Raw genomic sequence first — 57671 nt, 5'->3', positions numbered from 1 at the left:
GCGGTCCGGCTGGACAGGGCGTCGGCCCCGAGGGCGGCGAAGACCACGATCGCCTCCGCCACTTGGGACAGGGCATCGTTCAACACCGCCCGGATCGAGTCGTCCTCGGCGTCCTCGGCCACCGAACGGGCCAGCAGGTCACCGAACTGCCGGTGCGTGTGGCCGAGTTCGCCCAGCAGCCGCTGCCGAGTCTCCTCGTCGTCCGCCGCCGCGCCCAGTGCCGTCTCGCACTCGCGGACCGAGAGCGCCATCAACTCCCGCGCCGCCCCGGCCCCGTCCTCGGTGCGCAGCGCGAGCCACGCACGGGCCCGCAGCGAGCGGACGAGACCGTGGACGTTGCCGAGCGTGCGCCACAGCTCGCCGGCGCGCGCGTAGGCCAGGTCCGCCTCGGCGGGCAGGCCGGCGTGACCGAGGGACTCGGCGGCGAGGTGGGCGAGCGTCGCGTGGTCGTGCTGCTCCGGCCAGTGCCGGGCGATCTCGGCTGCCTGCAACCGGCGTTCGGCGGCCTCGCGGTGTTCGCCGAGTTCGCTCAGACAGTCGCCGAGCCACCACTGGGTCTGCACGATCGCGCCCTCGCCGTGCGTCTCGGCGCCGAGGTCGGTCAGCGCCGACTCCAGCACCTCGGCCGCCTCCGCCCAGCGCCCCTGCCGCAACAGGAACCCGCCGAGCTGGTGCCGGGCCAAGGCTCCGAACGTGGGCCCCTCGCCGGCCTCGTCGGCCCAGTGCGCCGCCTCCAGGGCATGCTCGGCGGCCTCCTCGGACAGGCCGCGACCCCCGACGACCTCGGCCAGCTGGAGGTGCAGCTGCGCCCGTCCCGTCGGCTCCAGGTGCGGCCCACCGTGCTCCAGGGCGCACCGCAGCGCCCGCTCCGTCCCGGCCAGATCGCCGACGTGGTGCGCGAGCGCGGCGAGCCTGGCCTCGTACTCCACGGCGAACCACGGCAGCCCCGCGCCCACGAAGCCCTCCGCGGCCCGCGCGAACAGCTCCTGGGCCGCCGCCACGTCCCCGGTCTGCGCGGCCAGCTCCGCGAGCATCGCCCGCGCCTCGGCGGCCCGCGCGGCGAGCCGGACGTCGTCACCGGTGCGCCCCTCGACCAGGGCCAGCACCTCCCGGGCGGCCCCTTCCGCCTCGGCGAGCACCGAACCGAACGAGGAGGCAGCGGACGTACCCACGCCGTCCCCAGCCCTCTCGGCTTCGGCGGGCCCCGCCGGGAGACCGGCGGTCCCGTCCGCGGCCGCCGCCGGGCCGCCGGTGCCTGAGTCGGCCACCACCGCTTCCTCCAGCGGCTCCTCCGCCTCGTGAACCCGCCGCATCAGGATCCGCGCCCGCGCCATCAGCACCGACGCCGTCTGCCGTACGCCCGTACCGTCCTCGGCGTAGAGCGCGAGGACCTCGTCGTAGGGACCGGCCACCGCCGCGAGCGCCTCGGTCACCTCGCCGGTGAGGGCGCGCACGTAGGCCGCACGGGCGCGGGCCGCCAGTGCCTCGCCCGGGTCGCCCGCCTGCGCGAACAGCTCGGCGGCACGTTCGAACAGGGCTATGCCCTCCGGGCCCTGCTCCATCGCCTGGTGGTCGGCGATCTCGGCCCGGTCGCGGGCCTCCAGCTCGACGCCCTCCGCGGCGCGCGCGACGGCCGCCCACGCCTCGATCGCGTGCGGCTGCAAGGTGTCCGAGAGCCGCCGGGCCTCGACGAGCAGCGTCCGCAGATCTGGCTCCTCCGGGGAAGCGGCCACCGGCGCCGGGGCCGCCGCCGCCACCGCGGCCGTCCGCACCGAACGCACCCCCAGCGGCAGCCGCTCGACCAGCGGCCGCTGCGCCATCCGCGCGCGGGCCCGCTCACTGACGTGTCGCGTGCCGTTGCGGCCGTCGAAGCGGGCGGCCAGCGCGAGCGCCTCCCCGCGCGCGTGCGCTGCCAGGTCCCGCGCGGTCCACGCCCGGTCGGCCGGTCCCGGTACCCGCTGATCGCCGAGCCCCAGCTCGGTCAGCCGGTCCATGAGCAGGGCGACCACGGCCATGAACTCCAGGCCGCTGCGCGGATGTCCGCCGTCGGCGAAGTACGTCGGCCGCTGGGCGAGCAGTTCCAGGCCACGCGCCTCGTTCCCGGTCAGCGCGCAGAACTCGACGTGGTCCGCGTAGGCACCCCGCATGCTCTCCATGGGCCGCACGAGCCGGAAGCCCCGCAGGTGGTGGGCCCGGGCCTCATCGACGCGGCCCAGCCGAAGCAGCGGCGCCAGGGAGGACGCGAGGACCGTGTGCGGCTCGTGCGCGCAGGTGAACTCGCCCGCCAGGACCGGGCCCCACAACGCGAGCGCCTCAGCGTCCCGGCCCCGCTGGGCCTGCCACCAGCCCTGCCCGTGCAGCTCGCACGCGTGGCAGTCGGCCATGGCGTCCCGGTCGGCGGCCAGCCAGGCGGTGTACGCCCGCTCGGCCCGCGGCACGTCCCCGAGGTGCGCGGCCACACTGAACTCGGCGCTGCGCACGGCCCGTTCGGAGTGCCCGGCGAGCCGGTAGCGGTGCTCCATCTCGCCGAGCCACTTCTCGATGGACGCCAACGGAATGTGCGGCTGGTCGAGCATGCCGGCCGACATCCACTTGAAGACCCAGTGCAGCGAGTGCGTCTCGTACTCGTCGAAGTCCTCGGGCCGCTCGTCCCACATGCGCAACAGGCGCGCGAAGGGAACGAACATCTTGTCCTTCTCGGAGCTGTAGTTGTAGACCTTCAGCTGGTGCCCGAGCGCCTCGATCACCGCGAGCGGGATGTTCAGCCGCTCCGCCTCGGCGAGCAACTGCTCCGCGCGCGCGTTGCGGGCCGGCCCCTCCGGCTGTTCGGAGTTCTCCGCCATCGCCTGACGGAGGTCGTCGAAGTCCGTGATCCGGCTCATGGGTGACCGTCCTCGCTGTGCGTGGCCCACTCCAGGAGGCCGATGAACGCCCGGTTCAGCAGGGCCGAGTCCGCGGGCCTGAGCGGGCGTTGCGCCATCAGCAGCGCCTGCCCGTACAGAGACTCCGTGGCGGTGCCGATCAGTTCCGGGTCGCCGAGTGAACTGATCCGCCGGATCAGCGGGTTGAGATGGTTGAGCACCAGACGCGCGCGCGGCGCGCCGCCGCGCAACGAGCCGAGGATGCCCGCCCACAGATCGTCGGCCTGCTCCGCCGCCTCCGCTCGCGCCTGCTCGTGCCGGGCCGCCCGGTCGTCCAGGTGCAGCGCGGGAACCGACAGCGGGCGGAAGGACCGCAGGACGACATCGCATCCCAGCGGGTCGAGCTTGGCCCGCGCGACCGCCAGGAAGGCGGACAGCGCCAGTTCCTCGGCCGCGTCGACCGCGTCCAGGTGCGCGGTCACGGTGTCGGCGTCCAGCTCCGCGACCACCGTCCCCGGCCGCACCGACGGCAGCGCCTCGATCAGCTCGCTGTCGTACGTGTAGCCACCGTTGATCACCCCGACGCCCTGCGCGGACGCGATCGGCGCGACCTGCCGGAACTCCTCGACGGTCCGGGTGAAGTGCACGACCGGGTGTCGCCGCGCGAACTCCTCCAGGGACAGCTGTCCGTCGGTCGTCTCGAACGGCAGCCACGGCAGCATCGTGCGCAGCATCTCGCTGTCGTGCCGCGCCAGCGACTTCACGCCCAGGTGGTGCACGGCCAGGAAGTCCGCCAGCCGCTGCGGATCGCCGGCCGCCAGCCCCGTCAGCCAGGACCGGATCCGCTCGCCCAGCGCCTCCCGTACCGCGGCCAGCGTCTCGTCCTCGTACAGCGACTCCCGCGAGGCCGTGGGCCGCAGGCTGTCGGTGTCCAGGACGCAGCGCACGAAGAACGCCCAGTCGGGCAGCAGCTGTTCGCCCCGCTCGGTCAGCAGCATGCCCTTCAGGTGCACGCGGTGACCCGCCCGCTGGACCGGGCTGACCGCCGACGGCAGGACGTACGCCACCCCGCGGATCCCGGCGAGCGGCACCGCCAGGTCGATCGCGTCCAGCGGAGTGAACCCGAACACCTCGTGACAGTGCCGCGCCAGCGCCACCCGGCGGCCCGCGGGACTCGGGTACGGCCGGTCCCACGGCGCGGGCAGATCGGTGACCGCCTCCTCGCCCACCCGCACGTCGTACGGCAGCAGCGACCCGAAGTCCCGCGCCAGCGCCAGGACGCGTTCCTCGGTCAGCCACTCGCCGACGCCGGCCCGTGCCGTCAGGTGCACGGTGGTGCCCGGTTCGGGCCGGGCGGTGTCCGGCAGCGTCCGCACGGTGTACGAACCGTCGTCGCTCGCCGTCCACTCCACGGGCGGCGCACCCGGCGTACGGGCGCTGCGGCTGACCACCCGGATCCGCTCGGCGACCACGAAGCAGGCGAGCAGCCCGATGCCGAACTGCCCGAGGAAGTCGGCGCGGACCTCCTGGAGCCCCTCGGCCCGTTTGGAGCTGCGCCCGATGGTCGCCAGCAGGGTGTGCACGTCCGACTCGCTGAGTCCCACGCCGGTGTCCTCGACCCGCAGGGACCCGCCCTCGGCGTGGATCCGTACCCGGGCGGGGGCGTCCGGTTCCTCGGCCCGCCGGGCGGTGATGGCGTCCACCGCGTTCTGCAGCAGCTCGCGCAGATAGACCTTGGGACTGGAGTAGAGGTGATGGGAGAGGAGGTCCACCAGGCCGCGCAGGTCGACCTGGAACGTATGGGGCTGCTGGGGTGCCTGGGATGAATGTGAGGTCTGGGAGTCCATCGTCACGGCGCCGGTGGGGGAGTTCTCGACGGCGCGGGGTCGGGCGGTCCCGTGTGGGGCGTGACCGCGGGGAGGGATGGCCGGAGCGCGTCATCCTAGGGCCCGAACGAGCGTCCTGACCAGGGGTTTCGCGGTACGTATACGGCAATGTCAGTGGTGTGGTGTGCAATGGATCTCGTGCCCGCACTGGAAGAACCGCTCAAAAGGGTGCTCGGCCCCGCCACCGCGAAGGTGATGGCCGAGCACCTCGGCCTGCACACGGTCGGTGACCTCCTGCACCACTACCCGCGCAGATACGAGGAGCGTGGCCAGCTCACCCACCTCGCCGACCTCCCCATGGACGAGCACGTCACGGTGGTCGCCCAGGTCGCCGACGCCCGTCTGCACAGCTTCGCCTCGGCCAAGGCCCCGCGGGGCAAGGGGCAGCGCCTCGAAGTCACGATCACCGACGGCAGCGGCCGGCTCCAACTGGTCTTCTTCGGCAACGGCGTTCACAAGCCCCACAAGGAGCTTCTGCCGGGCACCCGCGCGCTGTTCGCGGGCAAGGTCTCCGTCTTCAACCGCCGCCTCCAACTGGCGCATCCGGCGTACGAGTTGCTGCGCGGCGCCGACGGCGAGGCGGCGGAGGCCGTCGACAGCTGGGCCGGCGCCCTCATCCCGCTCTACCCCGCCACCGCCAAGCTGGAGTCCTGGAAGATCGGCAAGGCGATCCAGACCGTCCTGCCGAGCGCCCAGGAAGCCCTCGACCCGCTCCCTGACTCCCTGCGTGAGGGCCGCGGCCTGGTCTCCCTGCCGGAGGCCCTGCTCAAGATCCACCGCCCGCACACCAAGGCCGACATCGAGGACGCCCGGGCCCGCCTCAAGTGGGACGAGGCCTTCGTGCTCCAGGTCGCCCTCGCCCGCCGCCGCCACGCCGACGCCCAACTCCCCGCCGTGCCCCGCAAGCCGGCACCCGACGGTCTCCTCACGGCCTTCGACTCCCGCCTGCCCTTCACCCTCACCGACGGCCAGCGGAAGGTCTCCAAGGAGATCTTCGACGACCTGGCCACCGACCACCCGATGCACCGCCTCCTGCAGGGAGAGGTCGGTTCCGGCAAGACCATGGTGGCGCTGCGCGCCATGCTCGCCGTCGTCGACACCGGAGGGCAGGCCGTCATGCTCGCGCCCACCGAGGTCCTCGCCCAGCAGCACCACCGCTCGGTCGTCGAGATGATGGGGGAACTGGCCGAGGGCGGCATGCTGGGCGGCGCCGACCAGGCCACCAAGGTGGTGCTGCTGACCGGCTCCATGGGGGCGGCGGCCCGACGGCAGGCACTGCTCGACCTCGTCACCGGCGAGGCCGGGATCGTGATCGGCACCCACGCGCTGATCGAGGACAAGGTGCAGTTCCACGACCTCGGGCTGGTCGTCGTCGACGAACAGCACCGCTTCGGCGTGGAACAGCGCGACGCCCTGCGCGGCAAGGGCAAACAACCTCCCCACCTGCTCGTCATGACGGCCACGCCCATTCCGCGCACGGTCGCGATGACGGTCTTCGGCGACCTCGAGACCTCCGTCCTCGACCAGCTCCCGGCCGGCCGCTCCCCGATCGCCAGCCATGTCGTGCCGGCCGCCGACAAACCCCACTTCCTGGCCCGGGCCTGGGAACGGGTGCGCGAGGAGGTCGACAACGGCCATCAGGGCTACGTCGTCTGCCCCCGCATCGGCGACGAGGAGGACGACCCCAAGAAGGCCCGGAAGAAGTCCCCCGAGGACGAGGCCGAGAAGCGCCCGCCGCTCGCCGTCCTCGACGTCGCCGACCAGCTGGCCACCGGCCCCCTCCAGGGCCTCAAGGTCGAGGTGCTGCACGGTCGTATGCCTCCCGACGACAAGGACGCGGTCATGCGCCGCTTCGCCGCCGGGGAGACCGACGTGCTGGTCGCCACCACCGTCATCGAGGTCGGCGTCAACGTCCCCAACGCCACCGCCATGGTGATCATGGACGCCGACCGCTTCGGCGTCTCCCAGCTGCACCAGCTGCGCGGCCGGGTGGGACGAGGCTCGGCCGCCGGTCTGTGTCTGCTGGTGACCGAGATGCCCGAGGCGAGCGCGGCCCGCCAGCGGCTGAACGCCGTCGCCGCCACGCTCGACGGCTTCGAGCTCTCCCGCATCGACCTCGAACAGCGCCGGGAGGGCGACGTCCTCGGCCAGGCCCAGTCGGGCGCGCGCACCAGTCTCCGGATGCTCGCGGTCATCGAGGACGAGGAGATCATCACGGAGGCCAGGGAGGAGGCGGCGGCGCTGGTCGCGGCAGACCCGGAGCTGGAGCACCTGCCGGGCCTGCGGACGGCGCTGGAGGCCCTCTTGGACGACGAGAGGGAGCAGTACTTGGAAAAGGGCTGAGGGAGACTTACCTCAGGGGCGCGGGCCGAATGGCATATGCGGCTACCGCCGCGGGAGCGCGACCAGCCACAATGAACCAGAAGCCGCCCACAACCAAGGACCAAAGATGACCCGCGTGATCGCCGGCGCAGCCGGCGGACGACGCCTGGCAGTCCCTCCAGGCACCGGAACCCGTCCCACGTCCGACCGCGCACGCGAAGGTCTTTTCTCCACGTGGCAGTCCCTCCTGGGCGGCCCCTTGGACGGCGAACGCGTCCTCGACCTCTACGCCGGCTCCGGCGCCGTCGGCCTGGAAGCCCTCTCCCGAGGCGCGAGCCACACCCTCCTCGTCGAGGCCGACGCCAGGGCCGCCCGTATCGTCCGGGAGAACGTGCGCACCCTGGGCCTGCCCGGCGCCGAGGTCAGGGCGGGCAAGGCCCACCAGGTCATCCAGGTGGAGCCGGAGCAGCCCTACGACCTCGCCTTCCTCGACCCGCCGTACGCCGTCTCGGACGGCGATCTTCGGGAGATTCTGCTCACACTCCTCGCCGGGGGCTGGCTCGCGCCCGAAGCCCTCGTCACCGTGGAGCGCAGCACCAGAGGCGGCGAATTCCACTGGCCGGACGGTTTCGAAGCGATCCGGGCCCGTCGCTACGGCGAGGGAACGTTTTGGTACGGTCGCGCCGCCTCTACGTGCGAAGACGCACGATGACCGGACCGGAGAGCGAGGGATCTCAAGTGCGCCGCGCCGTCTGTCCCGGGTCGTTCGACCCGATCACCAACGGACACCTCGACATCATTTCCCGCGCCTCGCGTCTGTATGACGAGGTCTATGTCGCGGTCATGATCAACAAGTCCAAGAGAGGCCTGTTCGAGATCGACGAGCGGATCGACCTGATCCGCCAGGTCACCGCCGAGTACGGAAACGTCCGGGTGGAGGCCTTCCACGGCCTCCTCGTCGACTTCTGCAAGCAGCGCGACATCCCGGCCATCGTCAAGGGCCTGCGCGCGGTCAGCGACTTCGACTACGAGCTGCAGATGGCCCAGATGAACAACGGCCTGTCGGGGGTGGAGACCCTGTTCGTGCCCACCAACCCGACCTACAGTTTCCTCTCCTCCTCCCTGGTCAAGGAGGTCGCGACCTGGGGTGGGGACGTCTCCCACCTGGTGCCGCCACTGGTCCTTCAGGCCCTCGGCGAGCGGCTCCGGCAGGACTGAGCAGCTGACGAACCGTCAGCCGGTGTCCGCCGGTCGCCTCATGGCCTTACAGTCGTCCCGTCCGTCTCCAACACAGCTGTAGAGAGTGGCGAGCACAGGTGGACGTGCAGAAGAAGCTCGACGAGATCGTGTCCGCGGTCTCCGGTGCCCGGTCGATGCCCATGTCGGCCTCGTGCGTGGTCAACCGCGCCGACCTGCTCGCGATGCTGGAAGAGGTACGCGCGGCCCTGCCCGGCTCCCTGGCGCAGGCCCAGGAGCTGATCGGTGACCGTGAGCAGATGGTCGAGCAGGCCCGCCAGGAGGCCGAGCGGATCATCGGGCAGGCGCACGCCGAGCGTGGCTCCCTGATCTCCGACACGGAGGTCGCCCGCCGCTCCCAGGCCGAGGCCGACCGCATCCTCGCCGAGGCCCGCCAGGAGGCGGAGGAGGTCCGCGCGGAGGCCGACGACTACGTCGACTCCAAGCTCGCCAACTTCGAGGTCGTTCTCACCAAGACGCTCGGCTCGGTCGGCCGCGGCCGGGAGAAGCTCCTCGGCACCGGTCCGGGAACCGACGAACAGGGCTACCAGGACGACGACGCCCCCGAGCGCAGCCACGACCCGGAGACCCTGCGCCGCACCGCCGACGAGTACGTCGACGTCAAGCTCGGCGCCTTCGAGGCGGTCCTCGCCAAGACCCTGGAGGCCGTCGGCCGCGGCCGTCAGAAGCTGCACGGCCGGATCGCCAGCGACGACCTCGGGGCCCTCGCCGACGACCTCTCCACCGTCCAGCACTCCAGCGACGCCGACTACCTCGCCGACCTCGCCGCCCTCACGGAGCGGGAGACGGTGGCCGCGCCGGTCGAGCAGCCCGTACCGCAGCAGTACGACCAGCAGGACATGCAGCCGGCCTACGGCTATCAGCAGCAGCCCGACACCTACGGCGGCGGCTACCAGCAGCAGTACCCGGGTCAGCAGGACCCGTACGGCTACCAGCAGGCCGACCCGTACGCCTTCCAGGGCTACGACGGCCATCAAGGCCATCAAGGCGCCTACGACCCGCACCAGGCCCAGCAGCCGCACCAGGCCCAGCAGGGCCACCAGGCGCAGCAGGACCACCAGGCCTACGTCCCGCAGCAGGCGCAGGCCCTCGAAGAGACCAGTCTCTTCGACACCAGCATGATCAGCGCGGAGCAGTTGCGGGCCTACGAGCAGGGGCGCGGAAACAGCTGAGCCGCTTCTCGCAGGAGGGGCGCCGACCGGGAGCGCACACCGGATTGGGCCGTGAGCGAAAGGTCCAGTATCCTGGCTCTTCGGTCGCGTGCACGTCCGCGATCAACGCTGCCCGGGAACACCGAAGGGCAGCGCCCCCGAGCTCAGCAGATCGAAAGTTGGAATGGCTCTGAACGCCCGCCTCGACCACCGCAACCCCCTCGTGTTCGACACACACGAGCTGGGTCGGCGGCCTGGTGCGCTGCAGCGCCTGACCCGCACGATCGACGCTCCCAAGGATCTCGGTATCCAGGAGGTCATCGGAGTGCCGGAAGGCGCCCCGATGAAGCTCGAACTCCGACTCGAGTCGGTCATGGAAGGTGTGCTTGTCACAGGCACCGCCCGTGCAACGGCCGAGGGGGAGTGCGTAAGGTGTCTGGAGCCGCTGGAGCTGAAGCTCGAAGCGGACTTCCAGGAGATGTTCTCGTACCCTGACGCCGACGACCGGGGCCGCCCCAAGGCGGAGCCGGCCGACGACGCCGAGGACGACGAGGACACGCTCTTCATCGAGGACGGCCTGTTCGACCTCGAGCCCGTGCTGCGCGATGCGGTGGTGCTCGCACTGCCGATGCAGCCGGTGTGCCAGGAAGACTGCCCAGGACTGTGCGCCCAGTGCGGAGCACGTCTTGCGGACGATCCGGGCCACCACCATGACGCCGTCGACATCCGTTGGGCGGCACTGCAGGGACTCGCCGGTTCACTCGAAGATGGCGAGAAGGACGACACCAGCGACGCCGAAGCGGGCGTCGACGAGAAGCAGGAGAAGTAGCCGTGGCTGTTCCGAAGCGGAAGATGTCGCGCAGCAACACGCGCCACCGCCGGTCGCAGTGGAAGGCTGCGGTCCCCACCCTGGTTGCGTGCGAGCGCTGCCACGAGCCCAAGCTGCAGCACATCGCGTGCCCGGCTTGCGGTACCTACAACAAGCGCCAGGTCCTCGAGGTCTGAGCGGCCGGTGAGAGGCACAGTGTCCACGCCCAAGAAGAACGGGTCCCGCGTGAGCGGGAGTGCCCCGGCGGACAACACAGCCTCGTCCCACACGCTGTTGGAAGGGCGGCTCGGGTACACACTCGAGTCCGCCCTTCTGGTGCGTGCGCTGACCCACCGTTCCTACGCGTACGAGAACGGCGGCCTGCCGACCAACGAGCGCCTGGAGTTCCTCGGGGACTCCGTACTCGGCCTCGTGGTCACGGACACGCTGTACCGCATCCACCCCGACCTGCCGGAAGGCCAACTGGCCAAGCTGCGGGCCGCGGTGGTCAACTCGCGTGCGCTGGCGGAGGTCGGCCGCGGGCTCGACCTGGGTTCCTTCATCCGGCTCGGCCGCGGTGAAGAGGGCACGGGCGGCCGGGACAAGGCATCCATCCTCGCCGACACCCTGGAAGCGGTGATCGGCGCGGTCTATCTCGACCAGGGACTGGACTCGGCGGCGGAGCTGGTGCACCGCCTGTTCGACCCACTGATCGAGAAGTCCTCGAACCTCGGAGCCGGCCTGGACTGGAAGACCAGTCTCCAGGAGCTCACCGCGACCGAAGGCCTCGGTGTCCCCGAGTACCTGGTCACGGAGACCGGCCCCGACCACGAGAAGACCTTCACTGCTGCCGCCCGCGTCGGAGGCGTCTCGTACGGCACCGGCACCGGCCGCAGCAAGAAGGAGGCGGAGCAGCAGGCCGCGGAATCCGCGTGGCGGTCCATCCGGGCCGCGGCGGACGAGCGCGCCAAGGTGGCGGCCCAGCAGACCGTCGCGGACGACGAAGGACCGTCGTCCGTCTCCGCCTGACCGAACGAGCACATCCGAGCGCCCGCCCCTGGACTTGTGTCCCGGGGTGGGCGCTCGCCTCATACACCGGTTCGTGACGGGGGAGCCCCATGCCCGAGTTGCCCGAGGTCGAGGTCGTCCGGCGCGGCCTGGCACGGTGGGTCGCCCACCGTACGGTCGCCGAGGTCGAGGTGCTGCATCCGCGTGCGGTACGACGTCATGTCGCCGGAGCGGACGACTTCGCGCACCGCCTCAAGGGCCACCGCATCGGCACCCCCAGCCGCCGCGGCAAGTATCTGTGGCTGCCCCTGGAGGACACCCACCAGGCGATCCTGGCCCACCTCGGCATGAGCGGCCAGCTCCTGGTCCAGCCGCACGCGGCGCCCGACGAGAAACACCTGCGCATCCGGATCCGGTTCGCGGACCCGCTGGCCTTCGCGGACCCGCCGACGCCGGACGCCTCCGAGGAGGAGTCCACCGAACTCCGTTTCGTCGACCAACGCACCTTCGGCGGCCTGTCGTTGCACGAGACGAGCCCCGACGGCCTGCCCGACGTGATCGCGCACATCGCCCGCGACCCCCTCGACCCGCTCTTCGACGACGAGGCCTTCCACCAGGCCCTGCGCCGCAAGCGCACCACCGTCAAACGGGCCCTGCTGGACCAGTCGCTGATCAGCGGCGTCGGCAACATCTACGCGGACGAGGCCCTTTGGCGCTCCCGCATCCACTACGAGCGCCCCACCGCGCACTTCACCCGTCCACGCACCGCCCAACTCATCGGCCACATCCGGGACGTGATGAACGAGGCCCTCGCCGTCGGCGGCACCAGCTTCGACAGCCTGTACGTCAACGTCAACGGCGAGTCGGGCTACTTCGACCGGTCGCTCGACGCGTACGGGCGTGCGGGCCTGCCCTGCAAGCGCTGTGCCACCCCGATGCGCCGACGGCCGTGGATGAACCGGTCCAGCTACTTCTGCCCGCGCTGTCAGCGCGCCCCGCGTGTCTCGTCGTAACGCTCCCGGGCCGCCAGGACCTCGTCCATCCTGCCCTCCACGAAGTGGATGAGGTCCAGCAGGCGCTGGGCGACCTCGTGGCCGAGCGGGGTCAGTTCGTAGTCCACCCGGGGCGGGTTCGTCGGCTGGGCCTCCCGGTGCACCAGGCCGTCGCGCTCCAGCGCGTGCAGTGTCTGGGACAGCATCTTCTCGCTCACGCCGTCGACCCGGCGGCGCAGCTCGTTGAAGCGCAGCGAACCCTCGTGCAGGGCGCCGAGCGCGAGCCCGCCCCAACGTCCCGTGACGTGCTCCAGCGTGCCGCGCGACGGGCAGGCCTTGGCGAACACGTTGTACGGGAGGTCCTGCGCCTCCGTGCGCTCCTGGGTGATGTCCATAACTCAAGCGTACGCGAACGCAGCGCTTACCGACAGGTTGCACTAACTGTGAGTTAGTGCAACCTGTCGGGCACTAGTACCCGAAGTCCTGCGTCCACCACGGGCCGCCCGACCCGAAGTGCACGCCGACCCCCAACGTCTTGAAGTCGCAGTTGAGGATGTTGGCCTTGTGGCCGGGGCTGTTCATCCAGGCCTTCATCACCGCGGCCGCGGTGGCCTGCCCCCGCGCGATGTTCTCGCCGCCGAGATCGGTGATCCCGGCCTTCGCCGCACGGTCCCAGGGCGTCGCGCCACTCGGGTCGGTGTGGTCGAAGAACTTCTGCTTGGCCATGGCGTCGCTGAAGTCCTCGGCCAGGTCGGACAGCGCGCTGTTGGCGGACAGCGCGCTGCAGCCCACCTTCGCCCGCTCCTGGTTGACGAGCTTGAGCACCTGGGCCGCGGCCTGGTTCTCGGCGGACACGGCCACCGGGGCACTGGTGTGCTCCGGCGCCCTGGTGGCCGCACGCGAGGCCGGGGCCTGCGGCTTCTCGCTGGGCGTGGTCTCCGGCTTCGTCGGCGGCGCCTTGGTGGGCGTCGGCGCGGCCGTCGCAGACGACGTCGAGGGGGAGGGCGTGGGGGAGAGGGAACGATCGGCCCCGCCGCGGCTGGTCGAGGTGGATTCCTCGCGGCTCTCGGCGCTGCCGGAGGTGCCGCCCTGCTCGACCGGGCTGTTGGTCGGCGTGCCGGCGGCCTGCACGCTGCCGCCGCCGTTGTTGGTTTCGCCGCCGAGCCGGTAGTTGTCGAGGCCGGGCACCGCGCCCGTGGCGACCGCGACCGTCCCGAGCGCGACCGCCGCGGAGACCCCGAGCAGACCGGTCTTGACCGGCGTCGACGTCCTCCTCTTGCGGCGGCGCGACCGCCCGGACCGGGAACCTCCGTCGGGCGTGAAGCCACCACCACGGGAGGACGCGGCGTCGGTGCCGAAGACCGTGGCGTAGTCCTCCTCCGTCGCGAAGAGGTAGGCGGCACTGCGCGCGGAGGTCTCGGTGTACGCCTCGGGGTCCAGATAAGGAGCCGTGCCGCCGCTAGGGCGGCCGTCCGAGGCGTACGGATCCTGCGGGTCCTGGGGGTAGGGGTACTGCGGGTCCTGAACAGAAGAACTCCGCGACCCGTAGTCAAAGCTGTACGAGTCCTGCGGGTCGTGGCTGCCCCGGTACGAGCCGTGCGATGGTGCGACCCCCGTGGCGCGGCTGGTGGCGGCGCGGCCGGCGGCGGAGCGTCGGTGGCGTCCCATGTCCTTGCCTTCCTCGTCCTGTGCGGTCGACGCGTCCCCCCGGTCAACCAAGGTCACAAAACTCACACGATGTGAGTTTCATATGAGATTCATTGGGTGGGGACGGTACCGCATGGCGCCGGAGGAGGAAGTGTCCGAAGAGACATTGCGCGGCTAGGTTGCACTCATGAGTGACGATGTACGGCTGGTTGCCTGGGTGCGGGGACGCGTTCAAGGTGTGGGTTTTCGCTGGTTCACGCGGGCCAAGGCGCTGGAGATCGGCGGCCTGAGTGGCTTTGCTCTCAATTTGGCCGACGGCCGGGTCCAGGTGGTCGCCGAGGGCCCGCCCGCCGGGTGTCAAGGTCTCCTCGACTGGCTCCAGGGCGACGACACGCCCGGGCACGTGGCTGGTGTCACCGAGATCTGGGACACACCGCGCGGGGGTTACGACGGGTTCGCCATCCGCTGACCCGTTCAGTCAAACAGCCCAGGCGGAAGCGGAGGAGCATGCCACTGGCACCTGCCCGGAGCAGAAAAAGCCTGGTGATTGCCAAGAACCGCTTGCGGTGGCAGGCTCGCCGGGTAAGGATGATCGCCTTGCTCCGAGGGCCCCGTGGGAGTCGCAGCGCCGCCGTTCCAGGCCGCGTGGATCCGGGTTGCCGCCAATACGGGGTGTGATCGTGTTGACCGTCAAACTTTTTGGTGAGACGCTGAAAGCACCCCGCGCACCTTAGCTGTTTGGCATGGATGAACGGCAGCACAACTCAACAGTGCCAAGCACCGCGGGTGCGAATCCCTCACGACCCACACCGCTTCGGTCGGTCACTCATTGTGGAGGACCATCCATCATGGCAAAGGCGCTTCTCGGTTACGTCGGCGGCTCCGACCCTCGACTCCTCGCCGAGATGCGACGGCTCCAGCAGCGCGTCCAGGACCTGGAATCCGAGCTTGTACGGATCCAGGCCGAGAACGACGCGCTCGCGGCTGCCGCTTCTCACGACAGGATCATGGAGAGCATCGACGCACACCAGGCGGAGCCCGCGCTCACCTGATCACTGCATCGCTCCACGACAGCTCACGCAGTGGTTGGGCAGCCTGTATCAACCGCTAAGTTGTCAGAGTTGCAAGGGACGCTTCGGCGTCCCTTCTTTCTTTCCCCCGCCTTTTTTGCCCCCGCATCCTTTCACTCTCTTCAACGTCTGATGTGCCCTGCATGTTCATGGGTGAAACCGCGGGTTCATGGAGTGAGACACCCCCGGAAGGTAGAGTCCAGCGGCGTGCACCTCAAGGCCCTGACCCTCCGGGGGTTCAAGTCGTTCGCCTCGGCGACCACACTCCGGTTCGAACCGGGGATCACGTGCGTCGTCGGACCGAACGGCTCGGGAAAGTCCAATGTGGTGGACGCGCTCAGCTGGGTCATGGGCGAGCAGGGCGCCAAGTCGCTGCGCGGCGGCAAGATGGAGGACGTCATCTTCGCCGGCACCACCGGCCGCCCTCCGCTGGGCCGCGCCGAGGTGTCCCTGACCATCGACAACTCCGACGGGGCGCTGCCCATCGAGTACGCCGAGGTCACCATCACGCGGATCATGTTCCGCAACGGTGGCAGCGAGTACCAGATCAACGGCGACACCTGCCGGCTCCTCGACATCCAGGAACTGCTGTCCGACTCGGGCATCGGCCGCGAGATGCACGTCATCGTCGGCCAGGGCCAGCTCGACGGCGTTCTGCACGCCGACCCCATGGGTCGCCGCGCCTTCATCGAGGAGGCCGCGGGCGTCCTCAAGCACCGCAAGCGCAAGGAGAAGGCGCTGCGGAAGCTGGACGCGATGAAGGCCAACCTCGCGCGCGTGCAGGACCTGACCGACGAACTGCGGCGCCAGCTCAAGCCCCTCGGCCGCCAGGCCGCGGTCGCCCGACGGGCCGCCGTCATCCAGGCCGACCTCCGCGACGCCCGCCTGCGCCTGCTCGCCGACGATCTCGTACGGCTGCACAACGCGCTGAGCGCCGAGGTCGCCGACGAGGCCGCGCTGAAGGAGCGCAAGGAGACCGCGGAGCTGGACCTGAAGCGGGCCCTGCAGCGCGAGGCCCTCCTGGAGGACCAGGTACGGCAGCTCTCGCCCCGGCTCCAGCGCGCCCAGCAGACTTGGTACGAGCTGTCACAGCTGGCCGAGCGGGTGCGCGGCACCATCTCGCTGGCCGAGGCGCGGGTGAAGAGCGCCACCTCCGCGCCCCTCGAGGAACGACGCGGACGCGACCCGGAGGACATGGAACGCGAGGCCGCCCGCATTCGTGAGCAGGAGGCCGAACTGGAGGCGGCCCTGGAGGCGGCCGAGCACGCCCTGGAGGACACGGTCGCGCACCGCTCCGAATTGGAGCGCGAACTCGCCCAGGAAGAACGGCGCCTCAAGGACGTGGCCCGGGCCATCGCGGACCGCCGTGAGGGACTGGCCCGGCTGAACGGCCAGGTCAACGCGGCCCGTTCGCGGGCGGGCTCCGCCCAGGCCGAGATCGACCGGCTGGCCGCCGCACGGGACGAGGCGCAGGAGCGGGCCTTGGCCGCGCAGGAGGAGTACGAGGCGCTCAAGGCCGAGGTCGACGGACTCGACGCCGGCGACGCCGAACTCGCCGAGCGGCACGAGGTGGCCAAGCGCGAACTCGCCGAGGCCGAGGCCCAGCTCACCGCGGCCCGGGAGTCGGTCACCGCGGCGGAACGCAGCCGGGCCGCGACCCAGGCCCGCCACGAGGCGCTGGCGCTGGGCCTGCGGCGCAAGGACGGCACCGGCGCGCTGCTCTCGGCGAAGGACCGCCTATCCGGCCTGCTCGGCCCGGCGGCCGAACTGCTCACCGTGACCCCGGGGCACGAGGTCGCCCTGGCCGCGGCCCTCGGTGCCGCCGCCGACGCCCTCGCGGTGACCACCCCGTCGGCCGCGGCCGACGCGATCCGCCTGCTGCGCAAGCAGGACGCCGGTCGGGCGGCGCTGTTGCTGAGCGGCGCTGCCGACGACGTACCGCGGGAGGCCCGGACCGAGGGGCCGCCGTATGCGGCCGACCTCGTCCGCGCCCCCGCTGACCTGATGCCCGCCGTACGACGTCTGCTGCGCGGGATCGTCGTCGTGGGCACCCTCGAGGACGCCGAGGATCTGGTGTACACGCGACCCGACCTCACCGCGGTGACCGCCGAGGGCGACCTGCTGGGCGCGCACTTCGCGCAGGGCGGGTCCGCCGGGGCGCCGAGCCTGCTCGAAGTGCAGGCGTCCGTGGACGAGGCGGCCGCGGAGCTGGAAGAGCTGGCCGTGCGGTGTGAGGAGCTGACCGAGGCGCAGCACGCGGCGGTGGAGCGGCGTGGGGAGTGTGCCGCGCGGGTCGAGGAACTGGGGGAGCGGCGCCGGGCCGCCGACCGGGAGAAGTCGGCGGTGGCCCAGCAGTTGGGGCGGCTGTCCGGGCAGGCGCGCGGTGCCGCCGGAGAGGCCGAGCGGTCCGTCGCCGCCGCCGCCCGGGCGCAGGAGGCGCTCGACAAGGCCCTGGGGGACGTCGAGGAACTGGCCGAACGGCTCGCCGTCGCCGAGGAGATGCCGGTCGAGGAGGAGCCCGACACATCGGTGCGCGACCGGCTCGCCGCCGACGGGGCCAACGCCCGGCAGACCGAGATGGAGGCCCGCCTCCAGGTCCGTACGCACGAGGAACGGGTCAAGGGGCTCGCCGGGCGGGCCGATTCGCTCGACCGGGCCGCCCGCGCGGAACGCGAGGCACGCGCCCGCGCGGAGCAACGACGGGCGCGCCTGAGACACGAGGCCGCAGTCGCCCAGGCCGTGGCCTCCGGCGCCCGGCAACTGCTCGCGCACGTCGAGGTCTCCCTCACGCGGGCCGACGAGGAGCGCACCGCCGCCGAAGCCGCCAAGGCCCGACGGGAGCAGGAGCTGACCGCCGCGCGCACCGCGGGGCGCGATCTCAAGGCGGAGCTCGACAAGTTGACGGATTCAGTCCACCGAGGCGAGGTACTCGGCGCCGAGAAACGGCTGCGGATCGAGCAGCTGGAGACCAAGGCGCTGGAGGAGTTCGGTGTGGAACCGGCGGGGCTCACGGCCGAGTACGGCCCGCACCAGCTGGTGCCGCCCTCGCCCCCCGCCGAGGGCGAGGAACTGCCGGAGGACCCCGAGCACCCGCGCAACCGGCCGAGGCAGTTCCACCGGGCGGAGCAGGAGCGGCGGCTGAAGGCGGCAGAGCGTGCGTACCAGCAGCTCGGCAAGGTCAACCCGCTCGCCCTGGAGGAGTTCGCCGCGCTGGAGGAACGCCACCAGTTCCTCAGCGAGCAGCTGGAGGACCTGAAGAAGACCCGCGCCGACCTGCTCCAGGTCGTCAAGGAGGTCGACGAGCGCGTCGAGCAGGTCTTCACCGAGGCCTACCGGGACACCGCCCGCGAGTTCGAGGGCGTGTTCGGCCGGCTGTTCCCCGGCGGTGACGGGCGCCTGATCCTGACCGACCCCGACAACATGCTCACCACGGGTGTGGACGTCGAGGCGCGTCCGCCGGGCAAGAAGGTCAAGCGGCTCTCGCTGCTCTCCGGCGGTGAGCGGTCACTGACGGCCGTGGCGCTGCTCGTGTCGATCTTCAAGGCCCGGCCCAGCCCGTTCTATGTGATGGACGAGGTCGAGGCGGCGCTCGACGACACCAACCTCCAGCGGCTGATCCGCATCATGCAGGAGTTGCAGGAAGCCTCCCAGCTGATCGTGATCACGCACCAGAAGCGGACGATGGAGGTCGCCGACGCGCTGTACGGCGTCTCCATGCAGGGCGACGGTGTGTCGAAGGTCATCTCGCAGCGTCTGCGCTAATTCCATGCGCATTACAGCTATCGCCACCTGCGGTTCTTGATGGCTTCACTTAATGAACACATAGCTGTCGGCCGGTGGTCTCACAATCCACACCGAACCCTCTGTTGACTTCGAAACTTGAAGGCATAGTCTCTGCAACGTTGCTTTTGCCTTCAGGTGGTGGGCAGCCCATGCTGGGCGCCACCGGAGGGTCGTTCCCACGCCGGCAGCGTTGCCGGTGGCCCGAGGAGTACACGTGACCAGCACAGCGCAGGCATCCAAGTCAGGAGCCGCTTCGGCTCACCCCGATCATCTCGGGCACGTCATCTTCATCGCGGCGGCGGCCGCGATGGGCGGTTTCCTCTTCGGCTACGACAGCTCCGTGATCAACGGTGCCGTCGAGGCCATCCGGGGCCGCTACGACATCGGCTCGGCGGCCCTGGCACAGGTCATCGCCGTCGCCCTGATCGGCTGCGCCATCGGTGCCGCGACCGCCGGCCGCATAGCCGACCGCATCGGCCGCATCCGGTGCATGCAGATCTCCGCTGCGCTCTTCACGATCAGCGCCGTCGGTTCCGCGCTGCCCTTCGCGCTCTACGACCTCGCCTTCTGGCGCGTCGTCGGCGGCTTCGCCATCGGCATGGCCTCCGTGATCGGCCCCGCCTACATCGCCGAGGTCGCCCCGCCGGCCTACCGCGGCCGCCTCGGTTCCTTCCAGCAGGCCGCGATCGTCATCGGCATCGCCATCTCCCAACTGGTCAACTGGGGCCTGCTGAACGCCGCCGACGGCGACCAGCGCGGCAAGCTGATGGGCCTGGAGGCCTGGCAGGTCATGCTGGGCGTCATGGTGATCCCGGCCGTCCTCTACGGTCTGCTCTCCTTCGCGATCCCCGAGTCCCCCCGCTTCCTGATCTCCGTGGGCAAGCACGAGCGGGCCCGCGAGATCCTCGAAGAGGTCGAGGGCGACAGGATCGACCTGGACGCGCGCGTCACCGAGATCGAGCACGCGATGAAGAGCGAGCACAAGTCGTCCTTCAAGGACCTGCTGGGCGGCGGCTTCTTCTTCAAGCCGATCGTCTGGATCGGCATCGGCCTCTCGGTCTTCCAGCAGTTCGTCGGCATCAACGTCGCGTTCTACTACTCCTCGACCCTGTGGCAGTCGGTCGGCGTCGACCCGACGGACTCGTTCTTCTACTCCTTCACGACGTCGATCATCAACATCGTCGGCACCGTGATCGCCATGATCTTCGTCGACCGCGTCGGCCGTAAGCCGCTGGCCCTCATCGGGTCCGTCGGCATGGTGATCGGCCTCGGGCTGGAGGCGTGGGCGTTCTCCTTCGATCTCGTCGGCGGCAAGCTGCCGGCCACCCAGGGCTGGATCGCCCTGATCGCCGCCCACGTGTTCGTGCTCTTCTTCGCCCTGTCCTGGGGTGTGGTCGTCTGGGTCTTCCTCGGCGAGATGTTCCCGAACCGGCTCCGCGCCGCCGCCCTGGGTGTGGCCGCCGCCGCGCAGTGGATCGCCAACTGGGCCATCACCGCGAGCTTCCCGTCGCTGGCCGACTGGAACCTCTCCCTCACCTACGTGATCTACACGGTCTTCGCCGCGCTCTCCATCCCCTTCGTCCTCAAGTACGTCAAGGAGACGAACGGCAAGACCCTGGAGGAGATGGGCTGACCCGCCCGTCGAGCCCCCGCGAACTCGGGGAGAAGGGCCAAGTCCCCGCTGCCCCTCTCCCCGTACCGTCCGCCGCCCCCTGTTCCGCCGCCGAGCGGGCAGGGGGCGGCGGTGATCTTTGATCAGTCGTCCAAAGCCGGAAGGACCCGGTCCGCGAGCAGCCGCAGGCTGCGCCACCCCTCGTCCACCGGCATCCCGCCCGCCAGCGGATGCAGGACGAGACTGTCCAGGCCCTGGGACACGCACTCCTCGGGTGTCAGGATCCGGTAGACGCCTTCCGCGCGGAGTTCCTCCACCGTCGTGGCCGCGGATCGCACGGCCGAGCGAATGTCGCCGGACTGCCAGGAGGCGTACGTCCGCGCCTCGTGCAGGAAGTGCTCGCCGTACGCGGCCCACGCCCGGTCCGGATCCTCGGCGAGGTGCAGCAGGGGAGTCTCGGCGGCGGGCATCATCGTCCAGCCCTCGGTGCCGTACTCGACCAGCCGCTCCTTGTAGTACGCCTCAAGATCCGGCAGATGCGCGCTGGGGAAGAAGGGCAGGCCGAGCCGGGCGGCCCGGCGGGCGGCGGCCTTCGAGGAACCGCCGACCAGGAGCAACGGGTGCGGGTCGGAGTACGGGCGCGGGGTGACCCGTACCGTACGGCCCCGGTACGTGAACTCCTCGCCGGTCCACGCCCGCAGCAGGGTCTCCAGGACCTCGTCCTGGATCCGGCCGCGGCGCTTCCAGTCCACGTCGAACAGGGCGTACTCCTCGGGCCGGTACCCGATCCCGGCCACGGTGACCAGCCGTCCGCCGCTCAGCAGATCCAGTACGGCGATGTCCTCGGCCAGGCGCAGCGGGTCGTGCAGCGGGCCGATGATCGCGGAAACGGTAACCGCGATCCGGCGGGTGGCCCCGAACACCGCGCCCGCGAAGGCGAACGGCGAGGGCAGCCAGTTGTTTCCGACGCCGTGGTGTTCCTCGGTCTGCACGGTGGTGATCCCGTGTTCGTCGGCGTAGGCGGCCATCTCCAGCGCGGCCCGGTAGCGGGCGCTGAGCGAGGCAGGGGTGGCGCCGGGCTCGACCAGGTTGAAGCGGACGACCGTGACGGGCATGGGGAGTCCCCCTTCACGCGGTGGACGGGAGTGGACGCGAGTGCGTGGGAAGCCCACGGGGAGCTGACGAGAGGGGACGACGTTAGCTGACGACCCGTCAGACAACCAGGGGCGCGGGCGTCCCGGCAGCGGCCCGTTCCGGGGCCGCCCCCTGACCGCGGAAGCCGAACCTTCTCTTTGGAGGAAGACACAAGCTGGGCTCGATCGGACCCATGGCCGATACTGGGTGGGTTATGGAAATCGTCATCCTTGCTGTAGTCATCGCCGTGGTCGTGCTCGGTGCGCTCGGCGGGCTGGTCATCGGCAGCCGGCGCAAGAAGTCGCTGCCTCCGCCGCCGCCCTCCGCGCCCGACATCACCGCCCCTCCGGCCGAGCCGCACGTCGGCGACGAGGCCGAGACACCGCGCGACGAACCGCGCCGGACCATAGAGGAGGTGGATCTCCCGGACGGTTCCGCTCCGACCGTCCTCGACGAACCCGTTGCGCCGGCCCCCGAGATCGAGGTCCCGGAGCCCACGGCCGGCCGTCTGGTCCGCCTGCGCGCCCGGCTCTCCCGCTCGCAGAACGCGCTCGGCCAGGGACTGCTCACCCTCCTGTCGCGCGAGCACCTCGACGAGGACACCTGGGAGGAGATGGAGGACATCCTCCTCACCGCCGACGTCGGCGTGCAGCCCACTCAGGAACTGGTCGAGGGGCTGCGGGAGCGGGTGAAGGTGCTCGGCACCCGCACCCCGGCCGAGCTGCGCGCCCTGCTGCGTGAGGAACTGCTCAAGCTGGTCGGCGCCGACCTGGACCGCACGGTCAAGACCGAGCCGGAGGCCAGCAAGCCCGGCATCGTGATGGTCGTCGGCGTCAACGGCACCGGCAAGACCACCACCACGGGCAAGCTCGCCCGGGTGCTCGTGGCCGACGGGCGCAGTGTCGTCCTCGGTGCCGCCGACACCTTCCGCGCGGCCGCCGCCGACCAGCTGCAGACCTGGGGCGAGCGGGTCGGCGCGCACACCGTGCGCGGACCCGAGGGCGGTGACCCGGCCTCCGTCGCGTTCGACGCGGTCAAGGAGGGCAAGGAGATGGGCGCCGACGTCGTGCTCATCGACACCGCGGGGCGACTGCACACCAAGACCGGTCTCATGGACGAGCTCGGCAAGGTCAAGCGGGTCGTCGAGAAGCACGCCCCGCTGGACGAGGTGCTGCTCGTCCTCGACGCGACGACCGGCCAGAACGGGCTGATCCAGGCCCGGGTGTTCGCCGAGGTCGTCGACATCACCGGGATCGTGCTGACCAAGCTGGACGGCACCGCCAAGGGCGGCATCGTGGTCGCCGTGCAGCGCGAGCTGAAGGTGCCGGTGAAGCTGGTGGGTCTCGGCGAGGGGGCGGACGACCTGGCGCCCTTCGAGCCGGAGGCGTTCGTTGACGCCCTCATCGGAGAGTGAGCACGACCCCTCGGAAGTTCCGTGTGTGCGCCACCCGCGCACCCGTCAAGGCGCCCGCCCCGACCGCACCTCGGGAGCGGGCGCCGCGCTGTGTACGGCTGTGAGCCCGAGTACGGCTGTGGGTCTGAGGTACGGCTGTGGGTCTGAGGTACGGCCGTGAGTCTGACGTACGGCGTGCCCCCGACGTCCGTGCGGCTACGCCGGCGACCGGTGGACCACGTAGGCCAGCGTCCCCAACAGCAGCCTGGCCGCCGGTGGCTTCGTCGCCGTGTCCAGGGCGGGCGGGCGCAGCCAGCGCACCGGGCCCAGGCCGCCGCGGTCGGACGGCGGGGCCGTGATGTACGTGCCGGGGCCGAGGCCGCGCAGGTCCAGGGAGGTCGGGTCGTCCCAGCCCATGCGGTAGAGAAGCTCGGTGAGGCAGGCGGCGGCGCCGGGGGCGACGAAGAAGTGGACGCGGCCCTCGGGGGTCGTGATCACCGGGCCGAGCGGCAGGCCCATGCGCTCCAGGCGGACCAGGGCGCGTCGCCCGGCGGACTCGGCCACCTCGATCACGTCGAACGCGCGGCCGACCGGCAGCATCACCGCGGCGCCGGGGAACTCCGACCAGGCCCGGGTCACCTCGTCGAGCGTGGCGCCGGCCGGGACCGGGGGAGCGAAGCCGAGGGGGTGGGCGCCGGGGGCGACGCAGTCGGCGCGACCGCATGAGCAGGCGCCCGCCGCGGCGCGCGCGCCCGGTACGACGTCCCAGCCCCATAATCCGGTGAACTCGGCGACGGAGGTGCACTCCGACGAGCGGCCGCGCCGACGCGAGCCGGTGCGGATCTCCCGGATGCCGCCGATCGTGAAGCCCATGCCCCCTCCAACGTGTCCGGCGCACGGTGGTTACGTGGCGAACGCGATCCGTGACTCTCCGTTGCCACTTTCGAGTTCACGCGGCGTGCGGAGATCCCGTGGGTGGTGCGCTCAGCCATGTGCGCCCCTGAATGCACCGCTCCGCCCACTCGCGCTGGTCATCTGTCAAGTGAACCGTGGGGACGTCACGGGGAGTTCATTCGAAGGGGTGGCGAATGGTGGCGTTTCCGGGATCGCCATGGCTGGACGCGTGATCGTGGGATTACTTTGAGTGCACGAGGCCTGGGGGCACATGCACTCTTGGGTATGCCGGAGGCAACCCGGCTTCCCGTTCGAAGGAGGGCAACCGCCGGACGGGAGGCCGTATTTACCGGCATTCTGATAAGGCTTGGCGCACTCAGTGACAAGTGGTCTCAGGGATGGGGGCGTTCCAGTGAGCGGCAACGGCGGTAGCGAGACGGGCGCGACGACCGCGACGACGGGGACGAGCACCGACAAGCGCCCCAACGAGCTGCTCACCTCGTGGTTCGTGCGCAGCGGCTGGTCCAAGGGCGAGCTGGCGCGCCAAGTCAACCGGCGGGCCCGCCAGTTGGGCGCCAACCACATCTCCACCGACACCTCGCGCGTGCGCCGCTGGCTGGACGGCGAGAACCCCCGCGAACCCATTCCCCGCATCCTGTCCGAGCTGTTCTCCGAGCGGTTCGGCTGTGTCGTCTCCGTCGAGGACCTCGGACTGCGCTCCGCCCGGCAGTCACCCTCCGCGACCGGCGTCGACCTGCCCTGGACGGGCCCGCAGACCGTGGCCCTGCTCAGCGAGTTCTCGCGCAGCGACCTGATGCTGGCGCGGCGCGGCTTCCTCGGAACCTCGCTGGCCCTCTCCGCGGGCCCGTCCCTCATCGAACCCATGCAGCGCTGGCTGGTGCCCGCGCCCGCCGCCCCGCGCCCCGAGCCCGAACCGGCCTCGGCCTCGGCCCGCCGGGGCCGGCTGTCCAGGCCCGAGCTCGAGTTACTGGAGTCGACCACGGTGATGTTCCGCCAGTGGGACGCCCAGTGCGGCGGCGGTCTGCGCCGCAAGGCGGTCGTCGGCCAGCTGCACGAGGTGACCGACCTCCTCCAGGAGCCCCAGCCCGAGGCCACCACCCGCAAGCTGTTCAAGGTGGCCGCCGAGCTCGCGGAACTGGCCGGCTGGATGTCGTACGACGTCGGACTGCAGCCCGCCGCGCAGAAGTACTTCGTCCTCGCGCTGCACGCCGCCAAGGAGGCGGGCGACAAACCGCTCGGCTCGTACGTGCTGTCCAGCATGAGCCGCCAGATGATCCACCTCGGGCGGCCCGAGGACGCCCTGGAGCTGATCCACCTCGCGCAGTACGGCAGCCGGGACTGCGCGAGCCCGCGCACCCAGTCCATGCTGTATGCGATGGAGGCCCGCGCCTACGCCAACATGGGGCAGCCCGGCAAGTGCAAGCGGGCGGTCCGGATGGCCGAGGACACCTTCGGCGACGTCGACGAGTGGGACGAGCCGGACCCCGACTGGATCCGCTTCTTCTCCGAGGCCGAGCTGTACGGCGAGAACTCCCACTCCTACCGTGACCTCGCCTATGTCGCCGGCCGTAGCCCCACATACGCCTCTCTCGCCGAGCCCCTGATGCGGCGGGCCGTCGAGCTCTTCGCCAAGGACGACGAGCACCAGCGGTCGTACGCACTCAACCTGATCGGGATGGCGACCGTGCACCTCCTCCAGCGGGAGCCCGAGCAGAGCACCGTGCCGGCCAGGGAGGCCATGCAGATCGCCAAGAAGGTCCGCTCCGAGCGCGTGAACACTCGTATCCGAAAGACCGTCGACACGGCCGTACGCGATTTCGGCGATCTCGCCGAGGTCGTGGACCTCACCGACCAGCTGGCCATGGAGTTGCCCGAAACCGCCGAGGCGGTCTGATGGGGCGGCGCCACCCCTGAACCCCGGCCGCGGCCGGCCCTCCCGAACTGCCCGACTCGGCTCCCCCATGCCAGGTCATCGGAAGGCCGACCGCGGCCGGTCTGCTTCCTCCACCGAAGGTTGCGCCACGATAACGATCGAGTCGGACGAAATCCGCCAGTTCATCGACGCGTAACACACCGGGCGCCTTCGTCACGGCGGCGAAACAACGAGGGGCTTCCATCGAAATGGTGCTGCGCCAATCTCATGGCGCATAACCGGCCCACCCCTCATACCGCTCAGGCTTCGCCCGCACGGGGCCGTACCAATGACGAGGAGACGCCGATGGCATCAGCCGCCATCACGCTTGCGGCGGAGGCACCCAAGTTGTCGTCCGCCAACACAGGCTTCATGCTTATCTGTTCCGCCCTGGTGCTGCTCATGACACCGGGCCTGGCCTTCTTCTACGGAGGCATGGTCCGGGTCAAGAGCACCCTGAACATGCTGATGATGAGCTTCATCAGCATCGGGATCGTCACGATCCTGTGGGTCCTGTACGGCTTCTCCCTTGCCTTCGGCTCCAGCAACGGCTTCATCGGCTTCAATTCCGACTGGCTGGGCCTCAGCAACATCGGCCTGACGGAGCTCTGGGACGGCTACTCGATCCCGATCTTCGTCTTCATGGTCTTCCAGATGATGTTCGCGGTCATCACACCGGCCCTGATCAGCGGTGCCATCGCGGACCGCGTCAAGTTCTCGGCCTGGGCGCTCTTCGTCGCCCTGTGGCTCACGATCGTCTACGTCCCGGTCGCCCACTGGGTGTGGGGCGCCGACGGCTGGGCCTTCAAGCTCGGTGTGATCGACTTCGCCGGTGGTACCGCGGTCCACATCAACGCCGGTGCCGGCGCCCTCGGAGTGATCCTGGTCATCGGCAAGCGCGTCGGCTTCAAGAAGGACCCGATGCGTCCGCACAGCCTCCCGCTGGTCATGCTCGGCGCCGGTCTGCTGTGGTTCGGCTGGTTCGGCTTCAACGCCGGCTCGTGGCTGGGCAACGACGACGGCGTGGGCGCGCTGATGTTCGTCAACACGCAGGTCGCCACCGCCGCCGCCATGCTGGCCTGGCTCGCCTACGAGAAGATCCGCCACGGCGCGTTCACCACGCTGGGCGCCGCCTCCGGCGCGGTCGCCGGTCTGGTCGCCATCACCCCGTCCGGTGGTGCCGTCTCACCGCTCGGCGCGATCGCCGTCGGCGCCATCGCCGGTGTCGGCTGTGCCGCTGCCGTGGGCCTGAAGTACAAGTTCGGCTTCGACGACTCCCTCGACGTGGTCGGTGTCCACATGGTCGGCGGTATCCTCGGCTCCCTGCTGATCGGCTTCTTCGCCACCGGCAAGGGCCAGTCCACCGCGACCGGCGTCTTCTACGGCGACCACTCCTTCACCCAGCTGTGGAAGCAGTTCGCCGGTGTCGGCGCGGTCCTCGCCTACTCCCTGATCGCCTCCGCGATCCTCGCCTTCCTCCTCGACAAGACCATCGGTATGCGGGTCACCGAGGACGAGGAGATCTCCGGTATCGACCAGGCCGAGCACGCCGAGACCGCATACGACTTCAGCGGCGCCGGCGGCGGTGTCGTCGCCACCGCCGGTCCCGCCCTGGCCGCCGCGCAGAGCAAGAAGGTGGACGCATGAAGCTCATCACCGCTGTCGTCAAGCCCCACCGGCTCGACGAGATCAAGGAAGCCCTCCAGGCCTTCGGGGTCCACGGCCTGACGGTCACCGAGGCGAGCGGCTACGGTCGTCAGCGGGGCCACACCGAGGTCTACCGCGGTGCCGAGTACACCGTCGACCTGGTCCCCAAGATCCGCATCGAGGTGCTGGCCGAGGACGACGACGCCGAGCAGCTGATCGACGTCATCGTCAAGGCGGCCCGCACCGGCAAGATCGGTGACGGCAAGGTCTGGTCCCTGCCGGTCGAGACGGCCGTACGGGTCCGGACCGGCGAGCGCGGCCCGGACGCGCTCTAACAGAGGAAACGACAGGAGTCGCTGGGTGACGAGTACGGGCGTGCGCATGGAAGCAGAAGACTCGGGACCCAGCGGCTACGCGGCGGCCCGGCTGCGCCTCCTCACCGAGGGGGTGCAGTCCGGGCCGCCGCGCCGTACGGCGCTGTCCGAGCTGACGGACGACTGGCTGTCGGGTCTGTTCGGCGCCGGCGCCGAGGATCTGCGCGGGGCCTCCCTCGTCGCGGTCGGCGGATACGGCCGCGGGGAGCTGTCCCCACGAAGCGACCTGGACCTCCTGCTGCTGCACGACGGCAGCGACTCCGGCGCCGTCGCCGCGCTGGCCGACCGCATCTGGTACCCCGTCTGGGACCTGGGCCTGGCCCTCGACCACTCGGTCCGTACCCCCGCCGAGGCCCGCAAGACGGCCGCCGAGGACCTCAAGGTGCAGCTGGGGCTGCTGGACGCCCGTCACCTCGCCGGTGACCTGGGGCTGACCGCCGGCCTGCGGACCGCCGTCCTCGCCGACTGGCGCAACCAGGCACCGAAACGTCTCCCCGAGCTCCAGGAGCTGTGCGCGGAGCGCGCCGAACGGCAGGGGGAGCTGCAGTACCTGCTGGAGCCCGACCTGAAGGAGGCGCGAGGCGGGCTGAGGGACGCCACGGCACTGCGCGCGGTCGCCGCCTCCTGGCTGGCCGACGCCCCGCGCGAGGGCCTCGACGACGCCCGCCGCCGGCTGCTCGACGTGCGGGACGCCCTGCATCTGACCACCGGCCGCGCCACCGACCGGCTCGCGCTCCAGGAACAGGACCAGGTCGCGGCCGAGCTCGGTCTGCTCGACGCCGACACACTGCTGCGGCAGGTGTACGAGGCGGCGCGGGTCATCTCGTACGCCAGTGACGTCACCTGGCGCGAAGTGGGCCGCGTGCTCAGGTCCCGCGCGGTCCGGCCGCGCCTGCGCGCCATGCTGGGCGGCGGGAAACCGGTCTCCGAACGCTCACCCCTGGCGGAGGGGGTGGTGGAGCAGGACGGCGAGGTGGTGCTCGCCCGCGCCGCGCGCCCCGAGCGCGATCCCGTCCTCCCGCTGCGTGCCGCGGCCGCCGCCGCGCAGGCCGGTCTCCCGCTCTCCCTGCACGCTGTGCGGCGTCTGGCCGCCGCCGTGCGCCCCCTGCCCACGCCCTGGCCCGCCGAGGCGCGCGAACAACTGGTGACCCTGCTCGGATCCGGCCCCTCCACCATCGACGTCTGGGAGGCGCTGGAGGCCGAAGGCCTGATCACCCGGCTGCTGCCCGACTGGGAGCGGGTGCGCTGCCGCCCGCAGCGCAACGCCGTGCACATCTGGACCGTCGACCGGCACCTCATCGAGACCGCCGTGCGCGCCTCCGAGTTCACCCGGCGCGTCCACCGACCCGACCTCCTCCTGGTCGCCGCGCTGCTGCACGACATCGGCAAGGGCTGGCCCGGTGACCACTCCGTGGCCGGCGAGATCATCGCCAAGGACGTGGCCGCCCGCATCGGGTTCGACCGCGCGGACGTGAACGTGCTCTCCACCCTCGTACGTCATCACTTGCTGCTCGTCGACACGGCCACCCGGCGTGACCTGGAGGACCCGGCCACCGTGCGCTCGGTCGCCGAGGCGGTCGGCTCGCAGAGCACGCTGGAACTGCTGCACGCGCTCACCGAGGCGGACGCGCTGGCCACCGGACCGGCCGCCTGGTCGTCCTGGCGGGGCTCGCTCGTCGCCGACCTGGTCAAGCGCGTCTCCGCGGTCCTGTCCGGCGACGCACCGGAGGACCCCGACTCCGCCGCGCCCACCGCCGAGCAGGAGCGGCTCGCGATCGAGGCGGTCGCGACCGGCGGCCCCGTCCTGTCGCTGCGCGCGCAGACCGAACCGCCGACGGGCGAGCCGCCGTCCGGCGATCCGGAACCGCTCGGCGTCGAACTGCTCATCGCCGTACCGGACCGCGGAGGCGTGCTGCCCGCGGTGGCCGGTGTGCTCGCCATGCACCGCCTCACCGTCCGCACCGCCGAACTGCGCGCCCTGGACCTGCCGGACGGCGTCGAGGACTCGGTGCTGCTGCTCAACTGGCGGGTCGCCGCCGAGTACGGCTCCCTGCCGCAGGCCGCGAGACTGCGCGCCGACCTCGTACGGGCCCTCGACGGGTCGCTGGACATCGCCGGCCGCCTCGCCGAACGGGACGCCGCGTATCCGCGCCGCCGGGGTGTCGTGGCGCCCCCCGCACGGGTGTCGGTCGCCCCGGCCGCGTCCCGGCTGGCGACCGTGATCGAGGTCCGCGCCCATGACGCGCCCGGTCTGCTGCACCGGATCGGGCGGGCCCTGGACGAGGCGAAGGTCCGGGTGCGCAGCATGCACGTCTCGACGCTGGGTGCCAACGCCGTGGACGCCTTCTACGTGACCGGCCCCGAAGGGGCGCCGCTGCCCAGCGGGGAGGCGGCGCTGGTGGCACGGCGACTGGAGGAGACACTGCGCGGCTGACCGGCCGTCTTCGACCCGACCGTGACCCGGTCCGGTGGAGGCGGGATACCCTGGAGGGCGATTCGAAGCCAGCCACCGACGACCCCGAGGACCGCGAGCGCCGTGTTCGATACTCTTTCCGATCGCCTCTCAGCGACCTTCAAGAACCTGCGCGGCAAAGGACGGCTCTCCGAGGCGGACATCGACGCCACCGCACGCGACATCCGCATCGCGCTCCTCGAAGCGGATGTGGCCCTGCCGGTCGTGCGGACGTTCATCAAGAACGTCAAGGAGCGCGCCCTCGGCGCCGATGTCTCCAAGGCGCTGAACCCGGCCCAGCAGGTCCTGAAGATCGTCAACGAGGAACTCGTCACGATCCTCGGCGGCGAGACCAGGCGCCTGCGCTTCGCCAAGCAGCCGCCGACCGTGATCATGCTGGCGGGTCTGCAGGGTGCCGGTAAGACCACCCTCGCGGGCAAGCTCGGCCGCTGGCTGAAGGAGCAGGGCCACTCGCCCATCCTGGTCGCCGCCGACCTCCAGCGCCCGAACGCCGTGAACCAGCTCAGCGTGGTCGCCGAGCGCGCGGGCGTCGCCGTGTACGCGCCCGAGCCGGGCAATGGCGTGGGTGACCCGGTGAAGGTCGCCAAGGACTCCATCGACTTCGCCAGGTCCAAGGTCCACGACATCGTGATCGTGGACACCGCCGGCCGCCTTGGCATCGACGCCGAGATGATGCAGCAGGCCGCGGACATCCGGGACGCGGTCTCGCCGGACGAGATCCTGTTCGTCGTGGACGCGATGATCGGCCAGGACGCGGTCAACACCGCCGAGGCCTTCCGGGACGGCGTCGGCTTCGACGGCGTGGTCCTCTCCAAGCTCGACGGTGACGCCCGCGGTGGTGCCGCCCTCTCGATCGCCTCGGTCACCGGCAAGCCGATCATGTTCGCGTCGAACGGCGAGAAGCTCGAGGACTTCGACGCGTTCCACCCGGACCGGATGGCCTCCCGCATCCTCGACATGGGTGACCTGCTCACCCTGATCGAGCAGGCGGAGAAGACGTTCAGCCAGGAAGAGGCCCAGAAAATGGCCTCCAAGCTGGCGTCCAAGAAGGGCCAGGAGTTCACCCTCGACGACTTCCTGGCGCAGATGGAGCAGGTCCGCAAGATGGGCTCCATCTCCAAGCTGCTCGGCATGCTCCCGGGCATGGGCCAGGTCAAGGACCAGATCAACAACCTGGACGAGCGCGACGTCGACCGCACGGCCGCGATCATCAAGTCGATGACCCCGGCCGAGCGCCAGGAGCCGACGATCATCAACGGCTCCCGCCGTGCCCGTATCGCCAAGGGTTCCGGTGTCGACGTCAGCGCCGTCAAGAACCTGGTCGAGCGGTTCTTCGAGGCGCGCAAGATGATGTCCCGCATGGCCCAGGGCGGGGGCATGCCCGGTATGCCGGGGGTCCCGGGCATGGGCGGCGGCCCCGGCCGGTCCAAGAAGCAGCCGAAGAAGGCCAAGGGCAAGCAGCGCTCCGGCAACCCGATGAAGCGCAAGCAGCAGGAGCAGGAGGAGGCCGCGCGCCGCGCCGCCGCGGCCGAGGGCGGCGCCTTCGGCGTGCCGGGCCAGCAGGCCCCGCAGGACTTCGAACTGCCTGACGAGTTCAAGAAGTTCATGGGCTGACGCTGTCGTACGGGGCTCGTGACCGAGCCCCGTCCGTACGTCGCCGGGGGTGCCCCTCCTCTCACGGAGGCGCACCCCCGTGGCGTGTCGCACGCCGGTGCGGCAGGGGCCGGCACGTCGGCACCGCACCGGCGCCGTCGTGAGCACCGTGGCTTTCGGCCAATCTGCTCCTGAGCGGCACCGGCTCCGACGCCACGGTCCGCCGACGTCTACGGCACCCGCGCGATCAGGTACCGGAACACGTTCGGCATCCACACCGTGCCGTCCCGGCGCTGATACGGGTGCAGCGCCTCCGTCAGCTCCTTGTCCACCTGGGCCTGGTCCGTCGCCGAGATCGCCGCGTCGAAGAGCCCCGTCGACAGCAGCCCCCGCACGGCACTCGCGGTGCCGGCGTACCCGAACGGGCAGGCGACCCGGCCGGAACCGTCCGGCTTGAGGCCCGCCCGGTGGGCGACCTCCTCCAGGTCGTCGCGCAGGGCGGGGCGCCAGCCGACCGTGCCACGCAGCGGATCCGTCAGTCCGGTGGCCACCCGCAGCACGGACGCCGTGGCGCAGCGCTCCGGCGGACCCCAGCCGGCCAGCACCACGGGCGCCCCGCGCTCGGCCCGCGGCGTCGCCGAGGCGAGCAGCTCACCGAGCCCCTCCGAGTCACCCGCGAGACACCCGATGGGCTCGAAGGCGGTCACCAGGTTGTACGCGGGCGACCCCGCGTCAGCCGCGTCCTCGGGCGTTCCCTCCACGAGCCGGACCTGGCCACGCGCGCGGGCACCCCTCGCCTCCGGCGACAGCCGCCCACGCGCGAGGGCGAGCCGTTCGGGGGAGGAGTCGTCGACACCGGTGACCGTGGCGCCTCTGGAGGCCGCCATCAGCAGGGCCAGCCCGGAACCGCAGCCGAGCCCCAACAAGCGCGTGCGCGGGCCCACTTCGAGTCGCTCGTGGACGGCCTCGTAGAGCGGCACCAGCATCCGCTCCTGGATCTCGGACCAGTCACGCGCGCGTGCACCGCGGTCCGGACGGAAGGCCTCTCCCGTGTCCGGCCGGTGCTGCCGCACGAGCGTAGGTGTCATAGGTAAGCGCCCCAATCCGCCGAGAGTTTTTCCCCTGTCCCCGTTTGCCAAGCCCCCGTGCAGTGCGCTCGCACTTCCCCCGTATGCCAGGTAACTCCGCACTCGACCGTGCGTCCAGGGGTTGTCGAGTCCCGCTTGAGAGTGGACTGTGCCAGTGGCGAGATTTCACATTCCGGCAACCTGGGCCCGTACCATCGCGCCATGGCAAAGGCACCCGTTCTCACACCGCGGGCGGAAGACTTCCCGCGCTGGTACCAGGATCTGATCGCCAAGGCGGAGTTGGCCGACAACGGGCCGGTGCGCGGCACCATGGTCATCCGACCGTACGGGTACGGACTGTGGGAGCGGATGCAGGCCGAGATGGACGCCCGGATCAAGGCGACGGGCACCCAGAACGCGTACTTCCCGCTGCTGATCCCGCAGTCGTACCTCACCCGCGAGGCCGACCACGTCGAGGGCTTCGCGCCGGAACTCGCGGTCGTCACCCACGGCGGCGGCAAGGAGCTGGAGGAGCCGGCGGTGGTCCGCCCCACCTCCGAGATGATCGTCAACGACTACTTCTCGAAGTGGGTGCAGAGCTACCGCGACCTGCCCCTCCTGATCAACCAGTGGGCCAACGTGGTCCGTTGGGAGCTGCGCCCCCGTCTGTTCCTGCGGACGACCGAGTTCCTGTGGCAGGAAGGCCACACCGCGCACGCCACCTACGAGGAGGCCCGCGACTTCGCCTCCCACATCCACCGCGAGGTCTACGAGGACTTCATGGTGAACGTCCTGGCGATGGACGTCGTCCCCGGCCGCAAGACCGTCAGGGAGCGGTTCGCCGGCGCCGTCAACACCCTCACCCTCGAAGGCATGATGGGCGACGGCAAGGCCCTGCAGATGGCCACCAGTCACGAGCTGGGCCAGAACTTCGCCAAGGCCTTCAACACCTCCTACCTGTCGAAGGAGGGCACGCAGGAACTGGTGTGGCAGACCTCCTGGGGATCCACCACCCGCATGATCGGCGCCCTGGTGATGATGCACGGCGACGACAACGGCCTGCGTGTCCCGCCGCGCCTGGCCCAGACCCAGGTCGTCGTCCTCGCCATCAAGGGCGACGACACGGTTCTGGCCAAGGTCCGCGACATCGGCGATCAGTTGCGGGCGGCGGGCCTGCGCGTCCACGTCGACGACCGCACCGACACGCCGTTCGGGCGCCGCGCCGTCGACTGGGAGCTGAAGGGCGTGCCGGTGCGCGTCGAGGTCGGGCCCCGTGACCTGGAGAACGGCACCGCGATGCTGGCGCGGCGGATCCCGGGAGGCAAGGAGGCGGTGTCCCTGGACACGCTGCCGGGACTGCTCCCCTCCGTCCTGGAGGAGGACCAGGCGCTGCTGCTGAAGCAGTCCCGCGAGCGCCGGGAGTCCCGCACCTCCGACGTGTCCACGATCGAGGAGGCCGTCGAGGTGGCCGGCGCGGGTGGCTGGGCGCGCATCCCGTGGGCGGTGCTCGGCGAGGACGGCGAGGCCAGGCTGGGCGAGCACGCCGTGACCGTACGGTGTCTGGTCGCCGAGGACGGGTCGGTGCCGGAGGCCGACGAGGCGCCCGGTAACGTCGCGATCGTCGCGCGCGCTTACTGAGGTAGCGCCTTCCGGCGGGAGAGCGACCGAAACGTCTCTTGCGCAACGGCTGACCACAGGTACCCCGGCGCGTGGACACGATCTACGCGCCGGGGACTACGTCAGACTACGCACCAGCTTGGTATGAGCTGTGAGGCTTCTCCGCAGATCAGCGTACCCGCCCTCGTCAGGACGCATCAGTGACAACTGACGGGTACGTGCAAATTATTTGGGATGCCCCGGAATAGGAACACAGCGGCACCCTGGCTCGTTGTCATTACGTGAGCACGACACAGACACCACCTGTTCTCGCCGCAGAGCTGGCACAGGCGTGGGCCGACATTCAGCGGTACCACCCCGAGCTGCCCGATCTTGCCGCGCCAGAGTCCCTGATCGGGGAGTCGTCGTCCGCGTGCGGTCACGAGCTCTCCTTCGAGCGACTGCTTCATGAGGCAGTCCATGGCATCGCCGCCTCGCGCGGCATCCGCGACACCTCCCGTGCGGGCCGCTACCACAACCGGAGATTCCTCGCGATCGCCGAGGAGATGGGCCTGGACCACCCCGAGGAACCGCACCCCAGCAGCGGTTTCTCGCTGGTCGCGCTCAACCCCGAGGCGAAGCGCCGTTACCGGCCGACCATCGAGCGCCTCCAGCGGGCTCTCAAGGCCCACACGGCCGCGACCGCCGCGGACACGGCCCGTTCCTTCCGTGGCCCGGCCGCCCGCCACGGTTCCTCCGGTGGCGGCGTCCGCGTCAAGGCCGTCTGCGACTGCGGCCGCAACGTCCGGGTCGTCCCCTCGGTCCTGGCCCAGGCCCCGATCGTGTGCGGCGGCTGCGGGAAGCCGTTCAGGATCCCGGAGGTCGTGGGCGCGGCGGCCAGCTGACGCGGGCGCGAACCGACGTCCCCGTGCGAATGAGTACCGGCATCTCGTGGCTGCCGGTCGAGCCCGGGGCGTGGGCCTGGGTGCCGCCCGAGCGGCGGCACCCACGGCACCGGGCCGTGCGACCGCTCGACGGCACCCGAAGCGCCGGGTGCCTCTGAGGCCTGCCCAGCCCCACCCGGCCTGGGTCCGGAGCGACCCGCGGGGTGTGGCACAATGGCTAGCTGTACTCGACAGCCGCACAGGAACCCTCTCGCCTCCGGCTGACGCGTCCATCGGGCACTCGGGTACCGCAACCCCACGCGGCCTTCTCGCCGTGCCCAACCACGTCAAAATCAGGAGAACCCACTCCCGTGGCAGTCAAGATCAAGCTGAAGCGTCTGGGCAAGATCCGTTCGCCTCACTACCGCATCGTCGTCGCCGACTCCCGTACCCGTCGTGACGGTCGTGCGATCGAGGAGATCGGCCTGTACCACCCGGTGCAGAACCCCTCGCGCATGGAGGTCGACGCCGAGCGCGTGGCCTACTGGCTCTCCGTCGGCGCCCAGCCGACCGAGCCCGTGCTCGCCATCCTGAAGAAGACCGGCGACTGGCAGAAGTTCAAGGGCGAGCCCGCCCCGGCTCCGCTGCTGCAGCCGTCCGAGAAGGCCGCGCGTCCGCTGTTCGAGGCTCTCGGCGGCGACGACGAGGGCAAGGGTGAGGCGATCACCCAGAAGAAGAAGGCTGAGAAGAAGGACGAGGCTCCTGCCGAGTCCCAGTCGACCGAGGCCTGAGCAGCATGCTCGAAGAGGCGCTTGAGCACCTCGTGAAGGGCATCGTCGACAACCCTGACGACGTGCAGGTCGCCTCGCGCAACCTGCGTCGTGGGCGTGTCCTGGAAGTCCGGGTGCACCCGGACGACCTCGGCAAGGTGATCGGCCGCAACGGCCGCACCGCGCGCGCCCTGCGCACCGTCGTGGGCGCCATCGGCGGCCGCGGTGTCCGTGTCGACCTCGTCGACGTGGACCACGTCCGCTGACGCATCGCAGCACCGGCTCGGGCCGGGGAGGGCCACTGGGCCGTCCCCGGCCCGTCGTCGTAGATCAGGAGAAGCAAGCACAGTGCAGCTGGTAGTCGCTCGCATCGGCCGTGCCCACGGCATCAAGGGCGAGGTCACCGTGGAGGTCCGCACCGACGAGCCGGAACTGAGGCTCGGGCCCGGCGCCGTCCTGCTCACGGACCCCGCCTCCACGGGCCCGCTCACCATCGAGACCGGTCGCGTCCACAGCGGCCGCCTCCTTCTGCGTTTCGAGGGCGTGAAGGACCGCACCGCCGCCGAGGCGCTGCGCAACACCCTCCTCATCGCGGAGGTGGATCCGGAGGTGCTCCCCGAGGAGGAGGACGAGTACTACGACCACCAGCTGATGGACCTGGACGTGGTGACCAAGGAAGGCGTCGAGGTCGGCCGGATCACCGAGATCTCGCACCTGCCCTCGCAGGACCTGTTCATCGTGGAGCGTCCGGACGGCAGCGAGGTACTGATCCCCTTCGTCGAGGAGATCGTCACGGAGATCGACCTGGAGGAACAGAAGGCCGTCATCGACCCCCCGCCCGGCCTGATCGACGACCAGGCCGACGATGACGAGGTCGCCGACGAGCCCGGTACGTCCTCGCGAGAAGAGTCCTGATGCGCCTCGACGTCGTCACGATCTTCCCCGAGTACCTGGAGCCGCTGAACGTCTCCCTCGTCGGCAAGGCACGCACGCGTGGGCAGCTGAACGTGCACGTGCACGACCTGCGCGAGTGGACCTACGACCGCCACAACACGGTCGACGACACCCCGTACGGCGGCGGTCCGGGCATGGTCATGAAGACCGGCCCCTGGGGCGACGCGCTGGACAGTGTCCTGGCGGACGGCTACGAGTCGGGCTCGCACACGCCCGCCCTGATCGTCCCCACGCCCAGCGGCCGGCCCTTCACCCAGGAACTCGCCGTCGAGCTGTCCGAGCGCCCCTGGCTCGTCTTCACGCCCGCCCGCTACGAGGGCATCGACCGCCGCGTGATCGACGAGTACGCGAGGCGGATGCCGGTGTACGAGGTGTCCATCGGCGACTACGTCCTGGCCGGCGGCGAGGCTGCCGTACTCGTCATCACGGAGGCCGTGGCGCGGCTGTTGCCCGGTGTTCTCGGCAACGCGGAGTCCCACCGCGACGACTCCTTCGCGCCCGGCGCCATGGCCAACCTCCTGGAGGGCCCGGTCTACACCAAGCCGCCCGAGTGGCGCGGTCGAGGGATACCCGACGTGCTGCTCAGCGGTCACCACGGCAAGATCGCCCGGTGGCGGCGCGACGAGGCCCTCCGGCGCACGGCGGCCCACCGGCCCGACCTCATCGAGCGCTGCGACCCCAAGGCCTTCGACAAGAAGGACCGCGAGATGCTCTCCATCCTGGGCTGGGCACCCGACCCGGCGGGGGAGCCGTACGGCCGATTTTGGCGCAGGCCAGAAGGCATGGAACAATAGACCGCTGTTGTGCGCCGTCCGGCGTGCGCCCCTGCCACAGGGGGACACGACGCTCGCCCCGACGTGGACAGCATCCTTCCGAAACCTATGTGCCGTTGATGACCTGTGGCATCAGCGAAGAAAGCAGACGAAATGTCTCACCTTCTCGACATTGTCGACAACGCGTCGCTGCGCGACGACGTCCCGGCCTTCCGCCCGGGTGACACCGTCAACGTCCACGTGCGTGTCATCGAGGGCAACCGCTCCCGTGTGCAGCAGTTCAAGGGCGTCGTCATCCGTCGCCAGGGCGCCGGTGTCCGCGAGACCTTCACGGTCCGCAAGGTCTCCTTCTCCGTCGGCGTCGAGCGCACCTTCCCGGTGCACACCCCGATCGTCGAGAAGATCGAGCTCGTCACCCGCGGTGACGTGCGTCGCGCCAAGCTCTACTACCTGCGCGAGCTGCGCGGTAAGGCCGCGAAGATCAAGGAGAAGCGCGAGAGCTGATCTCGCGCGGGGGTCCACAGAGCGGCCGGATAGCATCTGGCCTCGATGGACACCGAAGCACAGCCGACGGAGCGCGACCGCTCCTCCCGCCTTTCCGATGCCGAGGAGATCTCGGACACCGGAGGGCGCGAGGACCGGTCGCGTTTCGCGTTGGTGTCGCGCACCGCCGCATGGCTGCCCGGCGGGCGGATCACCCTGACCCTGCTGCTCTGTCTGCTGTTCCTGCTGCTGCTCAGCAACTTCGTCGTACAGCCCTTCCAGATTCCCAGCGGATCCATGGAAAAGGGATTGAGGGTCGGAGACCGCGTCCTCGTAAATAAGTTGGCGTACCGTTTCGGTGCCGAGCCGCGGCGCGGCGACGTCGTGGTGTTCGACGGAACCGGGTACTTCGGGGACGCCGACTACATCAAACGCGTTGTCGGTGTGGGGGGAGACCACGTGGTCTGCTGTGACAAGGAGGGGTGGATCGAGGTGAACGGTCGGTCCGTCGACGAATCGACGTTCCTCTACCCCGGCGACACCCCTTCCTCGGTGCCCTTCGACGTGGTGGTGCCCCCCAGCGCACTCTTCGTCCTGGGCGACCACCGCAGCCGCTCCAGTGACTCCCGCGACCACCTCGGCTCCCCGGGGGGCGGGATGATCCCCGTCGACGACGTCATCGGCAGGGCCGACTGGATCCTGTGGCCCGCCGGCCACTTCACCCGACTGCACCGGCCCGCCTCCTACGCGCGCGTACCCGCCGCCGTCGAAGGGGCGAGCGAGCCGACCACCGCGGTGGGCGCCCATGGGTAACCGCGGCAAACCACGTGGCGTGTCGACGAGCGCGGCCGACAACCTGTTGCCCACCGGCTCCCGGCGGTCGTCCGCCGGTGCCGCGAGCGGACGCAGCCGCGCCGAGCGGCGCAAGCTCCAGCGCAAGGTCAAGAGGCGCCGCAGGCGGTCCGCGATCAAGGAGGTACCGCTCCTCGTCGGTGTCGCCGTCCTCATAGCCCTCGTCCTGAAGACCTTCCTCGTCCAGGCGTTCGTGATCCCGTCGGGCTCGATGGAGCAGACGATCCAGATCGGCGACCGGGTCCTGGTCGACAAGTTCACCCCGTGGTTCGGCTCCAAGCCGGAGCGCGGGGACGTCGTCGTGTTCAAGGATCCCGGCGGCTGGCTGAAGGACGAGCAGCCCACCACCAAGAAGGAAGATCCCATCGTCGTCAAGCAGGTCAAGGAAGGGCTCACCTTCATCGGCCTGCTGCCGTCCGACGACGAGAAGGACCTGATCAAGCGGGTCGTCGGCGTGGGCGGTGACCGAGTCAAGTGCTGCGACGCGCAGGGACGGGTCACCGTCAACGGCGTTCCCCTGTCCGAGGACTACCTGTACCCCGGCAACGCCCCGTCCTCGACCCAGTTCGACATCACCGTCCCGCAGGGGCGGCTGTGGGTGATGGGCGACCACCGGGCCAACTCCGCCGACTCCCGCGCCCACCAGGACACCGACTATGGCGGCACGGTCTCCGAGGGCTCCGTGGTGGGGCGGGCCATGGTCATCGCCTGGCCGTTCGGTCACATGACCAAGCTCAAGGAGCCGAAAACCTACGCCTCCGTGTCCGACTCGGCAGCGGGGTCGACCGCTGCCGGTCCGCCGTCGCTTAGGGTTGCACCCGACGATCCGAACGGATCGGTCCAACTCCCGACCCCTGCGGAACTCCCGCTCGTTATGGGAGTGGTGGGCCTGCACCGTCTACGGGGCAGGCAGCGGCGGCACAGAGTAAGGAGTTGGCGTGGGGGATGTGGCGGTTGGCGCACGGTCCGGGCACGACGGCGAGGAGCATCGCGGACGCCCCGCGGAGACAGCCGTCCCGGCCGCGGACAGCGCCGTGACCTCCGGGAATGACTCCGGAGCGGCCGAGGACGGCACGGTCGGCGAACAGCCGGGGACCGGCGGACGGGGGCCCGGTGACTCGGCTCCCGCGCCGAAGAAGCCGCGCTCCTTCTGGAAGGAGCTGCCGATCCTGATCGGTATCGCGCTCGTGCTCGCGCTGCTGATCAAGACGTTCCTGGTGCAGGCGTTCTCGATCCCGTCGGACTCGATGCAGAACACCCTCCAGCAGGGTGACCGGGTCCTGGTCGACAAGCTCACCCCGTGGTTCGGCTCCGAGCCCGAGCGCGGCGAGGTCGTGGTGTTCCACGACCCCGACAACTGGCTGGCGGGCGAGCCGACGACCGACCCCAACGCGGTGCAGACGTTCCTCAGCTGGATCGGCCTGATGCCGTCCGCGGAGGAGAAGGACCTGATCAAGCGCGTCGTCGGGGTCGGCGGCGACACCGTCTCCTGCAGTGGTTCCGGCCCGCTGACGGTCAACGGCAAGGCCCTGAACGAGGCGTCGTACGTCTATCCCGGCAACACGCCGTGCAGTAACGACGACCAGGGCGGCCAGTTCACGGTGAAGGTGCCCAAGGGCTACATCTGGGTGATGGGCGACCACCGGCAGAACTCCCGCGACTCGCGTTACAACCAGAGCGACAGCCACAAGGGCATGGTGCCGGTGGACGAGGTCGTCGGGCGGGCCGTCGTGAAGGCCTGGCCGATCAACCGCTGGGGCACCCTGCCGGTCCCGGACACCTTCGACCAGAGCGGCCTGAACGCCCAGTCGGCGGCCTCCACCGCCCTCACGGTCGCCCCGAACGGGATCGCCCTCGTCACCGTCGTACCCGTGGCCCTGTGGCGGCGCAGGAGGAACAGGGCCGCCGAGACCCGCTGAGGACGGCTGTGGCAGCGGCGGATCCTGGGCCGTACGACATGACTTTCCCCTCGTACGGTCAAGGCTCCCCAAACCCTGGGCCGCGATGACCTTGGTCGGGCCGCAAGGGCTGACCACGTCAGGTACCGCCGGGTAGGGTGCGGACCCATGGGTGGCGAGAGCACGACGCGTACGGCCCCGCGCAGCGGCGGCACAGCAACCGGCCCGGTGGGCAGCCGGACCGGACAGCGACTGTCCGGAGTGGCCGTCGCACTGGGCCTGGTGATGTTCCTGGCGGGATTCGGCTGGGGCGTGGTGGTCTACCGGCCGTACACCGTGCCCACCAGCTCGATGACACCGACGATCAACGCCGGTAACCGGGTCCTGGCCCAGCGGATCGACGGTGGCGAGATACGCCGTGGCGACGTCGTCGTCTTCAAGGACACGTCCTGGGTGAGCAACGCCCTGGTGGTCAAGCGTGTGGTCGCCGTCGGCGGGGACACGGTGTCCTGCTGCACCGAGGGCAAGCTGACCGTCAACGGCAAGCAGATCGAGGAACCGTATCTTCCGGCGGGCAGTGTCGCCGAGAGCACGAACTTCCCGGAGGTGACCGTGCCGAAGGGCCGGCTCTTCCTCCTCGGAGACGAGCGCGAGGGCTCCCTGGACTCCACGGCCCACCTCACGGACGCCGCGCGGGGCACGGTGTCGCAGAACGCCGTGACCGCCCGGGTGGACGCCGTCGTGTGGCCCCTGGGCGGCATGCTGGAGCGGCCCACCGGCTTCGAGAGGCTCGGCGCTCTGTCCACGCCCGGGCCGCTGCGTACGATCCTCGTCCTGATCGTCGTCGGCGGCGTCCTCGTCCTCGGCGGTGGCGCGTACGGCCCGATCGCCAAGCGGATGGGTGGCCGCTCGCGGACCGGGACGGAGCCGACCGGTGCCCGCTGAGGCGGCGGACGACGGCTTCCCCGAGGCCGCGCACGAGGGCGGGCCGCGCAAGGTGGCCCGGGTGGTGCTGCTCGACCCGCGCGACCGCATCCTGCTCCTGCACGGCCACGAGCCGGACGATCCGGCCGACGACTGGTGGTTCACCCCGGGCGGCGGTCTGGAGGGCGATGAGACTCGTGAGGAAGCCGCGCTCAGGGAACTCGTCGAGGAGACCGGCATCACCGAGGTCGAACTCGGCCCGGTGCTGTGGCGGCGGATGTGCTCCTTCCCGTTCGCGGGCCGCCGCTGGGACCAGGACGAGTGGTACTACCTGGCCCGTACCACCCAGACGGTCACCCGGGCCACGGGCCTGACCGAGCTGGAGCGGCGCAGCGTCGCCGGAGCGCGCTGGTGGACGTGTGGGGAACTGAGCCAGGCACGTGAGACGGTGTATCCGACCAGACTCGCCGAGCTGCTCCAGAAGCTGCTCGACGAAGGTCCCCCGGCCGGGCCCGTGACCCTGGACACCGAAATCGCCTAGGGGCTCGCGGGACTGGCGCACAATGGTGGGACCGCACGGCTGAAGGGGAACATGCCATGAGCGCCGAGGACCTCGAGAAGTACGAGACCGAGATGGAGCTCAAGCTCTACCGGGAGTACCGCGATGTCGTCGGTCTGTTCAAATACGTGATCGAGACCGAACGGCGCTTCTACCTCACCAACGACTACGAGATGCAGGTGCACTCGGTGCAGGGTGAGGTGTTCTTCGAGGTGTCCATGGCGGATGCCTGGGTGTGGGACATGTACAGGCCGGCGCGTTTCGTGAAGCAGGTCCGCGTCCTCACGTTCAAGGACGTGAACATCGAGGAGCTGAACAAGAGCGACCTCGAGCTGCCCAGCGGGTGATCTTCCCCCGTGAGGGTGGCGGAGATTTCCACAACCGGTGAGTAGCCCACCAAGATCAACTATACCGGTGCGTGTGCGTGACGGTTGGTGCCGGAGGTGGTGCCGACATGAACACGCATCAGGCACGCGGCAACGGGCATCAGGCACGCGGTAACACTCGGGCGCGCGGTAGCACGCATCAGGCGCGCAGCGCACTCGGCAGGTACGGCGAGACGCTGGCCGCGCGGCGGCTGGTGGAGGCCGGGATGACGGTCCTGCAGCGCAACTGGCGCTGCGGCAGGACCGGCGAGATCGACATCGTGGCGCGGGACGGCGACATCCTGGTCGTCTGTGAGGTCAAGACGCGGCGGGCGGGGCTCTTCGAGCATCCGATGTCCGCGGTGACTCCCGACAAGGCGGAGCGGCTGCGCGATCTCGCGGAGCGCTGGATCCACGCCCACGGCGGAGCGCCACCTGGAGGCGTCCGCATCGACCTGGTGGGCGTCGTCCTGCCCAGCCGTGGCGCACCCGTCGTCGAGCACGTCCGGGGGGTGGCCTGAGATGGGGTTCGCACGGACCTGCGCGGTGGCTCTGGTCGGCGTCGAGGGCGTGGTGGTCGAGGTCCAGGCCGACCTCGAACCGGGGGTCGCGGCGTTCACCCTGGTGGGGCTGCCGGACAAGAGCCTGACCGAGAGCCGTGACCGGGTCAGGGCCGCGGTGGTGAATTCCGGTGGCGAGTGGCCGCAGAAGAAACTGACGGTGGGGCTCAGTCCCGCATCGGTGCCGAAGGCGGGGTCCGGGTTCGATCTGGCCGTGGCCTGCGCCGTCCTCGGTGCCGCCGAGCGGATCGATCCGCGGGTGCTCGCCGACATCGTGATGATCGGGGAGCTGGGCCTGGATGGACGGGTGCGGCCGGTCCGGGGCATCCTCCCGGCGGTGCTGGCCGCGGCCGACGCCGGCTACGAGCAGGTGGTCGTGCCCGAGTGCGCAGCCACCGAGGCGGCCCTGGTGCCGGGAGTGTCGGTGCTCGGGGTGCGCAGTCTGCGGCAGCTGATCGCGGTCCTCGCGGACGAGCCCGTGCCCGAGGAGGAACCGGACGAGACGGGCCGCCCGGACCCGCTGCTCGCCGGACTGCGGATGCCGGGCACCGGCGCGGCCACCGGCATGAACAGCATGGGGGCCGGCCAACTCGACGCCGGTCACGACCTCGCCGACGTGGTGGGCCAGATGTCGGCGCGCACGGCGGTGGAGGTCGCCGCCGCGGGCGGACATCACCTCTTCCTGTCCGGTCCGCCCGGGGCCGGCAAGACGATGCTGGCGGAGCGGCTGCCCGCGATCCTGCCCCGGCTCAGCCGGGAGGAGTCCCTGGAGGTCACGGCGGTGCACTCGGTGGCGGGTCTGCTGCCTCCCGGAAAGCCCCTGGTCGATGTCGCGCCCTACTGCGCCCCGCATCATTCGGCCACGATGCAGGCTCTGGTCGGCGGCGGTCAGGGCGTCGCGCGCCCCGGAGCGGTCTCGCTCTCTCACCGCGGTGTCTTATTTTTGGATGAAACGCCGGAATTCAGCAGCAGGGCCCTGGATGCCTTGCGGCAGCCCCTGGAGGCGGGGCACGTGGTGATCGCGCGCAGTGCGGGGGTGGTGCGCTTCCCGGCGAAGTTCCTGATGGTGCTCGCGGCCAACCCCTGCCCGTGCGGACGCTTCTCCCAGACGGACGACATGTGCGAGTGCCTGCCCTCGGCGATCCGGCGCTACCAGGCCCGGCTGTCGGGCCCGCTGCTCGACCGGGTCGACCTCCGGGTCGAAGTCGACCGTGTCACCCGCGCCGAGCTGACCGGCCGCGATGCCCGGGGGGAGTCCACGGCGGCCGTGGCCGACCGGGTCCGGGATGCCAGGGCGCGGGCGCTGGCCCGGCTGGCGGGCACTCCCTGGCGCACCAACAGCGAGGTGTCCGGGCGGGAGCTGCGTGGCCGCTGGTATGCCCGGGCCGGTGCCATGGACGAGGCGGAGCGGAACCTGGAGCGGGGCGTGCTGACCGCGCGCGGGCTCGACCGAGTCCTGCGCGTGGCCTGGACCGTCGCGGACCTGGTGGGACACGACCGGCCCGACGCGACGGACGTCGCCCTGGCCCTGCAACTGCGAACCGGCGTTCCACGCGGCGTGCCCATGGCCATCGGGGCGCTGACATGAGCGTCGACGACGATCCGGGCGACGGGCGGGTCGACCGCGTGTTCCTCACCCGTGTCATCGAGCCCGGTGACGAGATCGCCGGGCGGTGGGTGCGGGAGTTCGGGGTGGACGAGGTGGCGAGAAGGCTCAGGGAGGGCGGGCAGGCGTTGCCCGGGGTGAGCGGCAAGCGGTGGGCCGGCTTGCTGGCCAGGGCCGGGCGGGCCGAACCCGGGCAGGACCTCGCGGTCGCTCGGGAGCGTGGGGTGCGGTTCATCGGCCCGGGTGACGCCGAGTGGCCGGGACAACTCGACGATCTCGGGGACGCGCGGCCCCTCGGGCTGTGGGTGCGCGGGCTGCCCAACCTCAGGATGTGGGCGCTCAGATCGGTGGCCGTGGTCGGCGCGCGTGCCTGCACCGAGTACGGCGCCCACATGGCCGCCACGCTCGCCGCCGGCCTCGCCGAGCGCGGCTGGGTCGTGGTGTCCGGTGGGGCCTACGGGGTCGACGGCGCCGCCCACCGGGGTGCCCTCGGCGCCGGCGGTGCCACCGTCGCCGTGCTGGCCTGCGGAGTCGACCGGCCCTACCCGCGTGGACACGCCCAGTTGATCACCAGGATCGCCGAACAGGGGCTGGTGGTGGGGGAGTTGCCGCCCGGGGAGCATCCGACGCCGAGCAGGTTCGTGCTGCGGAACCGGGTGATCGCCGCCCTCACCCGGGGTGCCGTGGTCGTCGAGGCCGCCTATCGGAGCGGTTCCTTGGTCACCGCGCGGGCGGCACAGCGCCTGGGGCGGCACACCATGGGGGTGCCGGGACCGGTCACCAGTGGTCTGTCCGCAGGTGTGCACGAGCTCCTGCGACAGGACGCGGTGCTGGTGACCGACGCGGCGGAAGTGGTCGAACTGGTCGGTGACATGGGGGAGCTGGCCCCGGACCGGCGCGGGCCCGTACTGCCGCGTGATCTCCTCGACGCCGCCGCTCGCAGGGTACTGGCCGCCCTGCCGGGGCGCGGTGCGGCGACGGCCGACGAGATCGCGCGCGGCGCGCAGACCACCTCGGACGACGCGATCGCGAGACTGTACGAACTCCGAGCACTGGGTTACGTCGAACGACATGGCGACGGCTGGAAGTTGACACGCCAGTCGATGATCTCCGTACGCGGTGGTCGACATGGGTGCTGACCGAGTGTGTTCGGCCGCCCGGGGGAACCCTGAACCCCTTGCCGATTCCCGCAGTTGGCCCGCTGCCGCCATCACGCAGAGCGATGGATACGACGCGGCGGAGCGTTCGCGGAACGTATCTGCGCACGACCCGGGCGATGTCCTTCGCACACCGCGACACTTCAGTCACGCTACGCTCACCAGGATTCCGACGCAGACCGGCAACTCGGCATCAGACCGACAGCTCACCCAGGCAGCACTACTTCACGGCAGAACGGTACAAGGCGACGAATGCCCCAGCACACCTCCGGGTCCGACCGGGCGGCGATCCCCCCAGCCGCCCGCGAGGGTGGCAGCGTGCGGCCGCCCGCTCCCTCGACGCTCGACGAGCTGTGGCGGTCCTACAAGGCGACGGGCGACGAGCGTTTACGCGAGCAGCTGATCCTGCACTACTCGCCGCTCGTGAAGTACGTGGCGGGGCGGGTGAGCGTAGGCCTGCCGCCCAACGTGGAGCAGGCGGACTTCGTGTCCTCCGGGGTCTTCGGACTGATCGACGCGATCGAGAAGTTCGACATCGACCGGGAGATCAAGTTCGAGACGTACGCGATCACCCGGATCCGGGGCGCGATGATCGACGAGCTGCGGGCACTGGACTGGATCCCGCGATCGGTACGGCAGAAGGCGCGGAACGTCGAGCGGGCGTACGCGACGCTGGAGGCGCGACTCAGACGGACGCCGAGCGAGAGCGAAGTGGCCGCCGAGATGGGGATCGCGGTGGACGATCTCCATGCCGTCTTCAGCCAGTTGTCGCTGGCGAACGTGGTGGCCCTGGAGGAGCTGCTGCATGTCGGCGGCGAGGGCGGCGACCGGCTGAGCCTCATGGACACGCTGGAGGACACGGCCGCCGACAACCCCGTCGAGGTGGCCGAGGACCGGGAGCTGCGGCGATTCCTGGCGCGGGCGATCAACACCCTGCCCGAGCGGGAGAAGACCGTGGTGACGCTGTACTACTACGAGGGGCTCACGCTCGCGGAGATCGGGAACGTGCTGGGTGTGACCGAGAGCCGGGTCAGTCAGATTCACACCAAGTCGGTGCTTCAGTTGCGCGCGAAACTGGCCGCCTTCGGTCGTTGACGTGGGCGAACGCCGACCGGTCGGGGCGCGCACTCCCGTCGGGGGTGGTCCGTCCGTACAGTGGTTCACGTGCCAAGGATTCGAGCGGCCTCCGTGGCCGAGCACCGGTCGATGCAGCGAGCCGCCCTGCTGGACGCGGCTCGTTCCCTGTTGTCCGAGGGCGGGACGGAGGCGCTGACCTTTCCCGCTCTCGCCGAGAAAACCGGCCTCGCGAGGTCGTCCGTGTACGAGTACTTCCGTTCGCGGGCCGCCGTGGTCGAGGAACTGTGCGAGGTCGACTTTCCCGTCTGGGCGGCGGAGGTGTCGGCGGCGATGTCCGCGGCGGACGGGCCCGAGGCCAAGGTCGAGGCGTATGTGCGCCGGCAGCTGGCGCTGGTGGGGGACCGGCGGCACCGCGCCGTGGTGGCGATCTCCGCGAGTGAGCTGGACGCGGGTGCCCGGGAGAAGATCCGGGCCGCGCACGGGGGGCTGGTCGCGATGATCGTCGAGGCGCTGGCGGAGATGGGGCACGCGCAGCCCCGGATGGCGGCGATGATGTTGCAGGGGATCGTGGACGCGGCCGTGCGGCGGATCGAGCTGGGCGCCGCGGAGGAACCCGCGGTGATCACGGAGGCCGCGGTGGGCATGGCCCTGCGGGGGGTGCAGGGCTGAGACAGGCCCGGGGCGAACCCGGTCTGGGCCAGGGACGTGGGCGTGCCCTGCGGCTGACGGGCGGCCAACGTGTCCGCCCAGTCCACGGGCGGTCAACCCGCACCCCACTCCCGTACGGCCAAGCGGCCATCACCCACCATGGCCTGCGCCCGTCGGTACCCCTCCGGCGGCCTGTGCACCCCCGTCGGTAGTCACCACGCCCCCGTCGACTACGACGGCACAGGTACGCCGATCACCGGCAGCAGTCGTGATGGGCCCCGGCTCAGGAGCCATGGTGGGAGCAGTGACAGGGGGTCCAGGTAGGTCTCGGCGCGTCGCAGGCCCCAGTGGACGCAGGGGGTCGTGCAGTGGGAGCCCGTCGGCTCCACCGTGCCCAGGACCGCGCCCGCGGCCACCTCCTCGCCCTTCTTCACCGACGCCCGGACCGGCTCGTACGTCGTCCGGAGCGGAGGATCGCCGGTCCCGGCCAGCTCCACCGAGACGACCCCCTTACCCGCGACCCGCCCCGCGAAGGACACCCGGCCCGCGGCCACCGCCCGCACCGGAGCACCGGGCAGGACGGACAGGTCGACGCCCCGGTGGCCGCGACCGTAGGCCGTCGCCGGAGGCTCCCAGGCGCGCAGGACGGCAGGACGGTCGCCCACGGGCCAGAAGCGGCCGAGAGACGGTACCGACGTGTCCGTGGCCGCCGGGGCGAGGGTGATCGGACGGTCACCGGGCCCGGCCGAGGAGACCTGCAGTGACGCCGTGAGCAGCGCCAGCGACCCCAGCAGTCCCAGAAACCTCAGCCATGTACCACCCCACGTATTCAGCCACGTATCCGCCCACGTACCCGTAGATGTGCCCACATTTCGTTTCGCTCGCATGCCCGAACCGTCTCGTATCCGCCCTGTCGGCGGCCCTGGCCTGTGGACCGCTGACCGGTTGTGGACAGTGGCGTCACCCGGGGGGTCGCGGGTCCCGTACACTTCCTTTGGCGATCCGGGTCACCGGGTCGACTTCGCACGCCCCGACATCAAGCCGGTTTCCGGCCGGTGTCAGCGCTCCTCGGTCCTTTGCGGCACGGCGCACGCGGGCGTCAGGCGCGGGAGCTATCCGGCACCCGCGGCACAACCGAGAAACTCAAGGAGAACGGCCATGGCCGTCGTCACGATGCGGGAGCTGCTGGAAAGCGGCGTCCACTTCGGTCACCAGACCCGTCGTTGGAACCCGAAGATGAAGCGCTTCATCTTCACGGAGCGCAACGGCATCTACATCATCGACCTGCTCCAGTCGCTGTCGTACATCGACCGCGCCTACGAGTTCGTCAAGGAGACCGTCGCCCACGGCGGCACGGTCATGTTCGTCGGCACGAAGAAGCAGGCGCAGGAGGCCATCGCCGAGCAGGCGACCCGCGTCGGCATGCCCTTCGTCAACCAGCGCTGGCTGGGCGGCATGCTCACCAACTTCTCGACCGTCTACAAGCGTCTGCAGCGCCTCAAGGAGCTCGAGCAGATCGACTTCGAGGACGTCGCCGCGTCGGGTCTCACCAAGAAGGAGCTTCTCGTGCTCTCGCGCGAGAAGGCCAAGCTGGAGAAGACCCTCGGTGGTATCCGCGAGATGCAGAAGGTGCCCAGCGCCGTCTGGATCGTGGACACCAAGAAGGAGCACATCGCGGTCGGCGAGGCCCGGAAGCTCAACATCCCGGTCGTCGCGATCCTCGACACCAACTGCGACCCCGACGAGGTCGACTACAAGATCCCGGGCAACGACGACGCGATCCGCTCCGTCACGCTGCTCACCCGGGTGATCGCGGACGCGGTCGCCGAGGGCCTCATCTCCCGCTCCGGTGTCGCCACCGAGGGCAAGGGCGACAAGGCCGCGGGCGAGCCGCTGGCCGCGTGGGAGCGCGACCTGCTCGAGGGCGAGAAGAAGGCCGACGAGGCTGAGGCTCCGGCCGCCGCCGAGGCCGAGAAGCCCGCCGAGGCCGAGAAGCCCGCCGAGGCCGAGAAGCCGGCCGAGGCTGCTGAGGCTCCGGCCGCCGAGGCTCCGGCTGCTGAGGCTCCGGCCGCCGAGGCCCCCGCCGCCGAGGCTCCCGCCGCGGACGCCGAGCAGGCCTGACCCCTCACCACCTTCGGGTTCTGGACGGCGGGGACCACACAGTCCCCGCCGTCCGGCCCGTAGATCTTCAGACTTCGAGAGAGATTCCAGAATCATGGCGAACTACACCGCCGCCGACGTCAAGAAGCTCCGTGAGCTCACCGGCGCCGGCATGATGGACTGCAAGAAGGCGCTGGACGAGGCCGAAGGCAGCGTCGAGAAGGCCGTCGAGGCGCTCCGCATCAAGGGCCAGAAGGGCGTCGCCAAGCGCGAGGGCCGCTCCGCCGAGAACGGCGCCGTGGTCTCGATCATCGCCGACGACAACTCCTCCGGTGTCATCGTCGAGCTGAAGTGCGAGACGGACTTCGTCGCCAAGGGTGAGAAGTTCCAGGCCGTCGCCACCGCGATCGCCGAGCACGTCGCCAAGTCCGCCCCGGCCGACCTGGAGGCGCTGCTCGCCTCCGAGATCGAGGCCGGCAAGACCGTCCAGGCGTTCGTGGACGAGGCCAACGCCAACCTGGGCGAGAAGATCGTCCTGGACCGCTTCGCGCAGTTCGCGGACGGTTTCGTGACGGCGTACATGCACCGCACCATGCCCGACCTGCCCCCGCAGATCGGTGTCCTGGTCGAGCTCGACAAGCCCAACGCCGAGATCGCCAAGGGTGTCGCCCAGCACATCGCCGCCTTCGCGCCGAAGTACCTCTCCAAGGAGGACGTGCCGGCCGAGGTCGTCGAGTCGGAGCGTCGTGTCGCCGAGGAGACCACCCGCGCCGAGGGCAAGCCCGAGGCCGCGCTGCCGAAGATCGTCGAGGGTCGCCTCAACGGCTTCTTCAAGGACGCCACGCTGCTCGGTCAGCCGTACGCGCTCGACAACAAGAAGTCCGTCCAGAAGGTCCTGGACGAGGCCGGTGTCACCCTGAAGCGCTTCTCGCGCATCAAGGTCGGCATCTGAGTCCGTACCGCGCCCGACGCTCGACCCCGATAGGGTCGTAGGTGTCGACCGCGTACGCTCCCACGCACGCGTGCGGGGGAGACGACAGCAGATCTGACGAGGAGGCCATTGCCGCGCATGGGATGCGAACGACACCCCACCGGCAGTGGCCTTCTTCGCATGTGCACCACGTGAAAGAGGCGGGATCTCCATGACCACGAAGGCCCAGAAGAGCGACGACGGCAAAGTGAGCGGCCGGTTTCTGCTGAAGCTGTCCGGAGAGGCCTTCGCCGGCGGCGGCGGCCTGGGGGTCGACCCCGACGTGGTGCACAAGATCGCCCGAGAGATCGCGGCGGTGGTGCGGGACGGCGCCGAGATCGCGGTCGTGATCGGCGGCGGCAACTTCTTCCGCGGTGCCGAGCTCCAGCAGCGTGGCATGGACCGGGCCCGCTCCGACTACATGGGCATGCTCGGCACCGTCATGAACTGCCTCGCCCTCCAGGACTTCCTGGAGAAGGAGGGCATCCAGTCCCGGGTGCAGACCGCCATCACCATGGGCCAGGTCGCCGAGCCGTACATCCCGCTGCGTGCCGTGCGCCACCTGGAGAAGGGCCGCGTGGTCATCTTCGGTGCCGGCATGGGCATGCCGTACTTCTCCACCGATACCACCGCCGCCCAGCGCGCCCTGGAGATCGACGCCGAGGCGCTGCTGATGGGCAAGAACGGCGTGGACGGGGTCTACGACTCCGACCCGAAGACCAACCCCGACGCGGTCAAGTTCGACGCCCTCGGCTACGGCGAGGTCATCACCCGCGACCTCAAGGTCGCCGACGCCACCGCCGTCACACTGTGCCGCGACAACAAGCTCCCGATCCTGGTCTTCGAGCTTCTGGCGGAGGGCAATATCGCCCGCGCCGTCAAGGGTGAGAAGATCGGCACGCTTGTGGGTGACCAGGGCAGCCGGGACTGACGACCCGTTGACCCACCCCGTCCGGGGGACGGACGGGACGGAGCCCAGCCGGGGGATGGACAATGTCCTGCCGGTCGGGAACCGTGCAGGAAGAAGACGCGACGCAGCCGGCCGCCGCCCTCACCAAGGAACCGCAGCCGGGCCTACTCAAGACACGCAGGAGCAAGTGGTGATCGAAGAGACCCTCCTCGAGGCCGAGGAGAAGATGGAGAAGGCCGTCGTGGTCGCCAAGGAGGACTTCGCCGCGATCCGCACCGGCCGTGCGCACCCGGCGATGTTCAACAAGATCGTGGCCGACTACTACGGCGCGCCGACGCCGATCAACCAGCTGGCTTCGTTCTCCGTGCCGGAGCCGCGCATGGCGGTCGTGACCCCGTTCGACAAGACCGCGCTGCGCAACATCGAGCAGGCGATCCGCGACTCCGACCTGGGCGTCAACCCGAGCAACGACGGCAACATCATCCGTGTGGTGTTCCCCGAGCTCACCGAGGAACGCCGCCGCGAGTACATCAAGGTCGCCAAGAGCAAGGGCGAGGACGCCAAGGTGTCCATCCGCTCCGTCCGCCGCAAGGCCAAGGACGCCATCGACAAGCTGATCAAGGACGGCGAGGTCGGCGAGGACGAGGGCCGTCGTGCGGAGAAGGAGCTCGACGACACCACCGCGAAGTACGTCGCCCAGGTGGACGAGCTCCTCAAGCACAAGGAAGCGGAGCTGCTCGAGGTCTGATGAACGACTCTTCCTGGGGAGCGCCGCCACAGACCGGGTACTGGGGGCCCTCCGAGCAGGGGCCTGCCCAGAGGGCTGCCCCGGCGGGTCCCACGTACGATGCGCATGACGCGCAGCACACTCGCCCCATGCCCATCGTGCCCGACCCACCGGCGTATGGCGGTGACCAGGATGACGATCGGGGGGCCGTTCGGTCGGGCGGCCCCCCGTTCCGCGACGACATGCCGCAGACGTCGCCCTACGGGGCGGCGCCGCAGAATCCGGAGCCCATGCCCGACGCCTCGCAGCCGGCGTCCGCGCCGCAGAAGAAGAGCGCGGGCCGTGACCTGGGTGCGGCCATAGGGGTCGGCGTCGGGCTCGGTGTGGTGATCGTCGCCTCGCTCTTCGTCGTCAAGGCCGTGTTCGTCGGCGTGATAGCGGTCGCCGTGGTGGTGGGGCTGTGGGAGCTGACCAGCCGGCTGGAGGAACGCAAGGACATCAGGGCGCCCCTCGTGCCGCTGGCGGTCGGCGGCGCGGCCATGGTCGTCTCCGGTTACGTCCGCGGTGCCGAGGGCGCCTGGGTCGCCATGGCGCTCACCGCGCTGGCCGTCCTGGTCTGGCGGATGACGGAACCGCCGGAGAACTACCTCAGGGACGTCACCGCGGGCCTCTTCGCGGCCTTCTACGTCCCGTTCCTGGCCACCTTCGTCGCGATGATGCTCACCGCCGACGACGGTCCGCGTCGTGTCCTGACGTTCCTGCTCCTGACCGTTGTCAGCGACACCGGCGCGTACGCCATCGGCTGGCGCTTCGGCAAGCACAAGCTCGCCCCGCGCATCAGCCCCGGCAAGACCCGCGAGGGCCTGCTGGGCGCGGTGTCGTTCGCGATGGTGGCGGGCGCGCTGTGCATGCAGTTCCTGATCGACGACGGCACCTGGTGGCAGGGACTGCTGCTCGGCTTCGCGGTCGCGGCCAGCGCCACGCTCGGCGACCTCGGCGAGTCGATGATCAAGCGGGACCTGGGCATCAAGGACATGGGCACGCTGCTGCCGGGCCACGGCGGCATCATGGACCGGCTGGACTCACTGCTGCCGACGGCGCCCGTGGTGTGGCTGCTGCTGGTGATCTTCGTCGGGTCGGGTTGACGGTCGTAGGCGGTCGGCGTACGAGGTCGTAGTACCTGCCTCTCCTACCTAGCACCTGTCTGTCGCACGGCGTTCTCGTGGGCCCCCGCTTCGGCGGGGGCCCTGCGCGCAACCAGGCGTCACAGTCAGGACTGAGTGAGAGTGCTGTGTCAAACTCCTGCGCATGAAACTCGACCAGGCACTCGTGGATGCGGCCATGGAACTCATGGATCGACGCTGGCCGGCGGGTGAACCTGGCGGTGCGGCCGCTGTACGGCTCGCCGACGGCGGCATCTTTACCAGCGTCGGTCTGGACAACATGCACGGCTCGGTCGCGCTCTGCCAGGAAACCGGGGCATTCATACAGGCCTACACCCAGGACCGGGCCGTCACCGCCTCCGTCTGCGTCTCCCGTGACCTGGAGCGCGGCAGAATACTGATCTTGCCGCCATGTGGCGTCTGCCAGGAGCGGCTCGCGCTCTGGGGGCCGTCCGTCGAAGTCGCCGTCCCGCAGGAGGACGATCCCACTCGGTGGGAGGGGCGGACACTCGCGGAAGTGAACCCCTACTACTGGGGTTCGCAGTTCACCGACGGGCGGTGGCCTTCCCAAGCGGAGCACGCCGAGTGATGACACCCTCGGGCCCCTCCACGAATTTCTCGGCCGTCCAAGGCCGACCGACGCCGACAGTCGGCACCCACGGGTGACCACCCCCACCCCACTCCGGCCTGGGCAACCGGAGTTGATCTGCGACACTGGGAGGGTTATGCCTGCACCCGGAGAACTCACTTTCGTCGCCCCCCGCGGAGCCAAGAAGCCGCCGCGGCATCTCGCTGACCTCACGCCCGCCGAGCGTAAAGACGCGGTGGTCGCTGTGGGGGAGAAGCCGTTTCGTGCCAAGCAGCTGTCGCAGCACTACTTCGCGCGGTACGCGCACGACCCGCAGGAGTGGACGGACATCCCGGCCGGTTCCCGCGGCCGGCTGCAGGAGGTGCTGCTTCCGGAGTTGATGTCGGTCGTGCGGCATCTGTCGACCGACCAGGACACCACCCGCAAGACGCTGTGGCGGCTGTTCGACGGGACGCTCGTCGAGTCGGTGCTGATGCGCTACCCGGACCGGGTGACCATGTGCATCAGCTCGCAGGCGGGGTGCGGGATGAACTGCCCGTTCTGCGCGACCGGGCAGGCGGGGCTGGACCGGAACCTGTCCACCGCCGAGATCGTGCACCAGATCGTGGACGGCATGCGGGCGCTCAGGGACGGCGAGATCCCCGGGGGCCCGGCGCGGCTCAGCAACATCGTGTTCATGGGCATGGGCGAGCCGCTCGCCAACTACAACCGGGTCGTCGGTGCCATCCGGCGGCTCACCGACCCCGAGCCGGACGGGCTCGGGCTCTCGCAGCGTGGGATCACCGTCTCGACGGTCGGACTTGTCCCGGCGATCAACCGCTTCGCCGACGAGGGCTTCAAGTGCCGTCTCGCGATCTCGCTGCACGCGCCCGACGACGAACTGCGCGACACCCTCGTCCCCGTGAACACACGGTGGAAGGTGCGCGAGGTCCTGGACGCCGGCTTCGAGTACGTCGAGAGGTCCGGGCGCCGGTTGTCCATCGAGTACGCGCTGATCCGGGACATCAACGACCAGGCGTGGCGCGGCGACCGGCTCGGGCGGCTGCTGAAGGGCAAGCCCGTGCACGTCAACCTCATTCCGCTGAACCCGACCCCCGGGTCGAAGTGGACCGCCTCCCGCCCCGAGGACGAGAAGGCGTTCGTCGAGGCGATCGCCGCCCATGGCGTGCCGGTCACCGTACGGGACACCCGTGGGCAGGAGATCGACGGGGCGTGTGGTCAGCTCGCCGCGACCGAGCGGTAGTGTGGCGATCGTACGTACATCTACATATTCCGACAGGGGAGCGCCACAGCGCTGAGAGTGCGGCACCGGCCGCAGACCCTCTGAACCTCGCCCAGGTCATTCTGGGTAGGAAGTTCGGTCACTACTCGAGCTGTTGCGCCCTGCCCGGGAATCCTCGGTCCGTCCGAGGGCCCGGGCAGGGCCGCGTCTCTTCCTGGTAACCCAGGAGGAATCCAGTGAGCATCACCCAGAAGGCCACCGTCATGGTCGTCGGACTCGGTCTTGTCACGCTCTCCGCGTGCGGGTCCGGGTCGTCCGACGGCGGTGGCGGCGGCGACTCCAAGACCGTGACCCTCGTCAGCCACGATTCATGGGTCGTGTCGAAGAACGTCCTCGCGGACTTCGAGAAGCGCTCCGGCTACAAGGTCAGGGTCCTCAAGGACGGCGACGCCGGCCAGGCCGTCAACAAGGCGATCCTGACCAAGGACAACCCGCAGGGCGACGTCTTCTTCGGCGTCGACAACACCCTGTTGTCCCGGGCGCTCGACAACGGTCTCTTCCAGTCGTACGAGGCGAAGGGCTCGGACCAGATCCAGCCCCAGTACCGGGCCGATCAGGACAAGCACCGGATCACCCCCATCGACACCGGCGACATCTGCGTCAACTACGACAAGGCGTACTTCAGCGAGCACAAGCTGGCCCCGCCGGCCTCGTTCGACGACCTGACCAAGCCGGCGTACAAGAACCTCCTCGTCACCGAGAACGCCTCCACCTCCTCCCCGGGGCTGGCCTTCCTCCTCGGGTCCGCGGCGAAGTACGGCGACGGATGGCCGGACTACTGGAAGAAGCTCAAGGCCAACGGCGTGAAGGTGGTCGACGGCTGGGAGCAGGCCTACAACGAGGAGTTCTCCGGTTCCGCCGGCGGCAAGAAGGCCAAGGCCGACCGGCCCCTGGTCGTCTCCTACGCGTCCTCGCCGCCCGCCGAGGTGATCTACGCCGACCCGAAGCCGAAGACCGCGCCCACGGGCGTCGCCTCCGGCACCTGCTTCCGCCAGGTCGAGTACGCGGGCCTGCTGAGCAACGCGTCGAACACCAAGGGCGGCAAGGCGCTCCTCGACTTCCTGCTCACCAAGGAGTTCCAGGAGGACATGCCGATGAACATGTTCGTCTACCCGGTACGCGAGGGCGCCCAGGTGCCGAAGGAGTTCACCGAGTACGGGCCGCAGGCCAAGGATCCCAAGACCATGGACCCGGCCCGGATCGCCGACAACCGTGACCAGTGGGTCAAGTCGTGGACCTCGCTCGTACTGAAGTGATCCGGCCTGAAGTGACCCGGCGCTCCAAGCAGAACGCGGCGCGGCTCGGGCTCATCGCCGTGCCCGTCGCGTTCTTCGCCGTGTTCTTCGCCTATCCCGTGGCCGCGATCGTCGCGCGAGGCCTGAAGGTCGACGGTGTGTGGCGGCTGGGACGGATCGCCGACGTGCTCGGGCAGTCCGACATCCGGCACGTGCTGTGGTTCACCACCTGGCAGGCGCTCGCCTCCACCGCGCTCACCCTGCTGGTGGCGCTGCCCGGCGCGTATGTCTTCGCCCGCTTCGACTTCCCCGGCAAGCAGGTCCTGCGGGCGGTCGTGACGGTCCCCTTCGTGCTGCCGACGGTCGTGGTCGGTACGGCGTTCCTGGCGCTGGTGGGGCGCGGCGGGCTGCTGGACGAGCTGTGGGGCGTACGGCTGGACACCACCGTGTGGGCGATCCTGCTCGCGCACGTCTTCTTCAACTACGCGGTCGTCGTGCGGACCGTCGGCGGGCTCTGGGCGCAGCTCGACCCGCGCCAGGAGGAGGCCGCGCGGATGCTCGGCGCGTCCCCGCTCGCGGCGTGGCGGCGGATCACCCTGCCCGCGCTCGCGCCCGCCGTCGCGGCGGCCGCGCTGATGGTCTTCCTGTTCACCTTCACCTCCTTCGGCGTGGTCCAGATCCTGG

The 57671-nt window shown here is 70.4% G+C and carries 53 protein-coding genes and 1 riboswitch (2 of these 54 running past the window's edge); of the genes, 45 read left to right on the top strand and 8 right to left on the bottom strand.

Annotated features, from left to right (window positions below):
- Positions 1–2882, bottom strand: partial view of a tetratricopeptide repeat protein gene (locus tag ABZ027_RS13245; protein WP_356767507.1) — the 5' portion only. 184 nt of this gene lie to the left of the window's left edge; only the first 2882 of its 3066 coding nucleotides appear in the window; the start codon lies at positions 2880–2882; the stop codon falls past the left edge of the window.
- Entirely contained in the window at positions 2879–4708 is a 1830-nt protein-coding gene (locus ABZ027_RS13240; RefSeq protein ID WP_356767505.1) for an HSP90 family protein, read from the bottom strand. The genes ABZ027_RS13245 and ABZ027_RS13240 overlap by 4 nt, the downstream gene beginning before the upstream one ends.
- Before the next feature lie 168 nt (positions 4709–4876).
- On the opposite strand from ABZ027_RS13240, the gene recG reads away from it, so the two are divergent.
- The 8 genes from recG to mutM all read left to right on the top strand — a co-directional run bounded on the left by recG (position 4877) and on the right by mutM (position 12306).
- A complete protein-coding gene (gene recG, locus ABZ027_RS13235) occupies positions 4877–7090 on the top strand; it encodes an ATP-dependent DNA helicase RecG (protein WP_356767503.1) in 2214 nt (737 codons plus the stop codon).
- A 106-nt stretch (positions 7091–7196) separates the two neighbouring features.
- Positions 7197–7781, top strand: a complete 585-nt coding sequence (gene rsmD / locus ABZ027_RS13230) for a 16S rRNA (guanine(966)-N(2))-methyltransferase RsmD (protein WP_356767502.1) — start codon at positions 7197–7199, stop codon at positions 7779–7781.
- 26 nt (positions 7782–7807) lie between these two features.
- Positions 7808–8287 carry a pantetheine-phosphate adenylyltransferase gene (gene coaD, locus ABZ027_RS13225; RefSeq protein ID WP_356767557.1) on the top strand — a complete coding sequence of 160 codons (480 nt, stop codon included), beginning with the start codon at positions 7808–7810 and terminating at the stop codon, positions 8285–8287.
- Between the two features lie 98 nt (positions 8288–8385).
- Complete coding sequence (locus tag ABZ027_RS13220; RefSeq protein WP_356767500.1) at positions 8386–9498, top strand: cell division initiation protein; 1113 nt, start codon at positions 8386–8388, stop codon at positions 9496–9498.
- A 163-nt stretch (positions 9499–9661) separates the two neighbouring features.
- Entirely contained in the window at positions 9662–10306 is a 645-nt protein-coding gene (locus ABZ027_RS13215) for a YceD family protein (RefSeq protein ID WP_356767498.1), read from the top strand.
- A 2-nt stretch (positions 10307–10308) separates the two neighbouring features.
- Positions 10309–10482 carry a 50S ribosomal protein L32 gene (rpmF, locus tag ABZ027_RS13210; RefSeq protein ID WP_006139588.1) on the top strand — a complete coding sequence of 58 codons (174 nt, stop codon included), beginning with the start codon at positions 10309–10311 and terminating at the stop codon, positions 10480–10482.
- A gap of 49 nt (positions 10483–10531) precedes the next feature.
- Entirely contained in the window at positions 10532–11314 is a 783-nt protein-coding gene (rnc, locus tag ABZ027_RS13205; RefSeq protein WP_356767496.1) for a ribonuclease III, read from the top strand.
- Positions 11315–11403: 89 nt separating this feature from the next.
- Positions 11404–12306, top strand: a complete 903-nt coding sequence (gene mutM / locus ABZ027_RS13200) for a bifunctional DNA-formamidopyrimidine glycosylase/DNA-(apurinic or apyrimidinic site) lyase (protein WP_356767494.1) — start codon at positions 11404–11406, stop codon at positions 12304–12306.
- Here mutM and ABZ027_RS13195 read toward each other — a convergent pair.
- Both ABZ027_RS13195 and ABZ027_RS13190 read right to left on the bottom strand, forming a co-directional pair.
- Positions 12279–12680 carry a helix-turn-helix domain-containing protein gene (locus tag ABZ027_RS13195; protein ID WP_356767492.1) on the bottom strand — a complete coding sequence of 134 codons (402 nt, stop codon included), beginning with the start codon at positions 12678–12680 and terminating at the stop codon, positions 12279–12281. The genes mutM and ABZ027_RS13195 overlap by 28 nt on opposite strands.
- A gap of 73 nt (positions 12681–12753) precedes the next feature.
- Complete coding sequence (locus tag ABZ027_RS13190; RefSeq protein ID WP_356767490.1) at positions 12754–13953, bottom strand: CAP domain-containing protein; 1200 nt, start codon at positions 13951–13953, stop codon at positions 12754–12756.
- Between the two features lie 166 nt (positions 13954–14119).
- Between ABZ027_RS13190 and ABZ027_RS13185 the strand changes: the two genes are divergently transcribed.
- The 4 genes from ABZ027_RS13185 to ABZ027_RS13170 all read left to right on the top strand — a co-directional run bounded on the left by ABZ027_RS13185 (position 14120) and on the right by ABZ027_RS13170 (position 20418).
- Positions 14120–14401 (top strand): acylphosphatase, encoded by a 282-nt coding sequence (locus ABZ027_RS13185; protein ID WP_356767488.1) that lies wholly within the window; start codon positions 14120–14122, stop codon positions 14399–14401.
- Between the two features lie 379 nt (positions 14402–14780).
- Positions 14781–14984 (top strand): hypothetical protein, encoded by a 204-nt coding sequence (locus tag ABZ027_RS13180; protein ID WP_016432419.1) that lies wholly within the window; start codon positions 14781–14783, stop codon positions 14982–14984.
- 225 nt (positions 14985–15209) lie between these two features.
- The gene (gene smc, locus ABZ027_RS13175; RefSeq protein ID WP_356767486.1) at positions 15210–18764 is read left to right on the top strand and encodes a chromosome segregation protein SMC; all 3555 of its coding nucleotides are present in this window, start codon (positions 15210–15212) and stop codon (positions 18762–18764) included.
- A 235-nt stretch (positions 18765–18999) separates the two neighbouring features.
- Complete coding sequence (locus tag ABZ027_RS13170; protein WP_356767484.1) at positions 19000–20418, top strand: sugar porter family MFS transporter; 1419 nt, start codon at positions 19000–19002, stop codon at positions 20416–20418.
- A gap of 122 nt (positions 20419–20540) precedes the next feature.
- On the opposite strand, the gene ABZ027_RS13165 is transcribed toward ABZ027_RS13170, so the two are convergent.
- Complete coding sequence (locus ABZ027_RS13165; protein ID WP_356767482.1) at positions 20541–21512, bottom strand: LLM class flavin-dependent oxidoreductase; 972 nt, start codon at positions 21510–21512, stop codon at positions 20541–20543.
- 233 nt (positions 21513–21745) lie between these two features.
- Here ABZ027_RS13165 and ftsY point away from each other — a divergent pair, with 233 nt between their 5' ends.
- The gene (gene ftsY / locus ABZ027_RS13160; RefSeq protein WP_356767480.1) at positions 21746–22945 is read left to right on the top strand and encodes a signal recognition particle-docking protein FtsY; all 1200 of its coding nucleotides are present in this window, start codon (positions 21746–21748) and stop codon (positions 22943–22945) included.
- Between the two features lie 195 nt (positions 22946–23140).
- Here the strand turns inward: ftsY and ABZ027_RS13155 are convergent, their stop codons facing one another.
- Positions 23141–23797, bottom strand: coding sequence for a bifunctional DNA primase/polymerase (locus ABZ027_RS13155; protein ID WP_356767478.1), 657 nt, complete (start codon positions 23795–23797; stop codon positions 23141–23143).
- A gap of 433 nt (positions 23798–24230) precedes the next feature.
- On the opposite strand from ABZ027_RS13155, the gene ABZ027_RS13150 reads away from it, so the two are divergent.
- The 5 genes from ABZ027_RS13150 to ffh all read left to right on the top strand — a co-directional run bounded on the left by ABZ027_RS13150 (position 24231) and on the right by ffh (position 31859).
- Positions 24231–25733 (top strand): hypothetical protein, encoded by a 1503-nt coding sequence (locus tag ABZ027_RS13150; protein ID WP_356767476.1) that lies wholly within the window; start codon positions 24231–24233, stop codon positions 25731–25733.
- A 324-nt stretch (positions 25734–26057) separates the two neighbouring features.
- Positions 26058–27398 carry an ammonium transporter gene (locus ABZ027_RS13145; protein WP_356767474.1) on the top strand — a complete coding sequence of 447 codons (1341 nt, stop codon included), beginning with the start codon at positions 26058–26060 and terminating at the stop codon, positions 27396–27398.
- Positions 27395–27733: a P-II family nitrogen regulator gene (locus tag ABZ027_RS13140; protein ID WP_003997576.1), complete on the top strand. Its 339-nt coding sequence runs from the start codon at positions 27395–27397 to the stop codon at positions 27731–27733. The genes ABZ027_RS13145 and ABZ027_RS13140 overlap by 4 nt, the downstream gene beginning before the upstream one ends.
- A 25-nt stretch (positions 27734–27758) precedes the next feature.
- On the top strand, positions 27759–30206 hold the full coding sequence (locus tag ABZ027_RS13135) for a [protein-PII] uridylyltransferase (protein ID WP_356767472.1): 2448 nt from the start codon (positions 27759–27761) through the stop codon (positions 30204–30206).
- A 102-nt stretch (positions 30207–30308) separates the two neighbouring features.
- Positions 30309–31859 carry a signal recognition particle protein gene (ffh, locus tag ABZ027_RS13130; protein WP_356767470.1) on the top strand — a complete coding sequence of 517 codons (1551 nt, stop codon included), beginning with the start codon at positions 30309–30311 and terminating at the stop codon, positions 31857–31859.
- Between the two features lie 209 nt (positions 31860–32068).
- On the opposite strand, the gene ABZ027_RS13125 is transcribed toward ffh, so the two are convergent.
- Positions 32069–32926, bottom strand: a complete 858-nt coding sequence (locus ABZ027_RS13125; RefSeq protein ID WP_356767467.1) for an SAM-dependent methyltransferase — start codon at positions 32924–32926, stop codon at positions 32069–32071.
- Positions 32927–33127: 201 nt separating this feature from the next.
- Here ABZ027_RS13125 and proS point away from each other — a divergent pair, with 201 nt between their 5' ends.
- The 18 genes from proS to ABZ027_RS13035 all read left to right on the top strand — a co-directional run bounded on the left by proS (position 33128) and on the right by ABZ027_RS13035 (position 48032).
- Positions 33128–34543, top strand: coding sequence for a proline--tRNA ligase (gene proS, locus ABZ027_RS13120; protein WP_356767466.1), 1416 nt, complete (start codon positions 33128–33130; stop codon positions 34541–34543).
- Between the two features lie 260 nt (positions 34544–34803).
- Entirely contained in the window at positions 34804–35406 is a 603-nt protein-coding gene (locus ABZ027_RS13115; protein WP_356767464.1) for a hypothetical protein, read from the top strand.
- Positions 35407–35756: 350 nt separating this feature from the next.
- On the top strand, positions 35757–36176 hold the full coding sequence (gene rpsP, locus ABZ027_RS13110) for a 30S ribosomal protein S16 (RefSeq protein ID WP_356767462.1): 420 nt from the start codon (positions 35757–35759) through the stop codon (positions 36174–36176).
- A 5-nt stretch (positions 36177–36181) separates the two neighbouring features.
- A complete protein-coding gene (locus ABZ027_RS13105; protein WP_003973401.1) occupies positions 36182–36421 on the top strand; it encodes an RNA-binding protein in 240 nt (79 codons plus the stop codon).
- Positions 36422–36503: 82 nt separating this feature from the next.
- A complete protein-coding gene (rimM, locus tag ABZ027_RS13100; protein WP_356767460.1) occupies positions 36504–37070 on the top strand; it encodes a ribosome maturation factor RimM in 567 nt (188 codons plus the stop codon).
- Positions 37070–37903, top strand: coding sequence for a tRNA (guanosine(37)-N1)-methyltransferase TrmD (trmD, locus tag ABZ027_RS13095; protein ID WP_356767458.1), 834 nt, complete (start codon positions 37070–37072; stop codon positions 37901–37903). The genes rimM and trmD overlap by 1 nt, the downstream gene beginning before the upstream one ends.
- A gap of 132 nt (positions 37904–38035) precedes the next feature.
- The gene (gene rplS / locus ABZ027_RS13090) at positions 38036–38386 is read left to right on the top strand and encodes a 50S ribosomal protein L19 (protein ID WP_356767456.1); all 351 of its coding nucleotides are present in this window, start codon (positions 38036–38038) and stop codon (positions 38384–38386) included.
- Positions 38387–38431: 45 nt separating this feature from the next.
- Complete coding sequence (gene lepB / locus ABZ027_RS13085; RefSeq protein ID WP_356767454.1) at positions 38432–39178, top strand: signal peptidase I; 747 nt, start codon at positions 38432–38434, stop codon at positions 39176–39178.
- Positions 39171–40268, top strand: a complete 1098-nt coding sequence (gene lepB / locus ABZ027_RS13080) for a signal peptidase I (RefSeq protein ID WP_356767451.1) — start codon at positions 39171–39173, stop codon at positions 40266–40268. Before lepB (ABZ027_RS13085) ends, lepB (ABZ027_RS13080) begins: the two co-directional genes overlap by 8 nt.
- Positions 40156–41136 carry a signal peptidase I gene (gene lepB, locus ABZ027_RS13075; RefSeq protein WP_356767448.1) on the top strand — a complete coding sequence of 327 codons (981 nt, stop codon included), beginning with the start codon at positions 40156–40158 and terminating at the stop codon, positions 41134–41136. The genes lepB (ABZ027_RS13080) and lepB (ABZ027_RS13075) overlap by 113 nt, the downstream gene beginning before the upstream one ends.
- 147 nt (positions 41137–41283) lie before the next feature.
- Positions 41284–42060: a signal peptidase I gene (gene lepB / locus ABZ027_RS13070; RefSeq protein ID WP_356767446.1), complete on the top strand. Its 777-nt coding sequence runs from the start codon at positions 41284–41286 to the stop codon at positions 42058–42060.
- On the top strand, positions 42050–42580 hold the full coding sequence (locus tag ABZ027_RS13065) for an NUDIX hydrolase (RefSeq protein ID WP_356767444.1): 531 nt from the start codon (positions 42050–42052) through the stop codon (positions 42578–42580). The genes lepB (ABZ027_RS13070) and ABZ027_RS13065 overlap by 11 nt, the downstream gene beginning before the upstream one ends.
- A 56-nt stretch (positions 42581–42636) precedes the next feature.
- The gene (locus ABZ027_RS13060) at positions 42637–42945 is read left to right on the top strand and encodes a DUF2469 domain-containing protein (RefSeq protein ID WP_003993268.1); all 309 of its coding nucleotides are present in this window, start codon (positions 42637–42639) and stop codon (positions 42943–42945) included.
- A gap of 107 nt (positions 42946–43052) precedes the next feature.
- Positions 43053–43484: a YraN family protein gene (locus ABZ027_RS13055; protein ID WP_356767443.1), complete on the top strand. Its 432-nt coding sequence runs from the start codon at positions 43053–43055 to the stop codon at positions 43482–43484.
- Between the two features lies 1 nt (position 43485).
- Positions 43486–45111 carry a YifB family Mg chelatase-like AAA ATPase gene (locus tag ABZ027_RS13050; RefSeq protein WP_356767441.1) on the top strand — a complete coding sequence of 542 codons (1626 nt, stop codon included), beginning with the start codon at positions 43486–43488 and terminating at the stop codon, positions 45109–45111.
- A complete protein-coding gene (gene dprA, locus ABZ027_RS13045; RefSeq protein ID WP_356767439.1) occupies positions 45108–46268 on the top strand; it encodes a DNA-processing protein DprA in 1161 nt (386 codons plus the stop codon). The genes ABZ027_RS13050 and dprA overlap by 4 nt, the downstream gene beginning before the upstream one ends.
- Before the next feature lie 270 nt (positions 46269–46538).
- The gene (gene whiG, locus ABZ027_RS13040; RefSeq protein ID WP_356767437.1) at positions 46539–47381 is read left to right on the top strand and encodes an RNA polymerase sigma factor WhiG; all 843 of its coding nucleotides are present in this window, start codon (positions 46539–46541) and stop codon (positions 47379–47381) included.
- A gap of 93 nt (positions 47382–47474) precedes the next feature.
- Positions 47475–48032 (top strand): helix-turn-helix domain-containing protein, encoded by a 558-nt coding sequence (locus ABZ027_RS13035; protein ID WP_356767555.1) that lies wholly within the window; start codon positions 47475–47477, stop codon positions 48030–48032.
- A 209-nt stretch (positions 48033–48241) separates the two neighbouring features.
- Here the strand turns inward: ABZ027_RS13035 and ABZ027_RS13030 are convergent, their stop codons facing one another.
- Complete coding sequence (locus ABZ027_RS13030; protein ID WP_356767436.1) at positions 48242–48898, bottom strand: M23 family metallopeptidase; 657 nt, start codon at positions 48896–48898, stop codon at positions 48242–48244.
- Between the two features lie 271 nt (positions 48899–49169).
- Between ABZ027_RS13030 and rpsB the strand changes: the two genes are divergently transcribed.
- The 9 genes from rpsB to ABZ027_RS12985 all read left to right on the top strand — a co-directional run.
- Positions 49170–50132, top strand: coding sequence for a 30S ribosomal protein S2 (gene rpsB, locus ABZ027_RS13025; protein WP_356767434.1), 963 nt, complete (start codon positions 49170–49172; stop codon positions 50130–50132).
- Between the two features lie 94 nt (positions 50133–50226).
- The gene (gene tsf / locus ABZ027_RS13020; protein WP_356767432.1) at positions 50227–51063 is read left to right on the top strand and encodes a translation elongation factor Ts; all 837 of its coding nucleotides are present in this window, start codon (positions 50227–50229) and stop codon (positions 51061–51063) included.
- A 190-nt stretch (positions 51064–51253) separates the two neighbouring features.
- A complete protein-coding gene (gene pyrH, locus ABZ027_RS13015) occupies positions 51254–52012 on the top strand; it encodes a UMP kinase (protein ID WP_356767430.1) in 759 nt (252 codons plus the stop codon).
- A gap of 169 nt (positions 52013–52181) precedes the next feature.
- Positions 52182–52739: a ribosome recycling factor gene (gene frr, locus ABZ027_RS13010; RefSeq protein WP_031138209.1), complete on the top strand. Its 558-nt coding sequence runs from the start codon at positions 52182–52184 to the stop codon at positions 52737–52739.
- Positions 52739–53863 carry a phosphatidate cytidylyltransferase gene (locus ABZ027_RS13005; protein WP_356767428.1) on the top strand — a complete coding sequence of 375 codons (1125 nt, stop codon included), beginning with the start codon at positions 52739–52741 and terminating at the stop codon, positions 53861–53863. The genes frr and ABZ027_RS13005 overlap by 1 nt, the downstream gene beginning before the upstream one ends.
- Positions 53864–54026: 163 nt before the next feature.
- Entirely contained in the window at positions 54027–54470 is a 444-nt protein-coding gene (locus tag ABZ027_RS13000) for a cytidine deaminase (RefSeq protein WP_356767426.1), read from the top strand.
- Positions 54471–54606: 136 nt separating this feature from the next.
- Positions 54607–55713, top strand: coding sequence for a 23S rRNA (adenine(2503)-C(2))-methyltransferase RlmN (rlmN, locus tag ABZ027_RS12995; protein WP_356767424.1), 1107 nt, complete (start codon positions 54607–54609; stop codon positions 55711–55713).
- Positions 55714–55737: 24 nt separating this feature from the next.
- Positions 55738–55843: riboswitch (TPP riboswitch) on the top strand.
- 85 nt (positions 55844–55928) lie between these two features.
- A complete protein-coding gene (locus tag ABZ027_RS12990) occupies positions 55929–57008 on the top strand; it encodes a thiamine ABC transporter substrate-binding protein (RefSeq protein ID WP_356767422.1) in 1080 nt (359 codons plus the stop codon).
- Positions 56984–57671, top strand: the 5' portion of a protein-coding gene (locus tag ABZ027_RS12985) for an iron ABC transporter permease (RefSeq protein WP_356767420.1). 995 nt of this gene lie beyond the right edge of the window; the window shows 688 of its 1683 coding nt (coding positions 1–688); the start codon lies at positions 56984–56986; its stop codon lies off the right edge, out of view. Before ABZ027_RS12990 ends, ABZ027_RS12985 begins: the two co-directional genes overlap by 25 nt.

Source organism: Streptomyces sp. NPDC006332 (assembly GCF_040612855.1).
Lineage (GTDB): Bacteria > Actinomycetota > Actinomycetes > Streptomycetales > Streptomycetaceae > Streptomyces.
This window is presented reverse-complemented; position numbering and strand designations above follow the sequence as displayed.

Coding starts and splice junctions, on each gene's coding strand:
- ABZ027_RS13240 (WP_356767505.1), bottom strand. CDS start 4,708: ATGGACTCCCAGACCTCACATTCATCCCAGGCACCCCAGCAGCCCCAT.
- recG (WP_356767503.1), top strand. CDS start 4,877: ATGGATCTCGTGCCCGCACTGGAAGAACCGCTCAAAAGGGTGCTCGGC.
- rsmD (WP_356767502.1), top strand. CDS start 7,197: ATGACCCGCGTGATCGCCGGCGCAGCCGGCGGACGACGCCTGGCAGTC.
- ABZ027_RS13215 (WP_356767498.1), top strand. CDS start 9,662: ATGGCTCTGAACGCCCGCCTCGACCACCGCAACCCCCTCGTGTTCGAC.
- mutM (WP_356767494.1), top strand. CDS start 11,404: ATGCCCGAGTTGCCCGAGGTCGAGGTCGTCCGGCGCGGCCTGGCACGG.
- ABZ027_RS13195 (WP_356767492.1), bottom strand. CDS start 12,680: ATGGACATCACCCAGGAGCGCACGGAGGCGCAGGACCTCCCGTACAAC.
- ABZ027_RS13190 (WP_356767490.1), bottom strand. CDS start 13,953: ATGGGACGCCACCGACGCTCCGCCGCCGGCCGCGCCGCCACCAGCCGC.
- ABZ027_RS13185 (WP_356767488.1), top strand. CDS start 14,120: ATGAGTGACGATGTACGGCTGGTTGCCTGGGTGCGGGGACGCGTTCAA.
- ABZ027_RS13180 (WP_016432419.1), top strand. CDS start 14,781: ATGGCAAAGGCGCTTCTCGGTTACGTCGGCGGCTCCGACCCTCGACTC.
- ABZ027_RS13165 (WP_356767482.1), bottom strand. CDS start 21,512: ATGCCCGTCACGGTCGTCCGCTTCAACCTGGTCGAGCCCGGCGCCACC.
- ftsY (WP_356767480.1), top strand. CDS start 21,746: ATGGAAATCGTCATCCTTGCTGTAGTCATCGCCGTGGTCGTGCTCGGT.
- ABZ027_RS13155 (WP_356767478.1), bottom strand. CDS start 23,797: ATGGGCTTCACGATCGGCGGCATCCGGGAGATCCGCACCGGCTCGCGT.
- ABZ027_RS13145 (WP_356767474.1), top strand. CDS start 26,058: ATGGCATCAGCCGCCATCACGCTTGCGGCGGAGGCACCCAAGTTGTCG.
- ABZ027_RS13140 (WP_003997576.1), top strand. CDS start 27,395: ATGAAGCTCATCACCGCTGTCGTCAAGCCCCACCGGCTCGACGAGATC.
- ABZ027_RS13125 (WP_356767467.1), bottom strand. CDS start 32,926: ATGACACCTACGCTCGTGCGGCAGCACCGGCCGGACACGGGAGAGGCC.
- proS (WP_356767466.1), top strand. CDS start 33,128: ATGGCAAAGGCACCCGTTCTCACACCGCGGGCGGAAGACTTCCCGCGC.
- ABZ027_RS13105 (WP_003973401.1), top strand. CDS start 36,182: ATGCTCGAAGAGGCGCTTGAGCACCTCGTGAAGGGCATCGTCGACAAC.
- trmD (WP_356767458.1), top strand. CDS start 37,070: ATGCGCCTCGACGTCGTCACGATCTTCCCCGAGTACCTGGAGCCGCTG.
- rplS (WP_356767456.1), top strand. CDS start 38,036: ATGTCTCACCTTCTCGACATTGTCGACAACGCGTCGCTGCGCGACGAC.
- lepB (WP_356767454.1), top strand. CDS start 38,432: ATGGACACCGAAGCACAGCCGACGGAGCGCGACCGCTCCTCCCGCCTT.
- lepB (WP_356767451.1), top strand. CDS start 39,171: ATGGGTAACCGCGGCAAACCACGTGGCGTGTCGACGAGCGCGGCCGAC.
- lepB (WP_356767446.1), top strand. CDS start 41,284: ATGGGTGGCGAGAGCACGACGCGTACGGCCCCGCGCAGCGGCGGCACA.
- ABZ027_RS13060 (WP_003993268.1), top strand. CDS start 42,637: ATGAGCGCCGAGGACCTCGAGAAGTACGAGACCGAGATGGAGCTCAAG.
- ABZ027_RS13055 (WP_356767443.1), top strand. CDS start 43,053: ATGAACACGCATCAGGCACGCGGCAACGGGCATCAGGCACGCGGTAAC.
- ABZ027_RS13050 (WP_356767441.1), top strand. CDS start 43,486: ATGGGGTTCGCACGGACCTGCGCGGTGGCTCTGGTCGGCGTCGAGGGC.
- dprA (WP_356767439.1), top strand. CDS start 45,108: ATGAGCGTCGACGACGATCCGGGCGACGGGCGGGTCGACCGCGTGTTC.
- whiG (WP_356767437.1), top strand. CDS start 46,539: ATGCCCCAGCACACCTCCGGGTCCGACCGGGCGGCGATCCCCCCAGCC.
- ABZ027_RS13030 (WP_356767436.1), bottom strand. CDS start 48,898: ATGCGAGCGAAACGAAATGTGGGCACATCTACGGGTACGTGGGCGGAT.
- rpsB (WP_356767434.1), top strand. CDS start 49,170: ATGGCCGTCGTCACGATGCGGGAGCTGCTGGAAAGCGGCGTCCACTTC.
- tsf (WP_356767432.1), top strand. CDS start 50,227: ATGGCGAACTACACCGCCGCCGACGTCAAGAAGCTCCGTGAGCTCACC.
- pyrH (WP_356767430.1), top strand. CDS start 51,254: ATGACCACGAAGGCCCAGAAGAGCGACGACGGCAAAGTGAGCGGCCGG.
- ABZ027_RS13005 (WP_356767428.1), top strand. CDS start 52,739: ATGAACGACTCTTCCTGGGGAGCGCCGCCACAGACCGGGTACTGGGGG.
- ABZ027_RS13000 (WP_356767426.1), top strand. CDS start 54,027: ATGAAACTCGACCAGGCACTCGTGGATGCGGCCATGGAACTCATGGAT.
- rlmN (WP_356767424.1), top strand. CDS start 54,607: ATGCCTGCACCCGGAGAACTCACTTTCGTCGCCCCCCGCGGAGCCAAG.